This is a genomic window from Methylophilus sp., from assembly GCF_035460085.1.
Taxonomy (GTDB): Bacteria; Pseudomonadota; Gammaproteobacteria; order Burkholderiales; family Methylophilaceae; genus Methylophilus.
This window is the reverse complement of sequence record NZ_DATHWZ010000090.1, coordinates 1-57,149: the sequence shown is the minus strand read 5'-3', so window position 1 is coordinate 57,149 and position 57,149 is coordinate 1. Positions and strand designations below refer to the sequence as shown.

Genomic DNA, 57,149 nt, shown 5'->3' with positions numbered 1-57,149 from the left:
GCCGTCTCGTTAGCGGAAGCCAGTCTGTATTGGTTCAAGTTGGGGTGTATCAGCTTTGGCGGCCCCGCCGGGCAGATTGCGCTGATGCACCACGACCTGGTTGAACAGAAACGCTGGATATCCGAAAGCCGTTTTTTACATGCGCTGAACTATTGCATGATATTGCCAGGTCCTGAAGCCCAGCAACTGGCAACTTATATTGGCTGGCTCATGCACCGCACAGCCGGTGGCCTGATAGCCGGCATCCTGTTTTTCCTGCCTTCATTTTTCATGCTTGTTGCTTTAGGCTGGGTATATATGGCGTATGGCTCAGTTCCCGCCGTGGCGGGTATTTTTCATGGCATCAAACCGGCGGTGATTGCGATTGTTTTGTTTGCTGCTTACCGCATAGGTAGCAAAGCCTTGAAAAATCCATTGCTATGGAGCATTGCCATCCTGGCATTTATCGGTATTTTTGTCTTCAAGCTACCGTTTCCGCTCATTGTTTTATTCGCCGCACTGGCTGGTGTGGCAGGTGGCTATTACCTGCCTCATTATTTCCAACAGGTCAGCGGTCATGCTGTCGACTATCAAACCCATTATCCGGCATTGATTGATGACGCTACTCCGACCCCGGCCCATGCAATATTTAGCTGGCAGCGTTTCCGGCACGTGATCTCATGGGGCATTAGCCTGTGGGCAACAGCTATGCTGATACTGGTTGGCCTGTATGGCTGGCAAGGCGCTTTCACGCAGATGGGCTGGTTTTTTACCAAGGCAGCGCTGTTCACATTTGGTGGCGCTTATGCGGTATTGCCTTATGTTTATCAAGGGGCTGTTGAGCACTATCAGTGGTTAACAGCAGACCAGATGATGGATGCGCTGGCACTCGGCGAAACTACGCCTGGCCCATTGATCATGGTAGTGACATTTGTTGCTTATGTCAGTGGCTGGAACACCGAAGTGCTAGGTGTTGGCCATGCCGGTTTGTCAGGCTTTGTGGCGGCAACCATAGTGACGTTCTTTACTTTTTTACCCAGCCTGATTTTTATTTTCCTTGGTGGCCCCTTGATTGAAACCACTCATGGAAATCTCAAGTTTACCGCACCCTTAACTGCCGTGACTGCCGCCGTGGTGGGCGTTATTTTCAATCTGGCTTTATTTTTTGCCTGGCATATCTACTGGCCGCAGGGGTTGGCGAATGGTATAGAATGGTTTTCTGTTGTGCTCAGTATCTTTGTATTGGCGGCGGTGCTCAAATATCGCCTGAATGTGGCTATTGTCATTGTGGTGAGCGGTGTGGTGGGCGCAGTGGCGCAATGGTTGGCTTAACAAGAAATAGAAGCCTCAGGTAGTCCACATTCTTGATGGCCGTAAATTTTAAATGTAGCGGATTAGATAAAACGTATTAGATAAATAGCTAAAATCGCTCAAGATCTAAAGTGAGAAGACATTTTTAAGTTGCTTTTTTTTGATCAACCAGCGGTTAAGCGTGCAGGGTAAAACATGCTTCAGGAACGACAGGTAAATTCTCAAAAAGAGGTTTGGCGAAATAATAGCCCTGGAAAAGATCCACGCCAAAATCCACCATCACTGACAATTCCCCCACCGTTTCTATGCCTTCCGAAATTACTTTGATATTCAGGCCATTACATACATCTAAAATACTTTTCACGATTAATTGCTTGGTTTTATTCTGATCAATATCGCGAATCAAATTCATGTCCAGTTTAATAATATCCGGTTGCCACTCAGCCAGCAGGTTCAGTCCGGAATAACCTGCGCCAAAGTCATCAATCGCCGTCAGGAACTGGTGTTTTTTGTATTCGGTAAAAATATTCTTTAAATGGGCATGGTCAGTGATTTTTTCTATTTCTGTCACCTCGAACATAATGCGTTTTTTATCAAAACCCAATTCATCACACACCTTCAGGGTCGACTGAATACAGTTTTCAGGTTTATAGACAGCATTAGGCAAGAAGTTGATAGAGAGAATCTGGTCAAATTGCAGCGAATGGGCAAGCCTGATCGAACGTGACCTGATGATCTGGTCAAAACTGTGCACTTTTGATTCGTTAACCTGGTCCAGAATGAAAGAGGCGGGCTCATTGTTGACCCCACGAACCAAGGTCTCATACCCCCAGGTGCGCTTTTCATTGAATGCAACAATCGGCTGGAAAGCCATTGAGAAATCGATTCCCAGTTGCTGGGGATTACACTTGCCGCAATTCATTTCACTTAGTTCCTTGTTGTATCATTTAAAACACCTGACGGTCATCTTTGGCAGGTTAAATATGAACTCTCATTGTAACTAACCCATGCACATTACGATTGAGTAAACAGAAGATAGTTCTTCTATCAATTTGCAGTTTATTCTTTTAAAACCAAAGATTTGCCGGGTATCGAGACTAAAAATAGACGGTTGCAAGTGCAAGGCTGCGGAGATGTGATCCCGAAGTGACTGGACAGGTTGGACGGGTGATGCGGATGCTCTCACCTGATAAGTATTGAGGCTGTCATAAACCGTGAGCTTAAGTAAACTCGCCATTCAGATAAGCTAATTCCTGTTCGGTAAATCCGGCTTTTTTACGCGCATCCATGTTAAAAGGCGGTTTTAGTTGCGGCGCTTTGAACGCCTGGCATAACTGGTCAAAAGTCTTCAGTGCATCCAGGCCACGCTGATCACATAGCCAGTGATACCAGCGGTTACCAATGCCAACATGGCCGATTTCGTCATGCAGAATAATATCCAGTATGGCGGCGGCAGCATGGTCACCTGCTTGTGCCAGTTTTTGTTTTAACGGCGGGCTGGCGTCCAAGCCTCGCGCTTCCAGCGTGCGCGGAACAAGCGCCATGCGTGCCAGTACATCAGATTGCGTTTTTTCGACCATTTCCCACAAACTGTTATGGCCATCAAAATCACCATATGTAAATCCAAGCGTATGTAGGTGGTTTTGCAACAGCGTAAAGTGATAAGCCTCTTCTTTGGCCACTTGTAGCCAGTCGCTGTAATAGACCACCGGCATTTCGCTAAAGCGCCAGACAGCATCAAGCGCGAGGTTGACGGCATTGAATTCGATATGTGCGAGCGCATGGATCAAGGCAGCACGCCCTTCAATGGTATTCATGGCACGGCGTTTAAGCAGCCTGGGTGCAACCAGTGCCGGGCGGGCAGGTCTTCCCGGGATTGTTGCGTCAGCAGCTAATCGTGCTGATGGATTTAATGGCAGCTTGCCCGCACTAAAGTCTTCCCATAGCCTATGCACCAGTGTGCATTTCAATTGCGGGTCACTTAGGGTCAGTGCTTGCAGCGCGTGTGTTCTGAGGCAGGGTGTCATAGCACGTGAATTTTACCGTGAATTGGCTGCCGGTGTCGTGGGTGACCGGGTGTTCGAGCCCTGTGCTGAGGGTAATGGTGGCGTTATGATGTTCGGCGACTTCGGCAACAATGGCTAATCCCAGGCCGCAGCCGTTCCCTTGATTGGGATTCAGTCGATGAAAACGTTCGAATATCAATGCTTTGTGTTCTGGCGGAATACCAATCCCGCTATCCATCACTTGGAGGAAGACATGTTTTCCTGCATGCCACAGCCGGATCTGTACCAAGCCTTGTGTAGGCGTGTAAAGAACGGCATTTTCCAGCAGGTTATTCAGCATTTCCGAGAGCATCAAGGCATCTCCCCAGACATGGTCCTGCTGTGTCTCAATCAATACTTCAAGTTCCAGACCTTTGTCACTGGCGGGGCCAATCCAGCGTGCGCATTCTTCATAAATAATATCAGTCAGCGATACTGGCTGGAATTTCAGTTGTGTGGTGGCTGCATCCGTCCTGGCCATGCTGAGCAGGCGCTGGATCAAATGGGACAGCCGTGTGGTACTGCGCAGGATGAAATTGAGAGGTTCTTTCACAGATTCAGGTGGATCGCTGCGCAGCGCCAGCTCGGCTTGTGCCTGCAAACCGGCAATCGGGGTACGCAACTGGTGCGAAGCGTCGGCAATAAATTGCTGCTGCTGCTGTAAGCCGGCTTTGACACGGCTTAATAATGCATTCATCGCTTGCACTAAAGGTTGCAGCTCTAGCGGGGTAGAGTCAGTATCCAGTGAACTCAGGTCGCGGTGAGAACGCTCATGGAGTGCATCTTTCAAATCCTGCATCGGCTTGAGTGCGAAGAAAATGCCTAACTCGATGACAATCGCCGCCAGAATCATCATCAATACCTGTGGCAGTAGCATTTCCTCTACCATTTCCGCCACCATGGCATCACGTTTTGCCGTCGTTTCTGCCATGCTGATCAGGATATTGCGCGCGTTGGCGTCTGGGCTGACCGGTAACGCAAAGGTAACGACGCGGATGGGCTCGTCTTTATACGTGCTGTTGTAATACACCTCTTGATTGCCAATCACCGGATGTGAAGGCAGGGGCAGGTGAGCTTCGCCAAACACCAGTTTCCCATCAGGGGCGGTGATGCGGATATAGATATGATCGCCTTCGTTATAACTCAATAAATGGCTGGCGATTTCGGGCAGTTCGATCTTGACCTGGTTATGCTCATCGACGATCACCTCATCGGAAAGCGCCAGCACGGTCCGCAGCAGTGCCTGGTCATAAGCTTGGGTCGCATAATGCAAGGCACGCGAGTATGAAATGGCAGCTGATATACCCAAAACAACCAGCATGGTGAGCAGCAACCATAACCTTAACTGGTTTTTAAGTGAGCGAGGCGGTGCCATCATGGATTAGGATGTTCAGCTTCCAGCATATAACCCAGTCCACGCACGGTGCGGATATGCGCACCACTGGGTTCTATCTTTTTGCGCAGGCGGTGGATATAGACCTCAATCGCGTTGTCACCGAGCGACTCATCCCAATTACACAGTGATTCCATGATCTGCTCTTTTGCAATAATCTTGCCCATGCGCATCATCAGGGTTTCCAGCAGGTGGAGTTCGCGGGCGGACAAGGTGATGGGTTGCTCATTGATACTGGCTAACTTGTTAGGCACATCAAGCTTCAGGTTGCCGCATTGAAGCGGTAGGTTGTTGCCAAGTTTACTGCGCCTTATGAGCGCACGCACGCGCGCTTCAAGTTCTTCAAGGTGGAACGGTTTGGTGAGGAAGTCATCGGCACCGAGATCCAGCGCCTGTACTCGTGTAGCCATATCTTCCCGGGCTGTCAGTATCAGCACCGCCACCGGATTCGCCTGTTGTCGCAAATGTGATAATACCTGCGTGCCGTCCATGGTCGGCAATCCCAGGTCCAGGATGACGAGGTCATAAACGCCATCCTGAATCGCACGGATTGCCTGCTTGCCATCTGCTACATGATCCACTGCGTATTCTGCCTGCGTCAGTACACGTACCAACCCATTTGCAATGACCAGATCATCCTCAACAATTAATAAGCGCATTATGTCTGCCAATCAATATGAACGAGTGCAGTGTACTCCAAATTATCTGTCTTTTTGGTTTGTAAGTTGGCTGTAAGGGGAGGGGCGTATTCTGCAATCGTGATGACACGGAATACATGTCGCCGTGCGATGAAAACATTAAAAAAAGCGCCATTGGAACATATGTAAGGAGCGATGATGAGGAAGCGTTCAATCGTAATGCTGGGCTTGCTGGTTTCGATTGCCTGTACTGCGAGAACCAACCCGACTCCTCAAGAACAAGTCGAGATGAACAAGCATCTCAGGTCTGCCAAACACGCTGGTGCGCAGCCAGTGGTCAATCCCCAAAAGGAGGTTGACAAAAAAACTGCGCAAAGCAAGTCACTGTGATGTTGCCAAGGCTAGCTGTATTCCCTGCGGTATAGCTGAGGCAATTAGCGGTTTCGTGTGTATCCTCTCACTTTAACCACGCGCAAGCGTGGTTTTTTTTGCCTGCGAGTGACAGAGTCGCTATTTCAGGCGGATAACATCCAGTGCGCCAGCTTTCATGTCCGGCACCAGCAAGTGGTGGTCATCCTGGCTCAATGCGATATCCGCAGCTGATTGATAGCCTTCTTTAAGCAACACAGCCTTGTCGTTATCAACACGGTAAACTTTGCCGTTTTTCCAGTCACTTACATAAATCGTGCCGTTTGCCTGGCGAACGATGCCATCGGCCCCGCCAAAACCACTGGCGATTTCCTGTAACTTGCGTCCAGCCAAGTCATAGTTGTAAAGAATACCGGAGGTGAAATCCACGATTAACAGGTGCTCGCCTTTGGCATCGGCCAACAAACCGTTTGGTGCCAGGACACGCGGATCTGCTTTGCCATCAATCACCAAGGTGAGTTTGCGTTGCGGAGTGATTTTATAAATAGCACCGCCTTTGCCCGTACCCATGATATCGCCACTGTCACTAACATAGAGGTTGCCATTTGCATCTGCAGCCAGGTCATTCAAGAATTGCGGCACTTGAGGAAACTCAGTCGCTGCAATATGCACTTCCGCTTTGACTGGGGATTGGTTGAGAGGCACACGCCAGATTCTGCTTTTATCAGCTACAAACAGGTCACTGCCGATGATAGTCAATCCTTTTGGGTCATCCAGCCCCTGCACCAGCACGCTGGATTTGCCATGATCAATCACGCGAATCTGGCCATCACCATCTTTACCAAACTCGTTGATTTCTGATACATAGAGCTTGCCATCTGCTGCCTGGATGACTGATTCAGGTGTCAATAATCCGTTAACCGGGTCTAACCCATGAGCATAGCTATGGCTGGCTAGGGAAAAAAGCGTTGCTGCAAACAGGCTTGAAATAACACGGTGACGATAGCCAGACAACATGGTTGCTCCTAAAAGAATAGTTTTGGTTGAGTAATGGTATTGATACTATCGCATAGTGCTTCAAAATTCTGTACAGAACCCTGCTCTACCGATTGTTTGAAGACAGGATCTTTCTGTAATTTCTCGATTACCTGGTTGAATGCCTGCTGGTAAGATTTCTGGGCAAAGTTTTCAACATTGTAGGTAATCCAGCCTCGCGACTGGCCTTCGCCTTTGGCAGTCAATAATGGTTTGCCCAAGGCGCTCTCTGCGCTGGCTTTGGTGTAAACACGGGCAGTGATCTGGCTATGAAATACGCCCATTTGCGGGTTGTAAAACATATTTGGCTCAATCACCACCAACGCCTGGCCATTCGCATCTGCTTTGCAACTGGAGGTTGTGTAATGCTGTGACTGAAAAGCAGATGCGCTCACTTTATCTGCCGATTCTCCACGGTTATGCCAGTAATTGGCATAAGGGTTTAATAAACGTACCGGGTGCTGGTAAAACGTATCCGGTACCTGAATAACCAAAGCCGGGGTGGTAGCCGCGCTTGAGAGACTGATCCAGCTTGCACAAATCAAGCCACCAGCAGCGATTAAAATTTGTTTCATGTCTTGCTCCTCTTAATATCAGCTGCTAGGCTGATTCTATTTCCCAAGTGGGGATTCCGCTTAGAGATTGCAACCTGATTCAGTCGCTTCGAATACGATAAATCCAGCCAGTTTGATCATCACTGACATATAACCAGCCGTCAGCGCCAACAATCACATCCACTGGCCTTCCCCACGACTGGTTGCCTTGCAACCAACCTTCAATGAATGGGACGGTGGCGACAGGCTGATGGTTCCTGAAGTTTACACGGTATAAAGCATATCCACTCGGTTGCTTTCGATTCCATGAGCCGTGCAAAGCGACAATTGCATCTTCTTTCATGGTTTCCGGCAAACGACTCTGGTGTAAAAATGTGATCCCTATGGGTGTGCTATGTGCCGGCAAGGTCATGGCAGGTGCTTGCGATTGCTTGCAAATATCGGTTTCGCCCCCAAAGTTTGGGTCTTTAAACATTTGCCCGGCATTTTTCGGATCTGCCCAGCAATGCGGCCAGCCATAGTGTTTACCTGGTTCTATGAGGTTGACATGCTCGGGCGGCAAATCATCATTCACGGGACCATTTTTTGAGCTACTCCTGTTATCGGCGCCATTATTGGTAGCAAACAGGTCGCCTGTCTCAGGCTGCCAGGCAAACCCTTGCGTGTTGCGCAGCCCGGTAGCCCAGATGGCACCTTGTTTATGCCAGCCAACCGTTTGCAAAGCCCCAGCCGGCCGGCCATCTGCAGTAAACCTGAGTAAGGTGGCCCGCATGGCATTCTCTTCAAGGCATACATTGCAGCTGGAACCGACATTGATATAGATAAAACCATCAGGAGATACTTTTACCGTTTTCGCGCTGTGCCCGCCGCCTGGCAGGTTGCGGATGAACGGCTGCGGTGAGCCCCAGTGATCACCTTGTTTCGCCAGTTTCACCACGCCTGTCTGCTCGGCAATCAACAAATCCTCGCCCAGCAGCGCGATGCCATGCGGCGTATCCAGTCCCTGGGCAATCATTTCAACTTCTGCCTGCCGGTTCAATCGAATAATGCGACCTTGATCAGTCATGCTCACCAGCAAGCGTCCCTGCTTGTCCAGAGCCATCATGCGAGGCGAGCCCCATTGGCTTACATCACTGAAAAGTTCGATTTTTAGACCATTTGCTATTGTTAATCTGGACAACGCCGTTTGCACTTTTGGGTCTTGTTTCAGCGAAACTGGTGTTGTCGTTTGTTTTTGAGCCGTGATCTCGGACTGTGCAAAAGCCTGGGTTTGCGTAATAGCTATAGCGATGAAACTACATAATCCGAAAATGCCCGACAGCAGGCGTTTTGATAGTTTAATTGCGATGTCAAAATTCAAGCGCTCAGCCATTATGTCAACGTGTCTGCCCAGATGTTCTGCGCCCAGGCTTGTGCATAGTCACCCTCCTGTACTGAGGCCTTGGTGGATACGCCACCGCCTTCGGCGGATACCATGGATTTTTTGGCGGGATCATAACGGTAGACATTGGCCACATGCATAGCCTGTTTATCGTCGACAAAACTGTAGCAGGTGTTGGCAAATACCGGCAGCGGATTCGGCGGGATACCGGACTGAATATCGACTATAGCGGCGGCGCAGATTTTGGCTTGCGAAGTGGCCATATGGGCAGATTTCGGCAAACCTGCCGAAATACTGTCACCAATGATATGTATATCCGGGTTTACGTTTGAAGCATAGGTCGTAAAGTCTACTTCACACCAGCGCTGATCCACATTTGCCAACCCCGCAGTTTGAGCCACTTTGCCTGCTAATTGCGGCGGAATAACATTTAAGACATCCGCTTTGACTGTCTCAAAGTCTGTCTTGATAGTTTTACTGGCGGTATCTAATTGCAGGATGCTACTGTTGTTATGGTATTCAATGATGCCCTGATAGGCGCCTTGAAAGCTCTGCAGAAACAAGCCTTTTTTAGAGGTGATATCAGCATTGGCATCCAGGATAATCACTTTACTACGTGGCTTGTTTTGTTTTAAATAATGTGCGACCTGGCAAGCGCGTTCATAAGGCCCGGGGGGGCAACGGTAGGGGGCCGCCGGAATCGTCATCACAAACACGCCGCCATCCGGCATGCTTTCAAGTTGCTGGTGTAATTGCAAGGTTTGCCTGCCCGCTTTCCAGGCATGTGGAACATCATCAACCGGTGAAGACATTCCAGGGATTCGGCTGTAATCAAAATCTACACCTGGCGCCAGCACCAGGCGGTCATAACGTAAATTTCCGCGTGACAAGGTGACCTGTTTGTTTGCGATATCTACCGCAGTGACCGTATCTTTAATCCATTGCAGGCCATGCCGCTTGCGTGCCAAATCATAGGAAAAACTTAATTCATCCAGCGTGCGGCTGCCACCTAACACCAGGTTACTTTGCGGGCAGGAAATAAATTGTGGATTCGGCTCAACAATACTGACCTTGATATTGCCCATACTCCATTCGCGCAAATATTTGGCGGCTGTCAGCCCGGCAAATCCGGCGCCTACGATAACGACATGTCCCAGTGGCGGTTTACTGGCACGTGCAAAAGCCGGCATGCCATAAAAAGCGAGGCCGCCATAGATGACTGAGCGTACGAATTGTCTGCGGGATGACAGGTCATGGGCGGAAGTGAGGTGTTTGTTCAGTCGCATTATTGTGCTCCCTCAAAAGGCTGGTGTGGCGCTACTGTGGGCGTGTGTCTTTGCTGGGTAGCAAAGTAACTTGCCAATGCGGTGATTTCCTCATCCTTGAGCCCCTTGGCATGATGATGCATCACGGTAGATGAGATTGCCCCATTTTTAAAACCCTGCATGCGTTGAATAAAATATTCCTTATTCAGCGCCGCGAGGGTGGGCGTTCCCCCCAAACTGTTGCCTTGCGGCCCATGGCAAGCAGCACAAGAGGCAGCTAACGTCGTTGTCGCGTGAGAGATATTTTTTTGTGCATTATTTTCTTCAGCATAAAGTGAAAAAGATGCTATCCACATCCAGCAACAAGATAGTGCAATACTAAGTTGCAATCGTTTCATCATTCCCCCAAAGACTGGTTTCATTATTCTTGTTTTATATTATTCTAAAGTCAAAGCAGGGATGTGCGTGACTCAGGTTACATTAGAGAATCATCTTACTCAACATTACATAGCTGAATGACGGGGATTGAATGCAAAAAAAACGGCCATGAAAACATGACCGTTTTTTATTTAATGATGGTATTTATCAAGCATTAAAAGCACTTTTCTTCCTTACAGCCGTCATCTTTAGTGCCAAGCTCTGTGAGTAACGCAACCATTTTTTCGTTGTGTTCTTCTCTGAAATAACGGATCAGTGAAACATCACCTTTCAGTTTTTTATTCACATCAGCCCCTTGCGCGGCCAGATATCTCATTAATTTTTCGTCACCAATAAAAGCAGCCATATGAAAAGCGGTGTTCTGGCTGGCTGGATGAACATAGTCTTTATCAGCACCTTTTGAAATCAGGTATTTCACCACCTCCATTTGACCCTTGGAAGCAGCCATTTGCAAAGGTTCCCAAGCAAAAAATTTCTGGTTGATTAACGTCGGATCTGACTCCACGAATTTTTTAACCACTTTCACATTACCACCGGTTAAAGCCTCGGTGAATGCCATGTAATCTTCGTCAGACAATGCGAATGCCTGCAGTGAAAATGACAGTGCGACTAAGGCCAGTAAACATTTAATTGATTTCATAATTTCTCCAAACACCTGATTTTCATTTTTTAAAATTAACTACTTTGCTTTATTACTTTTACTTTCTATCTTGAGCTAAACAACTGCTTAAGAGACAAACTTGCGTGCATTGCGGAACATACGCATCCATGGGCTATCTTCTTGCCAGTCATCCGGATGCCACGAGTTCTGAACCGTCCTGAACACACGTTCCGGATGTGGCATCATGATGCTGAATCGGCCATCTGGTGTGGTGAAGCCGGTTAACCCCTGGGCAGAACCGTTAGGGTTAAACGGATACACTTCCGTAGGCGTTGACGCATGGTCCACAAAACGGACACTTGCCAACTGTTGTTTTAGCACACTTGTGACAGCGTTAGCATCAGGAAATTCCGTAAATCCTTCACCATGGGCGACAGCGATAGGCATACGGCTGCCTGCCATGCCATCAAAAAAGATCGATGGCGAGCTTAAAATCTCTACCAGCGCAAAGCGTGCCTCGAATTGTTCGGATTTGTTGCGCACAAAATGTGGCCATAGGTCGGCACCGGGAATAATGCTATGCAGGTTGCTCATCATCTGGCAACCGTTACACACGCCTAAAGCAAACGTATCAGCACGGTTAAAGAAGTTGCTGAATTCATCGCGTGCACGGTTGTTGAACAGGATGGATTTGGCCCAGCCTTCACCGGCACCCAGCACGTCGCCATACGAGAAACCTCCACAAGCCACCAGGCCAGCGAAGTCCATGAGTGATACGCGACCACTGATCACGTCGCTCATATGCACGTCCACGCTATTAAAGCCGGCACGGTCAAATGCAGCGGCCATTTCGGTCTGGCCATTAACGCCTTGCTCGCGCAAGATCGCCATGTTCGGGCGTTTGCCGGTATTGATATAGGGAGTGGCAATATTGTCGTTGATATCAAATGTTAATTTTGCGTGCAGGCCAATATCATCGGCATTCAGGATGCGGTCATATTCTTGCTGCGCACAGGCCGGGTTATCACGCAGGCTTTGCATACGATAAGTGGTTTCAGACCACATGCGATGCAGATCTATACGGGAGGCCTGGTAATGCGTTGCGCCATGGTTAATGACAATGTCATGACCATGGTTAACGTTGCCGATCCGGTGAACGCTGTTGCCCAGTGATTGGTGCAAGACGTTGCTAATCGCGGCTGCTTCAGATGCACGTACTTGCAGAACGGCACCCAGTTCTTCATTGAACAATACGCTGATACTGTCCCCCGGAATGCTACCCAGATCAACAGTCAACCCACAATGGCCGGCAAAAGCCATCTCGACCAGGGTCACATACAGGCCGCCATCAGAACGGTCGTGGTAAGCCAACAGTTTGCCATCTGAATTCAGTTGCTGGATGGCAGCAAAAAATGCTTTCAGTTGTGCCGGTTGATCGACATCCGGCACTGTGTCACCTAACTGGCTATACACTTGCGCCAGTGACGAGCCGCCCATGCGGTTTTTGCCATTGCCCAGGTCAATCAGGATCAACTCACTTTCGCCAAGATCAGTACGCAATTGTGGCGTGAGTGTTTTGCGAACATCCGGGGTATTCGCAAAGGCTGAAATCACCAGTGAAATTGGTGATGTGACGGCTTTGTTCTGGCCGTCGTCATTCCACACGGTTTTCATGCTCATGGAATCTTTACCCACCGGGATGCTGATACCAAGTGCAGGACATAGCTCCATACCCACGGTTTTGACCGTTTCGTATAAAGCAGCATCCTCACCGGGATGGCCCGCTGGGGCCATCCAGTTTGCCGACAGTTTCAAATTGCTTATCTCGCTGATCACAGCGGCGGCAATATTGGTAATCGCTTCACCGATTGCCATACGGCCGGAAGCCGGTGCATCCAGCAAAGCTAAAGGTGCTTTTTCGCCAATGGCAAACGCTTCACCTTCGTTGGTTTCATAACCGGCACAAGTCACTGCCACATTGCTGACCGGCACTTGCCACGGTCCGACCATCTGGTCACGCGCAATCAGGCCGGTTACCGTGCGATCGCCTATGGTAATCAAAAAAGTTTTATCGGCCACGCCTGGCAAACGCAATACGCGGGCGACCGCATCTTGTAAGTCAATCTTGCTGGTATCGAATGTGGTCAGGGCTTTTTTGGTGGACTTTACGTCGCGCAACATTTTTGGCGGTTTGCCGAGTAAAACGGATAAATCCATATCGACCGGTTTGTTGGCAAAGTGGCTGTCTTCAACGGTCAAATGACGCTCAGCGGTAGCAATTCCCACCACCGCAAACGGGCAGCGTTCGCGGGCACAGATTTCTTCAAATAATGGCAACTGATCCTGGGTTACCGCCAGTACGTAACGTTCCTGCGCTTCGTTACTCCATAATTCACGTGGAGCCATGCCTGGTTCTTCGTTATGCACATCGCGTAACTGGAATATCGCACCGACTTTGGCATCGTTAACCAGCTCAGGGAAAGCGTTGGAGATGCCACCGGCACCGACATCGTGAATGCTGACAATCGGGTTTTTGTCGCCTAACTGCCAGCAACGGTCTATCACCTCTTGGGCGCGGCGTTGCAACTCAGGGTTGCCCCGTTGCACTGAATCAAAGTCAAGGTTTTCAGTGTTAGCACCAGTATCCATACTCGAAGCCGCCCCGCCGCCAAGGCCGATCAGCATGGCTGGACCACCAAGTTGGATAAGTGCTGCACCCGCAGGAATGCTATGTTTATGGCTGTGACTGCCGGAAATATTACCGACACCACCGGCCAGCATGATTGGTTTGTGGTAACCACGTACTTCAGGTTGCCCATCGACCCCACGAGCTTCAAGTTCAAAGGTGCGGAAGTAACCGGCAATGTTAGGGCGGCCAAATTCGTTGTTGTACGCAGCACCACCTAGTGGGCCGTCGATCATGATTTGCAACGGGCTGGCAATACGGCCAGGTTTACCGTAGTTCGATTGCTTATAGTAATTTTCCCAGGGCTGCTCAAAGTCAGGCAGGTTCAGGTTAGAGACCGAAAATCCAGTCAGGCCCGCTTTGGGTTTGGAGCCGATACCGGTAGCGCCTTCATCTCGGATCTCGCCACCTGCGCCAGTGGCTGCACCCGCAAAGGGCGAAATGGCGGTTGGGTGGTTGTGCGTTTCTACCTTCATCAGGTAGTGCATGTCATCTTCAACGAACTGGTAGCTTTGGTCGGCAGATGGGTAAAAACGTTTGGTTTTCTGGCCTTGCACAATCGAGCTGTTATCCGAATAAGCGACCACGGTTGTGCCTGGATTCAGCTTATGCGTGTTGCGGATCATATTAAATAGCGACAACTCTTGTTGTACACCGTCGATCACCCAGTCGGCATTAAAGATTTTATGGCGGCAATGCTCGGAGTTGGCCTGCGCAAACATCATCAGCTCGACATCGGTCGGGTTGCGGCCCATTTTAAGGTAATTCTCAAGCAGGTAATCTACTTCGTCCGGAGACAGCGCCAGGCCCATTTCATTATTGGCGGCTTCGAGTGCTGTTTTACCACCGGCCAAGATATCAATGCTAGCTAATGGTTTCGGGTCGGCATGGTGATACAGCTTTTCGGCATTCGCCACGCTGTAAATGACAGTTTCAGTCATACGGTCTTGTATCACTGCACGCAAAGCCTGTTTTTCAGCATCAGTCAGGGGCTGACCATTATGGGTGGTGACGTAATAGGCAATGCCGCGTTCAAGGCGTAATAAATGCAAGCCACAGTTATACGCAATATCTGTTGCACGTGAAGCCCATGGTGAAATCGTGCCTATACGTGGAATCACCAATAACAGTTCGCCGGCAGTGGTTTCGGCTTTGGTTTTCGGGCCATAGGTCAAGATCTGCTGCAAGGTATCTTGCTCTGCCGCACTTAATGCGATTTCGCTAAAAGCAAAATGCACAAACTCTGTGGTGATATGCGCAATATTAGGGGCGCTGGCTTTGAGTGTGCTGTAGAGTTTATCGAGACGGAACTGGGAGAGTGCGGCACTGCCGCGCAGGCTTAAAAATTGCGCTTGATTAGACATGAGGCGATTGGATTTTTCGGTGAAAATTCAAACCGCTATTTTAGCAGAAAGCGGACAGTCCCGCAGTGTCAAAAACAAGCGCTGGATAAAATACAACCCGCAGTCAGTGGCCGTTAAATGGTTTAGGCTAATCAGCGCTTGAATTCAGGTTCTGGCTGGTTAATAGCCGAGCGCGCGCGCACTTTGATAGAAGGCCAGGCTGATTAGCCAGGCCAGGCCGAGTGACCAAGCCAGCGAAAGCCACATAAATGCGCGACTTTTGCTTTCTGACCGCAAGGTGGCAATCGTGGACAGGCAAGGCGTATAAATGAGCGTAAACAGCATAAAACTCATGCCTTGTACCCAGTCAATATTGGCGGCGATCTGATGGCTAAGCGCATCCCCCTGCAAACCATAAATCACGGCCAGCGAACCGACCACAATTTCTTTGGCGACAAAGCCGAAAATCAAGGCAATCGCCAGGTGGTTATCAATACCGATCGGGTCCAGCACAGGTGCAAAAAAGCGGCCTATGCTGCCCGCCCACGTTTCTGAACTGGCGGGTATTGCCGTCGTAGGCAAATGCGTTAACAGCCAGACCATCAACACCCCGATGACGATGAATTTGGTTGCACGATAGAGGAAATGTTTCACTTCTTGCCAGCCACGCATCCAGATTTGATTCGGGGTGGGGAAACGATACGGTGGTAGTTCCAGTACAAATGGCTCACTGCTGGCGAATTTCTGCTTGAACAGGATAGCAGTAAAAAAAATAGTGAAAAAACTCACCATGTATAGCGAGAACAGTGCCATTGCCGCCTGAGAAGGAGGGAATAGGATAGCGATCATAAACAGGAACACCTGCAAGCGTGCCGAGCACAGTGATAATGGTATCGTCAGCATGGTCAGCAAACGCATGGGGCGGCTACGCATGACACGGGTGCCCATCAGCGCAGGTACGTTACAGCCAAACCCCATCAGTACCATGACAAACCCGCGGCCATCCATCCCCATTTTTGCCATCAAAGTATCCATCAGGAAAGCGGCACGTGATAAATAACCGCTATCTTCAACCATACTCATGACCAGGAAGAACAGCACAATGATGGGCACAAAAGCTGCGACCGTACTCAAGCCTGTGTAAAGGCCATCCAGCAATAATCCGTTCAGCCAGGTTGGCAGTCCTGACAATGCGGGATCCAGTAATTCACTGCGCACGGTGTCGAAAATCCAGGCAGTCGCTTCTTGTAGTGGAGCACCAATCGTGAAGATGAACTGGAATAAAAGGAAGATGGCCAGAAAAAATAACGGTAAGCCTAGCCAGGGGTGTAGCAATACACGGTCAATGCGATCAGTTGTCGATGTATTCAACTGCAAAGGCATTTGCACAGAACGGTCAATAATGCGTTGCATTTCCTCTTCTACGGCATTATCAGCTTGCAGTTGGGCTGCCATCAACTGTGGGTCACTGGCGGGTACTTTTTTCTCCAGCACTCTGGCGGCCAATTGCAACGCTTGCGGGCAGCCATTTCCGTATTTTGCACTGATCGTCATCACTGGCATGCCCAGTTCTTCGCTCATCTGCTTGGTGTCTATGGTGATACCAGCACGTTTCGCTTCATCTTCCATGTTTAAAAGCAAGATGGTTGGCAAACCCAATGCACGAAGTTGCAATGCCAAGGATAGTTGCCTGTCAATTTGTGCGCTATTGAGGATAATCAATGCCAGATCAATCGGATGATTGCTGAGAAAGTGTCTGACGACCTCTTCATCATCTGAAAACCCATTCAAGTCATACAGGCCAGGCAAATCAATTAATTCGGCAATATGGCCCCCGAGTAAAATTTTTGCGCTCAGCAAGTCTACCGTCATTCCTGGCCAGTTGCCGACGCGTGCCGATGCCCCGCTTAATCGATTGAACAGGGTAGATTTGCCCGTGTTGGGCATGCCTAGTAAAGCAACACGTTTCATACGGACAGGGATTCAGATGAAGGGTTAGCTAAATGAATGGCCTGCGCATCTTGCAGGCGAATCACTACGTCTGTTGAGCCAATACGGATATGTAATGGCCCATTGAAGGCGGCTTGGCGAACAACTTGCACCTGCTTTCCGGGGCGAAATCCTAACGCATGCAGGCGTTGTACCAGTGCCTGTTCAGCCTGGATGCCCTCGATGAGGGCGGATTCACCGGGTTTGAGTGCGTTGAGTTGCATAGATGCGAAGCAAAGCTGCAAATGAGAACAATTCTTGATTTTATCGCAGAATCAAGAGGTGAGTAAAACCTTAAATGGCGATTACAGCAATTTCGGGGTGAATAAAAAGTAAAAGCCAGCATAAGCTGGCTTTTAACTGATCAACACTGAGGTGATTAAGGTGTTTTTTTCTCAACACCTGTTACTTCAATTTTCGCTTTGTCTTTCAGGCTCAACATGTATTTTTCCAGCTTGCGTTGCTGAATGGTACGCTCGATGCCTTCTTTAACTTTGTCAAACGGAGGTACTTGCAATGCGCGTGTATCCACCAGTTTGATCACATGCCAGCCGAATTGAGACTGGACCGGCTCAGGTGTCGTTTCGCCTTTTTTCAAGACTAACAATGCATCTGCAAATGGTTTAACCATCCCGGCCGGAGAGAACCAGCCAAGGTCGCCACCTTTTTCCTTAGAACCAGGGTCGAGTGATTTTTCTTTGGCAACTTTCGCAAAGTCGGTACCTTTTTTCAGGTCTGCGATAATCGCTTTTGCTTCGGCATCTGTTTTCACCAGGATATGGCGCGCATTGTATTCTTTGTCACCCAGTTCTTTTTTGTACTGCTCATAGCCTTCTTTTTTCTCGGCTTCAGTCACTGGATTTTTTCTGATGAAATCAGCCAGGAAAGCATTCACTAACAGTTTACGACGTGCCAGCTCTTCGCTCGCAACAAAGTCAGGCTGTTTATCAATACCCGCTTTTTGCGCTTCCTGGTAAGCCAGTTCAGAACCTACCAGCTCATTTACAACAGCGGCTTTCATGCCATCGTTTGCTTTTTGTCCAGTACGTGCTTCCGCATCCCTTAAGATGAATTCAACCCAGGTTTTCTTGATCGGTTTGCCGTTGACTGTAGCAATGGCATCAGCATCAGCTGCGTAAGCATGTGGCAATGCGCTAAAGCATGCAATCGCCAACATCATTTTCAAAAATTTCATGCAATATCCTTAAAAAACGAAATGGTGCAATATTAAAAAACAGAATTGTTTCAATCAGATGACTCATCAGTAGATAATGCGTTGATACTGAGTGCATGTATGCGATGAGGCATCAAGTCTTGCAAGCATTGATATACCATGCGATGGCGCATTATCTGTGATTTTCCTGAAAATAGCGAGCTTTTCACCGTGATGGTAAAGTGTCCGCCGCCCGTGTTTCCTGCGTGTCCCTTGTGCAAAGCACTGTCGTCTTCGATGTCGAGTTGCTCGGGCTGGAGTGCCTGCAGACGTTGCGTAATTTCAGTTTGCAGCATTATGGCAACGTCTTGCGGAAAGGGTTCACTTGAATGTTGGCATAGACACCAGCATGCTTGAACGGGTCGCTGTCAGCCCACTCGGTAGCCGCCTCTAATGACTCGAATTCAGCCACGATCAGGCTGCCACTGTAACCTGCTTCGCCCGGGTCTATATTGTCTACGGAAGGCAAGGGGCCTGCCAATATTAACCGCCCTTCAGATTGCAGCTGTTGCAAGCGCTCCAGGTGGGCAGGCCTGTGTTGCAGGCGAAGGGGCAGGCTGTTGGCATTATCCTGAGCATAAATCATGTATAACATAAGGTATATCCGTTAGTTTTCTCAGGCAGCCGGTGGATGTTCTATCCAGTAATCTTTCAGCAAAAAAACCTGCGAAATAATAAATATGAACATGATGCTGGTAGTGCCAAACAGTTTAAAGTTGACCCAGGCATTCTCATCATAATGAAAAGCCACATACAGATTTAAACTGCCCAACCCTACTAAAAATAGTACCCAGCACAGGTTTAACTTATCCCATACATTGTTTGGCGGGGCAATGATTTTGCCAAGCATGCGGGCAATCAGGTTGTTCCGGAAAACATAGCGACTGGATAAAAGTGCCAATGCGCCTATCCAGTAAATCACGGTTGGTTTCCACATGATATAGGTTTTGTCGTGCAGTAATAAGGTGATGCCACCTAGCACCGTGATGACTGCGCCATTAATCATCAGCATCTTGTCAATCTTTCCGCGCTTGATCCATACGATCAACATCAGTACCAAAGTGCTTACAATGGCAACTGAAGTAGCCACAAAAATACCTGCTTTTTTATAGGCAATGAAAAAGAGGATGACTGGCAATAAATCGATAATGACTTGCATGTGGGATCAGGTGACTGAATTCCTGCTATCTGTGAGGGCACTATTTTGCTATGATTTCTGTCGAATTGCAAAGTTCGTTTCCTTAAAAAGGTCAGAACAGGCGAAGTTTCCTCCCAATTACCGAATCGGCATTATCATCAATCATGACAGTACCCATCGATTTGCATTGCCACTCAACCATGTCCGATGGTTTGCTCTCGCCTGAGGAGCTTGTAGCGCACGCCGCCAGTAAAGGTGTACGTGTGCTGGCATTGACCGATCATGATGAAGTGAGTGGGCTGGCACGTGCACGTGTGGCCGCCGAGCTGCATGGCATTCATTTGATTGATGGCGTTGAGATTTCAGCCACCTGGAAAAAGCGAACTTTGCATATTGTCGGTTTGCGCGTTAATCCTCAGCATCCTGCACTGCTGAACGCTTTTGCCAAAGTGCGGGAGGGACGCGATGCGCGTGCCCGCCAGATAGCCGAGGGACTAGCGAAGGCCGGTATTGCCAATGCCTATGAAGGCGCGCGGGAAATTTCCGGCGATAGCGTGATGACGCGTAGCCATTTTGCCCAGTTCCTGGTGAAACAGGGGTACGCAAAAAACATTAAATCCGTGTTTAAAAAATACATGGTTAAAGGCAAGCCCGGTTATGTGAATTATGAGTGGATGAGCCTCCAAGAGGCGCTGACGCTGATCAAAGACAGCGGTGGGCAAGCGGTGCTGGCGCATCCCGGCAGATATGACCTGGGCTTCGTCAATATGCATTTGCTATTGAATGAGTTCAGGGATCAGGGGGGGGTGGCGCTGGAAGTGGTCACTGGTAGCCATCAGCCACCACAATATGCACAATTTGCCAAACTTGCGCACCGTTTTGACCTGAAAGCTTCGCAAGGGTCTGATTACCATGGGCCTGGTATGTCCTACATGGAAATGGGGCGCTTGCCGGATTTGCCAGCCGGCTGCGTGCCTGTCTGGCAGGATTGGCCGGAAGCAAGCCTGCTGCAATAACTACGATGGCACAATATTTCATTATTCATGCGGAAAATCCGCAGACCAGATTAATCCAACAGGCAGCCCAGTTAATACAGCAGGGCGGTGTGATTGCCTGCCCTACAGATTCCAGTTATGCACTGGTCTGCTCGATGGAGTTTAAGGATGCACAAACGCGTATCCGTCGGATGCGCGGCGTGGATGATGACCATCCGTTTACTTTAATCTGCCGCGACCTGGCCGAGATAGGCACCTATGCCAAAGTAAATAACAGCCAATTCCGGTTACTAAAAGCCTTAACTCCCGGCGCTTATACCTTTTTGCTGGAAGCCAGCCGCGAAGTGCCTCGCCGACTGCAGCACCCTAAACGTAGCACCATAGGATTGCGCGTACCCAGGCATATCGTAACGCAGGCATTGCTTGAGTCGTTGAACATGCCTTTAATAAGCATGACCTTGCAACTGCCTGGCGATGACGTGCCGATGTCGGTAGGCTGGGAAATACGCGAGACACTGGAGCACCAGGTCGATGCAGTGATAGACAGCGATATTGCGCATGTCGGCGCAACGACAGTGCTGGACTTGACCCAGGACCCACCAGAACTCGTTCGCGCAGGTGTTGCTCCCTGGCCTTAACTAATGTCAGGAATTAATGGAATTTGAAATCAAATGGAATTAACCGTCATACAAAAAATCGCAGCTTATGCATTACCCATCCTGTTTGCGATTACCGTGCATGAAGCGGCACACGGCTATGCCGCTAAATATTTTGGGGATTTAACAGCCGAGCGCATGGGGCGGATTACGCTGAATCCTTTTAAGCATATTGATCCTTTCGGCACTATTTTATTACCAGCCTTGAGCGTCATGCTGGGTGGTGTGTTGTTTGGCTGGGCTAAGCCAGTACCGGTTAATTTCGCAAACTTGCGCCATCCGAAAAAAGATATGCTGTGGGTCGCTTTGGCAGGGCCTGCCTCCAATTTTGTGATGGCGATAGGCTGGGGTTTGATTCTTGCGCGCATTGAGCTTTTTCCACTCTCAGCGCAGGATTTTCTTTCACAAATGAGTATTGCCGGCATTCAGATTAACCTGGTGTTGTTAGTGCTGAATTTATTGCCATTACCCCCGCTGGATGGCGGCAGGATTGCAGTCAGTCTGTTACCAATGCGAGCAGCTATCGCATTTTCCAAGGTAGAGCGTTACGGTATGCTGATCTTGATTGCGCTGTTATTTACCGGGGTATTAAGTATGATCCTGTCACCGTTATTGAGGTTTTTCCAGCAGCTACTGACTGTGCTGGTGATGTAGACTCTTCTTCTCCCGAATCAATCAAGGGCACTCTCATGACCTCGATCCGGAAGCATCAGCTAATTTTTTATCACATCCAGTGTCAATTTACTTGGCACCTGGTTTCTATCCCCTTTGACCGTGACGGGCGTCGCTGACGTAACCCTTTGCGTAGTGACTCCCGCCTCTTGCAATACCTTCTGAATAGAATCTGCGCGTGATTTGGCCAGATTCTGCAAGTCGGTTTCTGAGACCTGAATGCTAGTGGTTAATGCTTCTTGCGCCTGTGTGTAAAAACCTTCGGGTATCTTTTCCAGTTTAGCTGCGAGGCGCTTGAGCAGGCCTTTATTGGTCAGGCGGTCGTGTAAAGCTTTTAAGGCTGATTGTACTTTTGGGTTGTTCAAGTCTATCGGGCCAGCCGATTGCCCCGCTTCAAGACGTATACCCATCTCTTCAGCGACTTGTTTGCGCAGCGTCATTTCCTGGATGGCACGGGTATCCGCCGACGAGTCATAACCAGGAACAATGCCTAATTTCAATTGCTGGCGTTTTTCCAGCGCTTTGCTGACTGCGTGCAGCTTTTCCAATTCCGGAGGCGAAATAACAGCTTTTCCTGCTTCAAACACGATAGCCTCCAGTTTTTCGCTACTGCCAAACAGTTTGCCCAATGCACTGAATGGGGCGGTCACAATTTTAGTCAGCACATTGGTAAAGGCTTTCCACATAATGCCGCCATAGCTGAATTTAGGGTCATCCAGGCTGCCGCTGATCGGTAAATCCAGGTCAATCACACCGTCACTGTCTTCCAGGATCGCGATAGCAAGATCAAGTGGCAGGTCAGGCGCATCTTTGCTGTCTATTTTTTCACCTAACGTCAGTTTCTTGAGCACAAATTTGTTTTCACCAGTCAACTGGCGCTGTTTGATCTTGTACTCGAGGTCCACAGATAGTTTGCCGGATTCAATTTTGCGCCCGGCGAATTTGCCGGAGTAGGGTGTGAGCCGGTTCATATCAAGATTGGTAAAGGCCAGTTTGATATCGGTAAACTCAGTCGCTTTGAATGGTTGCAAAGAGCCATGGATACGCGCGGCCCCATATTCATCGACCTTGCCATCAAGCTCTACCTGGGCTGTTGCAACAGGATTAGTTGAAATACCGTTGATTACTCCGCCTAGTGAGTGGATGTTGGTACCAAACGGTTGTGGCAATGACAAGTCTGCAAATTCAAGCTTGGCGCCATTGATACGCACTGTATCCACACTGACAGGAAAGTCTCCTGGGTTGTTATTTGCGTGAGCTTGCTTATTGTCAACTGCGAGGGGCGTATTGCTGCCGGTTGGTTTGGATTCTGTTTGTTTGGCTGCTGGTTGACTGCTGGTTGCAGTTGGCGAGGTTCGCATCACCTTGGAAATATTCAGGCTACGGTCAGCATAAATGATGAATTTTGTTTGTGGATTATTCAGTGTCAACGTGTTTAATTGCAGACGGTTAGGTGCAAGCGAAAGCGCAAGGCCATCACCCTGTAATGATTCCCAACGTAGAAAAGGTTGCTGGCTGGATTCTTCCAGCAGTGACCAATTTTTGACATTGAAACCACCATCAAATGTGGTCGCACCGCTGCTGCTCTGCTGTAGTCTTCCCTGTATGCTGGCACTGCCATCTTGCAAGTTGAGCAAGGCGACTTGCTGGATATAGGGGGCAAATGGTTTGAGTGATAAATCGACCAGCGATAATTGCAAGTCGGTTTTAAAGGGTGAAGGAGATAATTTGCCCTGGGCGCTGAACTGCCCGCCCTGTTTTACCTTGAAAGTAGCTTTCACCGGTAACGCGCGTGTCATCTGTTGGCTCAGGCCAGCGACCTCAACGCTGCCGTCTGCAACATCTAATATCACCGGGGTAGAGGTGGTATTGTCTTCAATATGAATATCGGCGTGCTGCAAAGCAAAATGGTTTAAGCCAAATGCCCATGCAGATTTTTTCGAAGCGGAAGACGTGGTCGCCTCAGGCTTGCCAGGCGCTGAGGTGTTGCTCACCTGGGAAGGAGGGCCACCTTTGTTTTCGCTTTTTGCCGGGGCAAGTAATACCTGCCAGTTTAGTTGCTGGTCAGTTTGCCTGATCACGCTGGTTTTGAGGCCGGTGAGTTGAAGTGCGCCCAGGTTGATTTTTTGTTGGGCCAATGCCACGCTGCTATCACTGAGCGCGAGACTGGCCAGTTGCGCGACGGGTTTCTTGTCCGATTGCACGCTGAGCTGCTTGGCTTCGGCCTTGATTTGTTTAATTTTTAAGTCTGTTTGCTGATCTAGCGCCAGATGAAGATTAAAGTCGGCGATATTGGCTTCCAATGGTTTCGCAAACTGCTGGTCAAGGTATGCGAGTTGCCAATGTTCTAGCGCAACTTCGCCTATATTGAAATGGAAAGGAGCATCCGGTTTTTGCTTATCCTCGGATGTTTGCTGATTTTCAGGCAGCTTTTCTTCTGTTTTTGATGAGCTTGCGGTGGCTAAGGCCTGCTGCCAATCCAGCGTGCCATCGGCGTGACGACTTGCAGAAAATTTGCCATCCGCTAGCAATATTTTGCCGATAGCTGCCTGGCGTTCGGCCAGATTCAGGCTCACATGCTCAACAGATAAGGCAGGTAGCTGGAAAAGACTTTTTTGTTGGTGCTGCAAGAGCAGTTGCGCAAATTGCAAGTTGAGGTTTTCGAAAGTGAGCTGTAGATGGTCCTTATCAGTAAATTCAAACCTGGGTAAGGTGGCATTGGCCGAAGCCATTGTGAATTCTGCTTGCGGTTTTTGTAACTTGAGTTGATCAAGATTAACGGTAATATCTTGCGTCGCAATTGTGGTGTGCGATGGCTGTGCAAACGCGAATTTCTTGATCAGCAGCTTGATCTGGTTCAATGCTACTCGATCACCTTGCACTAGCTTTCCTGCCAATGTATCAATCGCAATTGTCGCATTGGACACTGACAGTTCAGGGTGTTGGTCAGGTAGTGAGAAATCATAGTTTAATTGACTGGAAAAGTTGCCTGCATCTGGTTGAAACGGCCATCTTTCAGTGTTAACCCATTGCACTAGCTTCGCAATTTTCAAACCTTCTATTGCAAGTGAGCCTTGCGATGCCAGTGGATTAACACCAAAGTTACCTTTCCATTTCAAAGTCCCACCCTGGTAAGGCAGTCTGGCGGCAATCAGGTAATCACCGCGGTCTTCCGGCAAGGTCGAGAAGCCATCCAGTTCGAAGTCCAGCGGTTTTAAAGAGGCTTGCAAGGGTGTTGAATGCTTTGCATCCAGATATTCAATATCGCCTTTGCGAATATTAATGTTTTCAATAATCACACGCGGCAGGTTTTTTTCAGGCGGAGACGGCTCTTCGTTAAGTTTGGCAATCAGGTCTGACCAGTTGAGTTTTCCCTGCTTGGAGATATGGACGTTAACTTTGGGTGCGGTTAATTCGATATGTCTCATTTTCCAGGCCCAGCTAAAAAGGCCGCTGAACTCCATATCTATCACCAGTTTGTCAAAAGACGCTAACGGTGCGCCGTTTTTCTCAGTCAGTGTCAGGTGTTCTATCTTCGCTATCAGGCGGAAAGGGTCAAAAGTGACTTTTTCAACGGTGGCTTTACTCGCCAATTGTGTATCGGCGATTTGAGGGAGCAGCCATTTCGCCAGAGGGTTAATGGCTAGCCAGGCGAACAAAAAATAGAAAATAAGTAATCCGGCAACAACTTTTAAAATAAGCGATGCACGCAGCGCAGCCAGCAGGAGGAAAAAGCGATTTAACATAGTGAGCTAATTTAGCAGATTTGTGCCGAAAAGTGCCAATAACCACCTTAAATCTGGCATAAACCATTGACAGGGCACTGGCCGGAGGTGACATATTCATCGTTTTTAATGTATGCTTAAATCATCTCTTTATACAGGATGCTGTTTTCAGCAGTACATATGGCTTCTGAGCCGGAAAAGTTGTCCCATAAACCCTCTTTATTAGAACGATTAAGTCATTTTCTTCTGCGCGAGCCAGAAGATCGCGAGCAACTGGTTGAGTTGCTGCATGGGGCTTATGAAAACCACTTGATGGATGGCGATTCCCTCGCCATGATTGAGGGTGTCCTGCAGGTTAGCGAGATGCAAGTCAGGGATGTCATGATCCCGCGCTCACAAATGGATGTGATCGATATTGCGCAACCAGCCGAGACCTTTCTGCCATATGTCATCGAAACCGCCCACTCACGTTTTCCCGTGATCGAAGATGATAAAAATGATGTCATCGGGATTCTTCTAGCCAAGGATTTGCTGCGTTATTATGCCAATCAAACCTTTGAATTACGCGACATGTTGCGTCCGGCTGTATTTATTCCTGAATCCAAACGCTTGAATGTGCTGTTGAAAGAGTTTCGCAGCAACCGCAACCATATCGCCATTGTGGTGGATGAATATGGTGGCGTAGCAGGGATGGTCACCATTGAAGATGTGCTCGAGCAAATTGTCGGCGATATTGAAGATGAATATGACGACGACGAGGATGAGGGCAATATTATCCTGCAAGACGCGGGCAAATATCGTGTCAAGGCGCTGACGGAAATTGGCGAGCTGAATGAGACGATTGGCACTGAGTTCAGTGACGAAGAGTTTTCTACCGTAGGTGGCCTGGTGGTTAATCATTTCGGCCATTTACCAAAACGCGGCGAGCAGATCCGCATAGGTAACCTGAGTGTTACTGTGGTGCATGCAGATAGCCGTCGGGTACATGTGCTTATGATGGAGCAGTTGCCAGAAGAAGTTTATCCGATAGAATCTGTTTAACGCTCTTATCTGAGAGCCGTGCTGGTGAGAACCAATCGTTGTTTTGATTGCCTGATTATCTGAAAAGGAGCGTTAAAATGAAAACACAATCTTGGTTTACCAGCTTGGCAACGTTGGCGCTGATTACTTTAAGCAGCACCGCCCTGGCGGGCAATACAACTGAAAAATTCCCGGAAGACGAGCAGGGCTTTGTCACTGCCATTGGCAAGCTTAAACGCTCTGAGATTATTGCGTTGCTGGGTGAGCCCGCACGCGCCGAAGATGTCAAACTAAAGGACAGTGGCCGTGTAGTGGCTTCTATTTGGCATTACCACAACATCAATAAAGATCCGCATGGCGCTTATTACCCGACCACGGAGCTAGACCTGATTGATGACCAGGTGAGCGTGATTGTTTTTTTAAATAATGATGGCTCAGATGCGACATCGGGTCAGACTTATGAAATACAACCAACGCCTTAAAAATTGAGGTTTAAATAAAGGGCGCTTGAGCGCCCTTTATTGTTGATGCATGTCTGAAACGGTTATTTTTTCTTCAGGCTGTCGCGAATTTCACGTAACAACACAATATCTTCCGGCGTTGCTGCTGGTGCTGGCGCGGGTTCAGCTTGTTTCAGACTATTCATGAATTTCACCATCTGGAAGATGATAAAAGCCAGGATAATGAAGTTGAGCACGATGGTTATAAAATTACCATAAGCCAGCACGGCACCCAGTTTTTTTGCTTCTACCAAAGCCAGGTCGGCAGATTGGCCGTTAAGCGGGAAATACATATTGCTGAAATCAAAGCCGCCGAAAATCTTGCCGATCACCGGCATGATGATATCGTTGACTAAAGAATCCACGATTTTGCCAAACGCACCGCCGATGATTACACCGACTGCCAGATCCATGACGTTGCCTTTTAACGCAAATTGTTTGAATTCGGATGCCACACTCATAACTTCACACTCCTTTAATTGTTATTTATACAAGATTGCATGACCGACTATAGGCGTTGGTTCGCCCGCTTGTCAAATGGCTGACAGCATCGAATGCCAGACAGCGCTGTGTTATATTGCTGCGATCTTAAGCCTTCAAAGGGTGGCACTATCATGCAGTTGTTCCATACTTTGCGCGAGTTGCGCGCTTTCCTTGATGGTTGTGCAGGCAATCGTATCGGTTTTGTGCCGACCATGGGTAACTTGCATGCCGGGCATTGCCAACTGGTGAGCCAGGCTAAAAACCGCACGGATATTGTGGTAGTCAGTATTTTTGTCAATCCACTGCAGTTTGGTGCTAATGAAGATTTCGGCAGCTATCCGCGTACATTGCAAGCCGATGTTGAGCAATTACGCGCGGTAGGTGCAGATGTTGTTTTTGCGCCTGGGGTTGATGAAGTGTACCCTGATTTCAATGGGCAGGATTTAATGCAGCAGGTGATTGTACAACCATCCTCTTTGGCTGATATATTGTGCGGAGCCAGCCGGCCAGGCCATTTTGCAGGTGTCGCCACGGTAGTCACAAAGTTGTTTCATATGGTCAAACCTGACCTGGCGGTATTTGGTAAAAAAGATTACCAGCAACTGATGGTGATACGTTCACTGGTACGCCAGCTTAATTTTGGTATTGAGATTCTTGGCATGGACACGATGCGCGAACCCTCAGGGCTGGCGATGAGCTCCCGCAATGGCTATTTAACGGCACAACAAAAAAATCAGGCCGCCCAGTTATATGCGCAATTACAAGGTATGCGAACTGCCTTGCAGCATGGCAGGCGTGATTACATAGCGCTTTGCCAGGGAAGCATTTCCGTGCTGAAACAACAGGGCTGGCAGGTTGATTATGTAGAGATACGGTCCCAATTAGATTTGAGTGAGCCATCAGAAGATGAAACTGAACTCGTCATACTGGCGGCGGCCAAATTAGGGAGTACCCGTCTGATTGATAATTGTGAAGTCAACCTGTAGGATAAATCGGCACGTTTTTATGAAAATTATTTTGCGCTAAGCTATTGATAACTTTATAATTACGACCTTTTCCGCGTTAGCGGGAAATTAACCGAAGGGATGCAATGCAAAGAACCATGTTGAAATCAAAGCTGCATCGGGTGCGGGTGACGCACAGCGAGCTGCACTACGAGGGTAGTTGCGCCATCGATGAAGCCTTGCTGGAAGCTGCAAATATCCGTGAATATGAGCAGATCCAGATTTACAACATCAACAATGGCGAGCGGTTTACGACGTACGCGATTCGCGCCGAGCGTCACTCAGGTGTGATCTCCGTCAATGGTGCCGCTGCGCATAAAGCAGATCCGGATGACCTGATCATTATCGCTTCTTACTCACAATATACTGAAGCTGAATTAGCCAACTACCATCCACAACTGGTCTATGTCGATGCGCAGAATCGTATCGTCGAGCAAAAAGACCATATCCCGGCGCAAGCTGCCTAAATCCCATTGAGTGTGCGTATGCAACAACCTATAGATAAAAGTATCTCCCTTGAAGAGATGAAACTGGCCGTCGTTGACGCGCTTGAAGATATTAAAGCCTTTGATATTACAGTCATGGATGTGCATAAAATGACGACGCTCACCAGCTACATGATTGTTGCGAGCGGTAATTCCACACGCCAATGCAAGGCGATTGCCGACAATGTCCGCGAGAAGCTGAAAGAAAAAGGCGTAGACGCACGTGGCATCGAAGGTGAAAAAGACGGTGAATGGGTATTGGTTGATCTGGACGAGATTGTCATCCATGTCATGGTGCCCGCCACCCGTGCCTACTATAACCTCGAGCAGTTATGGAGCGAGTCGCAATCGCGTCGCGCAGCTTCTGCTGCTTAATTTAAGCTGCTTGCAATTCACTATGTCTGCGCAGAACAAAGTGCAAATTGCACCAGGCACCAACACCAGAGTGAGCTTGTTTTTGCACAAAGGTTTTGAGTGTGAGTACAAATATTAATTTCTCCCGCATCACCTTTCTCATCATCCCTGCATGAAGCTGAATATCATCTCGGTGGGACATAAAATGCCCGACTGGGTTGAGTCCGCCTGTGCCGAGTATTTAAAGCGCATGCCGCGCGAGCTTGAAACCCGCATCATCGAAATCAAGCCAGACAAGCGTGCCGCTGGTAAAAACAGTGAAGTGGTACAAGAAGCTGAGGCCAAACGTATCCTTGAAGTTGCTGGTAAAGATTACCTGGTGGCGCTGGATGAACGTGGTCAGGCTGTGACCACATTGCAATTGGCAGAAAAGTTAAAAAGTTGGCAGGAAATGGGCCGCGATGTGTCGCTGGTGGTTGGCGGGGCAGATGGTTTACACGCGCAATTGAAGGTACAGGCAGAATGGTTATTCAGCCTTTCGAAGTTAACCATGCCACATGGCATGGTGCGTGTAATGCTGGCCGAGCAACTCTATCGTGCGCATACGGTCCTAAGTGGTCATCCTTATCACCGGGAATAATCATGTCTAAAGCTTTGGTCTGGTTGCGTCGCGACCTGCGCATTGATGATCATGCCGCCTTGTATCACGCCTTAAAGCGTCACGAGCAAGTGTACGTGGCGTTTGTGTTTGATACCGACATCCTCGATGCCTTGTCTGATAAGTGCGACCGGCGGGTTGAGTTTATCTGGGAAAGTCTCAATGCGCTTAAACAGGCGCTGCAGCAAAAGGAGGGCGACCTTTTAATCCGCCATGGCAAAGCTGTTGCAGAAATCCCCAAGTTGGCGCAGCAGCTTGAAGTGGCCGCAGTGTACGCCAATCGTGATTATGAGCCGCTGGCCATTGCTCGAGATGAGCAAGTTGCGCAGGCTTTATTGCACCTAGACAAAACCTTGCATTTATTCAAAGATCAGGTGCTATTTGAGCAGGACGAAATCCTTACCCAGACAGGCAAGCCTTATGGTGTATTTACGCCTTATAAACGTGCGCATCTGGCCAAACTGAATCCATTTTACTTAAAGGCATATCCTGTACAACGCTACCTGAAGTCGTTGGCCAGTTGCAAGGCTGAAAGTATGCCCTCGCTGGAGAGCGTTGGGTTTTCCCGTACCAATTTAAAAACGATGCGCTTGCCAACGGGTATTACAGGCGCACAACAGTTGTTTGATGACTTTTTACAGCGCATTGAAGATTATCATGAAGCGCGCAACTATCCTGCCATCAAAGGTGTCTCTTATTTGTCGGTGCATTTGCGCTTTGGCACTATCTCGATTCGCCAGTTGGCGCTTGCAGCCTGGCAATTGTCACTGGCGGGGAATGAAGGTGCAGCCACCTGGTTAAGTGAGTTGATCTGGCGCGACTTTTACTTTCAGGTGTGTTATCACCGACCGGATCTGCAACTGCAAAAGCGCGCATACAGGCTGGAATATGACCAACTGCCTTACTCTAATAGCAGCGACTGGTTTGCTGCGTGGTGTGAAGGACGTACCGGCTTCCCGGTTGTGGATGCGGCGATGCGGCAGTTGAATCAGACCGGCTACATGCATAACCGCTTGCGTATGGTAGTAGCCAGTTTTCTCGTCAAGGATCTGTTGATTGACTGGCGTTGGGGCGAACAGTATTTCGCTGAGAAATTGATTGATTTTGATTTTGCCGCCAATAATGGCGGCTGGCAGTGGGCAGCCTCCACCGGATGTGACGCGCAACCTTATTTCAGGATTTTTAATCCGCAGTCACAGTCGGAGAAATTTGATGCAAAAGGGCAGTTTATCCGTAAATATGTCCCTGAGTTGTCGGGGCTTGATGACCATAAGATTCATGCCCCATGGGAGGGTGTTTCAAGCAAAAAGGATTTGTTTGTAAGTATGCCGCAAATAGACTACCCGATGGCGATTGTAGACCACGCCCTACAAAGGCAGCAGGCATTATTGCTATACAAAAATAATGTGAAGCAAAAATGACATTTGATGTAGAATAAACTCGTTTTATTCTGCAGTTGGTAAGGTAGTAGTAAGGATTCCGTTGTAGATCGCGATAGCGTTGTTGCCCTTCAATTTTTGAAACCGGCGCCGATAAAAGTGATTGCAGGGTGTTTGCAAGTGATAAAGCTTGTTACGCACTAAGCTAATTTTTTAATGCTATTGAAGCGCTTGATTTAAATATAATGACAAATATGAAAAAACTAAAAGCCGTTTTATTGATTGCCGTACTTGTTGGCCTTTCAGGGTGTGCGACCACCAATAAAGATCCGCTGGAAGGGGTTAACCGCGGGATTTACAAATTTAACGACGTGGTCGATAAGTATGCCATGAAGCCGGTTGCGAAGGCGTATAAGGCCGTGACACCAACACCGGTACGCACGGGCATCAGCAACTTCTTCAATAACCTGGGTACTTTGACCACCGTTGTTAACGATTTATTGCAACTCAAATTTGCACAGGCATTTACCGATGCCGGGCGCTTCGTGATCAATACCACCTTTGGTATTGCGGGCATTATCGACGTCGCCAGTAAAGACAATATCCCAAAACATCAGGAAGACTTCGGTCAGACTTTAGGTCACTGGGGAGTGGGTTCAGGCCCTTATCTGGTATTGCCGATCTTGGGCCCTAGCACTGTACGTGATGCGGGCGGCTTGGCATTTGATACAGTGACTTCTGATCCGATTACATACCTGCACAACACTGGCCAGATCCGCGCGCACAACCAGGTACGTTTAGTGCAGTTTATAGACAGGCGTACGCAACTGCTGGATGCCAAAGATCTGGTGGATGATGCTTCTATCGATCCATATGCTTTCATGCGTGATGCTTATCTGCAACGCCGTGCAAGCCAGGTTCAGGATGGCATTGTACCGGCAGAGTTATTGCAGGATGACTTTGAGCCAGAAGATGAACCAGCTGCAAAAGGTGCAGCAACTGAGCCAGAGGCTTCTGAAACGGTGGTGTTGCAATCAGATGCACCGATTGAAGAGCATGCAGATATGGTCGCTACAGATGCGGCAACAGTAGAGTCTCAGCAGACTGCTGTAGAGGAATTAACTCTGTCTGCTGAGCAAGCCACGCCTGATATTGCTGCTGATCTGACTGAAACTCCGGCCGTTGAAGCTGTACCAGAGGAGGCCTTGCCATCATTGCTTGATCAAGTGAGCCAACAACCTGCTGCTGCAGAAGAACCGGCTGCCATGGAAAGTGCGAAGACTGAAGTCGTCGCGGGTATAGATGAAACCTTGCTAACGCTGGAAGCTAAATGATCGGATATTAATCAATTTAGGTATTGAGTATTACCTGGCGATTAGTGGTAAGCGCTACAAAAAAGGCTTTGCAATCATTGCAAAGCCTTTTTAATTTTGCATCGCATCCAACGGACTAATCAGCCGAGGCGATGGTCATACGATCAATTAATATAGAGCCGGTCAGCTTGGAATTATTCGGGATGATGTCGTTGCCGATCGCCACTATGCCTTTCAGCATTTCCAGCATATTGCTGGCAATCGTGATCTCTTCTACCGGATGGGTGATTACCCCGTTTTCCACCCAGTAACCAGCCGCACCACGTGAGTAATCTCCAGTGATCATATTCATGCCATGACCGAGCAACTCTGTTACCAGCAGGCCAGTACCCATGGTATGTAATAATTGCTCTAAATTGTGGCCGGTAGAGCGCACCAGGATGTTATGGGCGCCGCCGGCATTACCGCTCGATTGCATGCCCAGTTTGCGCGCAGAATAACTGCCTAGTAAATAGCCTTGTAATACACCATTTTCTACCAGAGTGCGCTTCTGGCAAGCTACGCCTTCATTATCAAACGGACTGCTACCCGCCCCTTTGAGGATGAAGGGGTCTTCATCGATATGCAATGTAGGGCTGGCAATTGTTTGCCCCAGGCTATCAAGCAGGAATGACGACTTTCTGTATAAATTGCCTCCTGAAATTGCACTCAACAGCGTACCTATCAGGCCACTCGCCAATGGTGCTTCGAACATGACCGGGTATTGGCCGGTCTTGATCGGACGAGCGTCTAATCTCTTGACCGTGCGTGAACCGGCAATGTGGCCCACTTGTTCGGGTGACTCTAAATCCAGCGCATCGCGCGCACTGCTATACCAGTAATCGCGTTGCATCTGATTGTTAGACTCGGCAATGACCGAACAGCTGATGCTATGGCGTGAACTTGGGTAACCGCCAACAAAGCCGTGGCTATTCGCATACACAAACGCGCCGCTTTGACTGTAAACGCTTGCCCCTTCGCTATTGCTGATACGCGTGTCAACCGCGAGAGCTGCAGACTCACATCGCTTGGCTAATGCCAGCGCCTGATCGACATCGATAGCCCACGGATGATGCAATGACAAATCCGGGAATTCTGTTGCCATACGCTCAGCATCGGCCAGGCCGCAAAAAGGATCTTCCGCAGTATATTTCGCAATATTACAGGCGGCTTCAACAGTGTCTTTAAGCGCCTGCAAACTCAGGTCAGAAGTGCTGGCATAGCCTTTTCTCTGCCCAAAATACACCGTAACCGAGCAACCTTTGTCACGGTTATATTCGATATTTTCAGTCTCGCCCTGGCGAACCGAGACATTCTGCCCGGTGCCAAAACTGACTTCTGCTTCTGCACTGCTTGCGCCTGCCAGTTTCGCCAATTGAATAATGTCTTCAGAGATTTGTTTGAGTTGTTCCAGTTGCATGCTGTGAGCGCTAGTTTTTTGCTTGGCAATTAAAGCTGGTATCATACCGTGATTTGGCAGAGATTGCTTTTACCATCACTGCAGAACCGCGAATGATAGCTAAGCCCATGGAAGACTCCCAACCAAGTAAAACTAAATTAAAAGCAGAAGCTGATGCTGCGCAGGAAATTGGTCGTCAATTACTTGAACTGCCAAAAGACAGATTAAAGAAGCTACAACTGGATGAAGCCTTAAGTGACGCGATTGTCGAGGCCAAGCGACTTACTGCCAATGGCGCTATTCGCCGTCAATTGCAATATATTGGCCGTCTGATGCGCGACATTGATCTGGCGCCGATCGTCGAGCAATTGCAAAAATGGGAAGGCAAGCATGTGGAAGAAAATGCCCGCTTTCATCAGATGGAGCGTTGGCGTACCCGCTTGATTGAAGATCCAAAGGCATTTGAAGCGTTTCTTGTGGAGTATCCAAGTACTGATGTGCAGCAGATGCGTACATTGATTCGTAATGCGCAAAAAGAGTTAGCAGCCAACAAACCGCCCAAGAGCAGCCGTGAGTTGTTCAAAATGATACGGGATTTGGCGGAAAGCACTCACAATGCAACTGATGAAGATACAGAGTAGGGTTTAAGGCAAGGCCGTTAAATTGGGCGGCTAGACTTTTATTTGTTGCGGGCTGGTTATTCGATCAAGTTTAATAAGGTGCGCATAGATAGAATACGAGTGTTAAACAATTGCTGTCAACCAATCAGTACAATTAAAAAACATGGCCAGGAGCTTGCAAGCGCAGTACTGGTGATTGAGGGGTTATCGTGATGCAAAATATTGATTTAGAACTGGATTTAACAGGATTGCAGAGTCCTGAGCCGATGTTGAAAACCAAAGAAGCCATAGATAAGCTGTCACCGGGCCAGATTATCCTGGTGAAAACGACCGCACTTGGCAGCGAGCAAAATATCCGTACCTTGATTACCAATCATCCGGTCAACTTACTGTCTTTTAAAAAGGAAGACGGGGTATTTCACTTTTTGATAGAAAAAACTTCTTGAAAGACTCCGCCCTGCATAGGCAACAAAGCAGTTCAATTAAACATAAAACAGTTTAGATGCTAAGTTGCCTGCGAGCGTCATTGTGTTTAGTGCTTAGTTCTTTCAAGTCTTGACTCAATTTCAGTTTTTTTAGGTGGAAGTACGAATTTCCACGGTTGACGATAGAGCAAAGTCAGTAATTCCAGCGCAAAAGCTTTCCAGTGACGGTAGCGCACTTGCCTTGATTTCATAGCAACAAAAATAGCTAAACCGAAGCTGGTCAGCAAGTTGATGGTCGCCACCACAAAAATGCCGAGTAAGGCCGTTCCAAGTATGTAATAGCTCACCTGGAAATCCAGTGCAGAGAATGCATAGCCGGAGAATGCTGCTACAAAGGTGACATGGCGGATATCCAATGGTAAACCAAGCATCACGCCCAGCCCGGATGCAAACCCAAGCAAGCAGCCAAAATAGAAGTTACCGGCCAGCGCGCCCAGATTATGGCGGATGTATTCTGAAATACGTAGCAGGCGCTCTTTACCCAAGAAGCGTTGTAAAAGGGGCAGGTGGGCGATACGTTCGGGAATGCGGTTATAAGCTGCCAGGTTGTCATGATAACCAGCAATTAAGCCGGAAAGGAACAAGCAAACCCCCGCCACCGCAGCATATAGGGCACTAAGGCTGATCAACGGGTTGTTTGAGTCAAGCAGGATATTGGCTTTAGCCTCGCCGATAAAGTGGTGGCCGCTATACTGCACTACCAGCCAGTCAATAAACATCGCCATCGGAATCACGACAATGACATTACCCAGAATGGCGATTGTCTGGCTGCTGGTGGTCTGCGCGACAATCTTGACCAGGCTGTGAATGTTTTTGCTATCGTGCCCATCATCATCAATGGCGGCCGCTATTGTCGCTGCGGTCATCGCCGGCTGTTTGGTGGCGACTGTGAAATGCAGTAAATGAATCAGAACAAACCCCAACCCATAATTCAGGCTAAAGAAAATGGCTTCAGCCAGAGGCGCGAAGTGGTAGCTGGCGATGATGATTTTAAACATAGCCATAAATGCAATAATCACCCCGGCGCCCATGGCAGACCCCATCAGCTTCAAATACTCCTGCCTATGCTGGGCGATGTAATGCTCGCCGGTGTGACTGGCATTTTCAGTCACCCGCAAAGCCAGTAACTCAGTGTTATGGCGCCAATATTCTGAAAGGTTGTTCTTTTTACACTCGGCATAAACCAGTTGCTTGAACAAGCGCGTAATCGCATCATTCACATCATGCTTGAGTAACAGACCATGCAGAATATCCACCAATAATTGCATACGATGAATCTGCTGCTGCATTCTTTGCATCAGGGCGGTTAGCGAAATGCTGGTCCCTGTCTTGGCGTTCGCCTTACGGATTTCATCATTGAGTTTCTGGCAACGTTTCAATACATCATAAATATGTTGTATATCGTCTGCAGTAGTGACCGAGAGTGCCAGGAATTTCTGGATTTCAATATTCTGTGTAATGAATGGCGAGGCATTATTTTCCAGGTCTTCATGCTGCAAAATAAGCTCCGGGTCGAGTCCTGAAGCGGATAGGCGGAAAGAGAGCACCTGTAGTGCATCCTTCAATTCTTGAATGCAGCTTTCCTGCTGCAAATCATTACCCTCGCTCAATGCCAGAGTATGTATGAAATCACACCATACAGTGTTCGGCACGCCGGTTACCCAGTTAGCATCATTAGTGTGGTGAAAAACCTGACCAAATACATCTTTCAGGTATCTGGGATCAGGGACTTCGGGCAGTAATTTGTGGGAAAAGCGCCGGTAGGTTTCAGTAAAAAATCCTAAATCAGACTGAATGCCATGCTCGGAATACAGTGAAATCACACTTTTTTCATTCAAGAGACGCAGGATACTGTTTCGCAATTCCAGCGCAAATGAAGGTTGCTGCTGTAGCAGGAAACAAAGCGCCTGAATTGACTTGCTGGCACTCTCAGTATCGGTTGATTGACGAGGACGGATATCATCAAGCAGCGCACGTAAAAACTGGATATCGTCGATATGACCAGACGCTATGCGGGCTGCCTGATGCTCGAACGTAACTTGAAACATGTGAAACACTTTCTATTAATGAGGTCGATAATTCAGAGCGGCTTGCTGTTACAGGGTGACCTTTAACGAAAGCGGTTCAGATTGTCTTTGGATATTGATAGTGACCGTATTGCCCTTGAAGCGCCTGACCAGGCTCGATAAAGCCGCAGCATCGTTCACTTTTTCCTGGTTGATGCTCAGTAACTGGTCGCCGCGTAATACCCCGGCCTGCTCGGCGGCAGAACCATGTATCACGGCAATTACCCTGACGCCTTCACTGGCATCGGTCACTTGTGGTTGTTCATCTTCTTGTGAGGATTTGCGGGCGACCAGCTTAACCACATGCACCCCTAGTACCGGTGGTGGCAATTTTGCCCAGTATGTAGCGTAGTAGCGATATTTGCCCGGGTCGATAGCCATATCTTTTTCGGTGAGCGCTTGGCCTTTTTTGACGGCTTCTTTAATGACTTCCATTTTTGAGGCTGGTGTAGCGTTACCGGATTTTTTAACATATACCAGGATCATATCTGCCTGGATGCTACGGCCATGGCTAATCGCCTGTTCGGGTGAGATGTCTCCCGCTTCAAATGCGCTCAGGCCCATCAGGTCATAACCGTTTTCCAGCATGTTGATATTGTCATCATCACGACGGGTGCCGCTGAGTAATTGTGGTTCGGGTTTGCTTTGCAGTGAATGCAGATTACCCTGATTCTGCGCCTGGTAATTGCTGGCGTATGGGTTGTCATCTGCCGATACTGTTTTCGAGAAAGTGAATAAGGTAATGATGACTAGCGCAGGCAATATGAACAACCACTGGCTGGGCGAGGTGAATCTACCTGTGAAATGCGCTACTTTGTATAAAACTTTCATCTGATTCTCCATGATGCATGACACCTTTAAGCTTACTGATGTGCCGGGTGATGTTATGATGTGCTGGTACATTAACACACCATATTAATACCGACCAACTTAACATAGACCTCAAGTTATGCAACAACAATTCACGCGCATCGGGTTGGTATCCATCAGTGATCGCGCATCGCAAGGTGTTTATGAGGACAAGGGGATTCCCGCACTGTCTTCCTGGCTTGAAAAAACCCTTACCTCTCCCTTTGAAATCGTTACACGCTTGATTGCCGATGAGCAGGCGACCATTTCTGGCACGCTCAAGCAATTAGTAGATGATGAACAATGTCATTTGGTTCTCACCACGGGCGGCACGGGACCTGCGCTCAGAGATGTGACACCAGAAGCGACGCTGGCGATTGCGGACAGAGAGATGCCAGGTTTTGGAGAACAAATGCGGCAAATCAGCTTGCGCTTTGTCCCCACGGCCATCTTGTCACGCCAGGTGGCGGTGATTCGCAAACAATGTCTGATAATCAACTTGCCAGGGCAACCAAAATCCATCCAGGAAACACTGGAAGGATTAAAAGATGCAGAAGGTAATATCTTGGTACCGGGGATTTTTGCTGCGGTGCCTTATTGCCTGGATTTATTGGCCACAGCCACAAACCCTATGCCGTATATCCAAACAGCAGAAAGTATTGTCAAGTCTTTCAGACCCAAATCTGCCCAACGTCAAAAAACGAATGAATGATGAATTACAAAAAGATTCCCACCCTGATTTTCATAGCTTGTTTCACCATCCTGACCTATTTATTACTCATAGAAATGCCGCCGTCTAACGATGGCTCAATATACAAAGATAAAATAGAACATATCATTGCTTTTGGCGGCGTGATGTTTTGGGGATTGATGGCTTTCCCTATGCATAAACGCGCTATGCTGCTTGGATTGACGGTGTTTGGAGGCTTGATGGAAGTGTTGCAAGGTGTCCTGACGACGACGCGCCAACCCAGCGTCTATGATTGGTTTGCCGATCTGGTGGGAATAGCTTTAGCCTGGTTTGTGTTTATTTTACTGGAAAGCTGGTGGAAAAAGCGGCATGGCAGAGTTTGATCTTATCGCTCAATATTTTACCAGGCCTGGTAAAGCTGGTTTCAATACAGCCGATCTGGGTATAGGGGATGATGCAGCGCTAATCACTGTAACACCAGGCTATCAACTGGCCATCTCTGCCGATATGTCGGTATCCGGGACGCATTTTTTTGCAGAGGCTGATCCTTACTCGATCGGATGGAAAGCCATGGCAGTGAACGTCAGTGATATGGCTGCGATGGGCGCAAACCCTAAATGGGCAACATTATCGATTGCTTTACCAGAAATTAAAGAAGACTGGCTGCAAGGCTTTAGCCAGGGTTTGTTCGCCTGCGCCGATGCCTATGGCGTTTCGGTGATTGGTGGAGATACCACGCGTGGGCCATTAAATATTGCCATTAATATTTTTGGTGAGGTGCCACTACATAAAGCGATCAAGCGGGGTGGAGCGCAGGCGGGCGATGATATCTGGGTCAGCGGGACGCTCGGGAAAGCCGCTTTATGGCTGCAAAACAAGCTGGGTAAGCTGGATTTGCATGCTGATGATGTCGCTGATTTCGCATCTGCCATGCATCAACCGCAACCTCGTGTGGCCTTGGGGCTGGCGTTGCGGGAAATCGCGCATGCTGCACTCGATATCTCAGATGGCTTGCTGGCCGATTTGAATCATATTCTTAAAGCTTCCAGTAAAGGTGCCCGGCTTGATTGGGCGTTATTACCTAAACCTCAATTGCTTACAGAGGTCTCCCAGTCTGTTCTAGAGCAGGCGGTGCTCGGTGGAGGTGATGAATATGAATTATGTTTTACCGTATCTCCGCAACGACGTGATGAAGTCATCGCATTCTCAGAAGCGCTGGATGTGCCTTTAACGCGCATAGGGTGTATCACTGAAGCTCCAGGACTGACTGTACAAGATCGCGAAACTCAGATTGAATTATCAAAGAAAGGCTATGAGCACTTTGGCTAATAACCGTCAGCGGATCACCGAACCAGACCTGGCGCTGCTTTTCTCGCATCCCTTGCATTTCCTTAGCTTTGGGCTGGGCACGGGACTGTTCCCTAAAGCACCCGGGACGGCAGGAACTGTATTGGGCTTCCCATTATTCTGGGCCCTTATGTCCTTGCCGCATTGGCAACAGTGGCTGGCTGTATCGTTGCTATTCTTATTTGGCGTCTGGTGCAGTGCATTCACCGGCCGTGCATTAGGTGTGAGCGATCATGGCGCCATCGTCTGGGACGAAATAGTCGCGATGGCGGCGATATTGATCACCGTGCCATTCACCTGGGGCTGGGGGTTGTCAGCGTTTATATTATTCCGCCTATTCGATATCTGGAAACCGTTTCCCATCAGCTGGGCAGACAGGCACATCAAAGGGGGGCTGGGCGTCATGCTGGATGATGCAATGGCGGCAGTCATGGCGATCCTGGTATTGCAACTGTTTCAATGGTGGCTGTGATGGAAGATATTGAAGCGTTAAGCCAGGACGTTGGGCTGGCCCTACAAGCCCAAGGCTGGCAGTTGGCTCTCGCTGAATCATGTACCGGTGGTATGGTTGCGCAGGTAGTGACTGCGATTGCTGGCAGTTCAGCCTGGTTTGATCGCGGCTTTGTGACTTACAGCAATGAAGCCAAAACCGATATGCTGGGTGTGCCTAGATCATTGATTGAGATCCATGGTGCTGTCAGTGAAGCGGTCGCAGAAGCGATGGCGATTGGCGCGTTACAGCATAGCCGTGCCCAAATCAGTGCGTCAATCACAGGCATTGCCGGGCCTGGAGGCGGTTCTGTAGAAAAGCCGATAGGAATGGTGTGTTTCAGTTGGGCAGCTAACACCCAAAAAGGTCAGCAAGCGAAAAAAATGCTGGTAGAAACTTGCTATTACGAAGGGAGCAGGACTGAAATCCGCCAGCAAGCTGCCAGTCATGCGCTGGCAGGCTTGCTGAACCTGATCAAACATACTGCTTAGTGGTGATGGCGGTGATCATGATCGTGACCACGTCCCCAGCCACCACGCGGGCCTCTCGGGCCTCTGTCAAAACCACGGTAGCCACCGTTGTTATAACCAAACTGGATAAAACCGGGCGCTGGTGGCGCATATCCTACCGCTGGCGCACCGTAATAACTGCTGTGCGGGTGACGGTAAATCACCACTGGCGGTGGGGCGTAATACACCGGTGGCGGTGCATAGTAAACGGGTGGTGGCGCATATGGATTGCCTACCACAACACCTACCGACCAGTTGTTATCAGCGTGGGCGGATAATGCGGCAATGCTGCTTAACGCAATCCCTAAAATATATTTGGCGATCTTCATAAAGGCTCCTCTCACGGAAAACGATCAAAGCATGATGGCTATTAAACGTGTATGCCTTATTACGGTTGACAATTCACTACACTAATCGTTCGAATGCCATATCACTGATGGTCGATTTATGAAATAATTAGCAGTTATTTATCTGATTATATAGCGTTTAAATGAAAAACGCTTTTCCCTCACACACAAAAGGCAACAAGCATGGATGACAATAAAAGCAAAGCACTCGCCGCCGCACTTTCCCAGATTGAAAAACAATTTGGCAAAGGCTCCATTATGCGCATGGGCGATGCTGATATCGGTGAAGATTTACAAGTAGTATCAACCGGCTCGTTAGGCCTGGATATTGCCCTTGGCGTTGGTGGTTTACCGCGTGGACGTATTGTCGAAATTTACGGTCCTGAATCTTCAGGCAAAACCACCTTGACCTTGTCCGTGATTGCCGAAATGCAAAAGCTAGGCGGTGTTGCTGCATTTATCGATGCGGAACATGCGCTGGACCCACAGTATGCGGCCAAGCTGGGCGTGAATGTGCCTGATTTGTTGATCTCCCAACCTGATACCGGCGAGCAAGCCCTGGAAATCGCCGATATGCTGGTGCGTTCCGGTTCTGTGGATATCGTGGTGGTCGACTCTGTGGCAGCACTGACACCACGTGCCGAAATTGAGGGCGAAATGGGTGATAGCCACATGGGCCTGCAAGCACGCCTGATGTCACAGGCCTTGCGTAAACTGACGGGTAATATCAAACGTACCAACACACTGGTGATTTTCATTAACCAGATCCGTATGAAAATCGGCGTCATGTTCGGTAACCCTGAAACCACTACCGGCGGTAATGCATTGAAGTTTTACGCTTCTGTGCGCCTGGATATCCGCCGTACCGGTGCAATCAAGAAAGGTGACGAAGTCACTGGTTCCGAGACCCGGGTGAAAGTCATCAAAAACAAAGTGGCACCTCCGTTTAAGCAGGCTGAATTCGACATCATGTATGGCGAAGGTATCTCCCGTTTGGGTGAAGTGATCGAGTTGGGCTCTAACGCCAAACTGGTAGAGAAGTCAGGCGCCTGGTACAGCTATAAAGGCGAGAAAATCGGCCAGGGTAAAGAAAATGCCAAGGAATTCCTGCGCGAAAATCCAGCCATTGCTGCTGAAATCGAAGCGCAGATTCGTGCCAATTCCAACATCCTGGCAGATGGCATGACTGCTGCCAGGACTGAGGATGATTAAATAACTTGCGTCAGCAGCCTGAGAAGTCGCTGCGCCAGCGCGCGCTGGAGTATCTAAGTAAACGTGAATATTCTGCCGTTGAGTTGGCGCAAAAACTCAAAGCGTACGCCAGTGAAACTGATGATATTGCAGCATTGATTGCAGACTTCAAAACGCGTGGCTGGTTAAGTGATGCACGCTACACCGAGCAAATGGTGCATGCCCGCCAGGCGAAATTTGGCATAGCGCGGGTTGCCAATGAGTTAAGGGAAAAGGGCATTGACGATTCTCTGGTGGCCGAGGCAGTAGCTAAGTTACAGGTAAATGAAGTCGAACGCGCCGGAGAAATCTGGCGCAAAAAGTTTAAAGCGGCCCCGGCAACACGCGAAGAATGGGCGAAACAAGCCCGTTTTTTACAAAGTCGTGGTTTTACGTTTGATGTAATTAAGAATATTTTGAATAGACACGCAGAAGATGACAGTCCAGAAGACTACAGTTAGTTACGGAAGTAAACCTTCCAGCAAGCAAATCCGCCAGGCATTCCTGGATTTTTTTGCTTCTAAAGGCCATCAAGTGGTTGCTTCCAGCTCGCTGGTACCACATGGCGATCCTACCTTGCTATTCACCAATGCTGGCATGAACCAGTTCAAGGATGTGTTCCTGGGCTTTGACAAACGTCCATACACGCGTGCAGTCAGCTCTCAAAAATGTGTACGTGCCGGCGGCAAGCACAATGATCTGGAAAATGTAGGCTACACCGCCCGGCACCATACATTTTTCGAGATGCTGGGTAACTTCAGTTTTGGCGATTATTTTAAGCGTGATGCGATTACCTTTGCCTGGGAGTTGCTGACTGAAGTTTATGCATTGCCTAAAGAGCGCCTGATGGTGACTGTGTACTCAGAAGATGACGAGGCTTACGATATCTGGCACAAGGAAGTTGGCATACCTGCCGACAAAATTGTACGTATTGGTGACAACAAGGGTGCGCGTTATGCATCAGACAATTTCTGGATGATGGGCGATACCGGCCCTTGCGGCCCGTGTACCGAGATTTTCTACGATCATGGTGCACATATTCCTGGAGGCCCTCCAGGCAGTCCGGATGAAGACGGTGACCGTTTTATCGAAATCTGGAACAACGTTTTCATGCAGTTCAACCGCGATGAAGCGGGGATGATGCATCCTTTGCCTAAGCCATCAGTTGATACAGGGATGGGCCTGGAACGTATTTCTGCGGTGTTGCAAGGCGTGCATGCCAACTATGAAATTGATCTATTCCAGGCATTAATCAAAGCTGCTGGCCGCGAAACCAGCACCGTTGATTTAGATAGCCCCAGCCTGAAGGTGCTGGCTGATCATATCCGCGCCTGTTCCTTCCTGATTGCTGATGGCGTGATTGCGGGTAATGAAGGCCGTGGTTATGTGCTGCGGCGTATCATCCGCCGAGCGATTCGGCATGGTTACAAACTGGGCTGTCGCACAGCATTTTTCCACAAACTGGTGGCAGATCTGGTGCTTGAGATGGGTGAAGCCTATCCAGAGTTGGTCAGCAGCCAGGCACGTATTACTGATGTGCTCAAACAGGAAGAGGACCGGTTTTTCGAAACCATTGAGAATGGCATGCAGATTCTGGAAACCGAATTGGCGACCAAGCCTGCGATATTCAATGGCGATTTGGCATTTAAACTGCACGATACTTTCGGCTTCCCACTCGATTTAACGGCTGACATTTGTCGCGAACGTGGCGTGACCGTCGATACATCTGGTTTCGATGCTGCCATGGCGCGCCAGAAAGAGCAGGCGCGTGCTGCGGGTAAATTCAAGATGGCACTTAACCTGGAATACGAAGGCCAGGCCACGAGTTTTCATGGTTATGAAAAGCTGGAAACGCCAGCCCGAGTATTGGCGCTCTACAAAGATGGTAGCCTGGTTAAATCCCTGAGTGAAGGTGATCTCGGTATTGTCGTGCTTGATGACACACCTTTTTATGCCGAATCTGGCGGCCAGATCGGCGATAGTGGCGAACTAAAGTCTGCTGATGGCATTTTTGCAGTGGAAGACACCCAGAAAATCCAGGCGTCGGTGTTTGGTCACCATGGTGTACTGGCAACCGGTACTTTATCTGTGGGCGACGCGTTGACTGCCAAGGTCAACCTGCAAGCGCGCCACGCCACCATGCGCAATCACTCTGCTACCCATCTGATGCATAAAGCTTTACGTGAAGTGCTGGGTGATCACGTTCAGCAAAAAGGCAGCCTGGTAGATACTGAGAAAACCCGTTTTGACTTTGTGCATAATGCACCTGTGACAGATGCACAAATTGCCAAAGTGGAAGCGCTAGTCAATGCAGAGGTTTTGACCAATACCGACACGCTGGCGAAATTGATGGATATTGAATCGGCTCAGCAGACCGGCGCCATGATGCTGTTTGGCGAGAAGTATGGCGATGAAGTGCGCGTGCTGGATATTGGGTCTTCAAGAGAGTTATGCGGTGGTACGCACGTCAGCCGTACCGGTGATATCGGCTTGTTTAAAATCATCTCTGAAAGTGGTGTAGCTGCCGGCGTACGCCGGATTGAAGCGACTACCGGCGAAGGCGCACTCAAGCTGGTGCAAGCGCAACAGGCCATGATCAACAAACTGGCGGGTGAATTAAAAGCGCCGGCACACGAATTATCGAACAAAATCTCCCAGGTGCTAGATAACGTCAGGACTTTAGAAAAAGAATTAGCGCGCCTGAAATCGAAATTGGCGAGCGCGCAAGGTGATGACCTGATGAACCAGGTGCAGAATGTCGATGGCGTTAACGTACTGGCAGCGACTCTGGAAGGTGCTGATGCCAACGCCCTGCGTGAAACCATGGATAAACTGAAAGATAAGCTCAAATCGGCCGTAATTGTGCTGGCAAGTGTGTCTGCAGGCAAAGTCAGTCTGGCGGCAGGTGTAACCGCAGATTTGATTGGCAAGCTTAAAGCCGGCGAGTTGGTTAATCATGTTGCCGGCCAGGTAGGCGGTAAAGGCGGCGGTAAGCCGGATATGGCGATGGCAGGTGGTACAGACGCTAGCAAATTGCCGCAGGCACTGAGTAGTGTGCCTGAGTGGGTAAAACAAAAATTACATTAATTTATTTGATAATTAGAGCTTAATAATGGCATTAATAGTACAAAAATATGGTGGTACCTCAGTGGCAAATCCTGAGCGTATCCGCAATGTGGCCAGGCGCGTCGCCCGTTATAAAGCGATGGGCCACCAGGTCGTAGTCGTGGTGTCAGCCATGTCCGGCGAAACCAATCGCCTGATTGCGCTGGCCAAAGAAATCATGCCGGATCCTGATCCGCGTGAATTGGATGTGATGCTGTCTACCGGTGAGCAGGTCACGATAGGCATGACGGCACTGGCATTGACAGAGTTGGGCATTAAAGCCAAAAGCTATACCGGCACGCAGGTCAGAATCCTGACCGATGATGCGCACACCAAAGCACGCATTCTGGATATTGATCAGCACAACCTGAAAAAAGACCTGGACGATGGCTATGTCTGTGTGGTGGCTGGATTCCAGGGTGTGGACGCTAACGGCAATATCACCACGCTGGGTCGTGGAGGTTCTGACACCACCGGCGTCGCGTTGGCTGCTGCTTTAGGTGCCGATGAATGCCAGATATATACCGATGTGGATGGTGTGTACACCACCGATCCACGCGTGGTACCTGAAGCGCGCCGCCTGGAAAGAATTACCTTTGAAGAAATGTTGGAACTGGCATCACAGGGCTCCAAAGTATTGCAGATTCGCTCCGTTGAATTTGCCGGTAAATATAAAGTGAAACTGCGTGTGCTTTCCAGCTTTGAAGAAGAAGGCGATGGCACATTGATTACGTTTGAAGAAAATGAGGAAAACATGGAAAATCCAATCATCTCCGGCATTGCATTTAACCGCGATGAGGCGAAAGTGACGGTGGCTGGCGTCCCAGATAAACCTGGTATTGCTTATCAAATTCTGGGCCCGGTGGCAGATGCCAATATTGATGTGGACATGATTATTCAAAACGTAGGCGCGGATGGCACCACCGACTTTACGTTCACCGTACACAAGAACGAAATGAACAAGGCGCTAGGTATTTTGCGCGATAAAGTCCAGGGCCATATACAGGCACGTGAAATCTCTGGCGACGATAAAATTGCCAAAGTGTCAGTAGTTGGTGTGGGCATGCGTTCACACGTCGGCATCGCCAGCCAGATGTTCCGCACCCTGGCTGAAGAGGGCATCAATATCCAAATGATTTCTACCAGTGAGATTAAGATTGCCGTTGTGATTGAAGAGAAATATATGGAATTGGCAGTGCGTGTATTGCACAAAGCTTTCGCACTAGACGATGCATAATCTGACCAAAAACATTCTTTAATTTTGCGTTGATTTACGAAGGGTTTTCGCGTACTATGGCGCCCTTCGATGCAGTAGCAATACTGCATCGAGCAGTAATATATATAAGTTTAAAACGGTGAGCTGGCCGAGTGGTCGAAGGCACTTCCCTGCTAAGGAAGCATATGGGCTTAAACCTGTATCGAGGGTTCGAATCCCTCGCTCACCGCCAAAAAATTTAAAAAACTTGTGTTATAATGCTGCTCTTGTTGCAACGTAGTTGTAACACCTTGGCGCCCGTAGCTCAGTTGGATAGAGTATTTGGCTACGAACCAAAGGGTCGGGCGTTCGAATCGCTCCGGGCGCGCCAAAAATAAAAGCCTTGTTTCTAACGAAACAAGGCTTTTTTCTTTCTATTGCTGACTATTCTCAAGTCTTGATCGCCTCAGTAACATGCGTTTTCCAAAGTAATTGTTTGATGCTTACTGGCTCATCGAAACTCTCTTTCGAAAAACGACTTTTTGTTACCACCGGTGTCGATGTAAAGACTAATAAAAAACTGCCGGTATCAATGTATGCTCATGGCCCAATCATATTCCTGCATAGCGAGAGCCGCATCAGATATGATATGCTTTAGCTTTGTTTTTTTATTGGTATTTTAGTGTCTTTAAACGCCTGTTTGGCGCGGATTGCAGACGATATGCAGCAGGTGGATGTCGTTATTCGCCAGTCTTTGTCGTCTCAAGTTCCGCTCATTAATCAAATCTCAGAATACATCATTCATAGTGGAGGCAAACGCCTGCGTCCGGCATTGGTGTTGATGTCGGGAGATTTGGCTGGTGGAGTGACGCCGGCACATCACCAACTGGCAGTCATCATTGAGTTTATCCACACAGCGACCTTGCTGCATGACGATGTGGTAGATGCTTCTGATTTACGCCGTGGGAAAACCACTGCGAATCACGTGTATGGCAACCCGGCCAGTGTGCTGGTTGGTGATTTTTTATATTCCCGTTCTTTCCAGATGATGGTGAAGCTGCAGAATATGCGCGTGATGGAAATACTCGCAGACGCTACTAATATCATTTCTGAAGGTGAAGTCTTGCAGTTGCTCAATGTGCGTAATATAGGCGTCAGTGAGCAGGATTACCTGCAAGTCATCCATTTTAAAACAGCCAAATTGTTTGAGGCGGCCACCCGCCTTGGTGCCGTGCAATGCCAATCAAGTATGGAGCGCGAGGAAGCGCTGGCAATCTATGGCATGCATTTAGGCACGGCATTCCAGTTAATTGATGATGTGCTGGATCTGACGGGCGACAGTGAGAAAATTGGAAAAACACTAGGGAATGACCTGGCTGAAGGCAAAGTCACATTGCCTATGCTATATGCGATTAAACAAGCGCCAACAGCGCAAGCAGAACTGGTGAAACACGCTTTATTGGAAGGGCAGGTAACCCACCTGGAGCAAGTGCTGGAAATCCTGCATGCGGTAAAAGCATTTGATTATGTGCGTTCGGTTGCACAAAAAGAAGCGCAGCTCGCCTGTGAGGCGTTAGATATTTTTGAAACAAGTGCGGCCAAACAGGCAATGCTGGATTTAGCCAGGTTTTCAGTCAGTCGCCAGCAGTAGGGTAGACAGCATGCATTTTTCAACGCATGCTGCAATTAATGACTGAACAAGGCGCTGAGCAAAGTCAGTTCTGAAGAAAGTTAGTTAAGCGCGATTGGTTCCCCACTGGCATGGTAGTAACTGAGCCTGGCGCATTCATTGGTTGCATTGGTCAAGGCACCATCAAATAACGATTCGCCATTGACATCCACAACCGCATAGCCATTGTGATATAGCGTTACTTCTGCCTGCAATGGATTGTCTGCACGGCTGGCGATTGTGTGCAGCCCATGTTTATGCGAAGCGCGCATGGCGAAGCTGACACAATTTTCTTCTTCCTCTTCACTGTAGACTTCCCAGTGTGATTGTCCGGTCAGGTTTGCCAACCATCCTGGTAAGTCGACTTCAACACGGCAAATCACCGGTTCATCCCAGGCAGGATGTTCTACCTGGTCTAGTTCGACATCGGTTGGGGGCGTGAATTTGATTTGATCAGACATAGGCAACTTCCTTCACTATTAAGATTCAGATCCGTAAGATTCAGATGCGAAGTCACTCGGCTGGAGTGTCATTCTCATCTTACACATAAATGGTGACATTCAATCTGTTTTCAAGGCAATAATTTCCGCTTTCGAACAGGCTTTACCTTGCGTTAGCGGCTTTGGTCTTGCTTACTTGTATCAACGATGAGATGATGCAGCAACCTTAATAGTGTTATCGGTATCATGACAGAATTCCTTGAGCCTGTTTTAAGCTTGTTGAGAACCCAACCGCATTTTCTGCAATTCATCTGTCTTGTCTTCGGCTTGCTGGTAGGCAGCTTTCTTAATGTCGTCATACATCGTTTGCCTAAAATGATGGAGCATGAATGGCATGCCAACTGCCTGGATTTACAAGGTCAACCTTTACCAGATCAGCCTAAATATAACCTGGTAGTGCCGCGTTCCGCGTGTCCAAATTGTGGACACATGATAGGCGCGCTGGAAAATGTCCCTGTCCTCAGTTACCTGTTTTTGCGCGGACGATGCAAAGCCTGCAAAACCTCTATTTCAGTACGCTATCCATTGGTAGAAGCACTGACCGGGGCACTGTCGCTGGGCGTTGCTGTGCAATATGGTTATAGCCATCTGACGCTATTTGCCTTGATATTCGTGTTTGCGTTGATCGCATTGACCTTTATTGATTTTGATACCCAATTATTGCCGGACGACATCACACTGCCATTGTTATGGCTGGGATTGTTACTCAATTTAAATCATGGATTCACGGATATCACTTCTGCAGTAGCGGGTGCGATGGCGGGTTACCTTGTGCTATGGGCAGTCTACTGGCTGTTTAAGCTGGTGACTGGTAAAGAAGGCATGGGCTATGGTGATTTTAAATTACTTGCTGCCATTGGCGCCTGGTTTGGCTGGCAATTGCTGCCAGCAGTGATACTGCTCAGTTCTATTGTCGGCAGCGTGATTGGCATAGGGCTGATTTTATTTAAAGGTAAAACCCGCCAGACAGCCATTCCGTTCGGGCCATTTCTGGCACTAGGTGGCATTGCTGCCCTGTTTTATGGGCAAACATTGGCCGCTTTTTACCTGGTCCCTTAATTTCTTTTTAGCACCTAAGTAGATTATTAATGACTAAAGTAGTAGCCGTTACCGGCGGCATAGGCAGTGGCAAAAGCGAGGTTTGTAAAACCTTTATTGAGCTTGGTGTACCAGTGGTTGATCTTGATGAAATCGCCCGAGCAATGAGCGCACCGGGTAGTGTCGCCATGCAAGCAGTGCGCGAAGCATTTGGTGATGCGATGTTTGATACAAGTGGCCAGCTAGATCGCGCTAACTTGCGCGAACTGGTATTTTCAAATCCCGATGCGCTGGATCAGTTAAATCACATCATGCACCCTGCCATTCGTGAAGAAGCCGCGCAACAGATTGCGCACTCCTCCTCCCAGCCTTATGTGATCCTAGCCATTCCCTTATTGGTCGAAAGCCGTGATGACTGGACCATGATAAATCATGTGCTGGTGATCGATTGCAGTGAGGAGATACAATTTGCACGCGTCATGCAGCGTAGCGCTTTATCCGAAGACATGGCCAAGGCTATTATCGCCGCACAAAGCAGCCGCGAAGCGCGGTTGGCAATCGCAGATTCAGTGATTGAGAATAACCAAAGCCTGGAAGATTTACGTGAAAAAGTGCTTAACTTTCATCAAATTTTCTCAAAAACTTGCCACTGATTAAAAAGGGTTTCATAATCAGGCTTTTATTGCATACTTTTCAAGTATCAGCTGACAGAAAAGGCTGCCGTGTCGAGCTACGAGTTTCCATTTAATGAGCGCATCAGAACTTATCTCCGCCTGGAAGATTTGTTTGTAAAGATGCTGCATCACATTGAAGTAGGCCATGAGGTGAATCATCATGTGGCGCTGCTAACGCTGTTACAGATCCTGGATTTAATTGATCGTGGCGATTTAAAAGTAGATTTGCTACAAGAACTGGACAGGCATAAGGTCCAGCTCTCATTCTTGCAGAACAATCCCAATATCGATCAATATGCGTTAAGCGATACCCTGGCCAGCCTGGATCGTTGCGCTACGTCATTAAGATCAGATCACCAGAAACTAGGTCAATCGCTACGTGATAATGACTGGTTGATGAGTGTGAAACAGCGTGCCGGCATACCGGGTGGCGTATGCGAGTTTGACCTGCCTTCTTACCGGCATTGGCTGTACTTGAGTGTAGACCGCCGCAAAACCGACTTCTCGCAATGGCTGGCTCGGCTGATGCCTATGTATGAAGCCATACGCATGATCCTGCAATTATTACGTGGCAGTGGCCAGGTACTGTCTCTGGTGGCACATAAAGGCGCATACCAGCAGCAACTATCCGGGCATAAGCCTGCGCAACTCTTGCGGATCGAGATTGGCCATGATGAGTGTTTTCCTGAGGTGAGTGCCAATAAATACGCGATCAATATCCGTTTCCAGAAACTGGATTTTGTACAACGGCCTAAAGCCTGCGAGCAAGATATCCCCTTTAAGATGATTATCTGCAACTTTACCGGGCCGGGGCATAATTGATGCAAGCAGCGGCAAAACCACGTAAGGTAGCCTGCCCGGGCTGTGGCGAAATGACGGAGTATTCGCCAACAAATGCATACCGGCCGTTTTGTAGCGAACGCTGCAAGTTGATGGATTTAGGGGATTGGGCCACGGAGAAATTCAGGATTCCCGATACTACACCACCCGATCTCGATGAGACTGAATAACGTGCGGCACATTGTTAATATGAGACCATTGCTGTCGTAAAGTTACTGACCACCTTAACTCGTCTAATAACTGCATCTTTGGTTAATCTCCACCGCTTTAGCCTTATCCCACGCCTTGACATCGTGAGCCCAAGCTATCTTCATCGCAATCATGCAGCGATTATTTAATTCTCGCGCAAATAATTAACATACCTTTGCGCAGGTCGTGCTTCACTAATTGCCACTACCACCGTTAAAACAATATGCGGCTAAAGTATAAGTACGCCTATTGATAACACTAATAAAACAGGTGACAGAGCAATGACAATAAGTACGTTGCAACGAATGCGCACAGGAGAGCTTGCGGTGGGCATGTTCGTTGCTGAGCTGGATATCCCATGGCTGGAGAGTCCGTTCATCCTACAAGGATTCCTCATCGAAAATGACACGCAACTCAGCGAGTTGCGTACGCTATGCCGCGAAGTGGTGGTGGATAAACAGATGTCCACCGGCGAGTATTTTGCAGCGCCCGTGAGAGAAAAACTCTCCAACACTGCGCGTCGCACTTTAGTAGCTAACACTAATGTATTTTCATCGATAACGCCAAAAAATGGCAGCCCGTTGAATAATAGTTTTCTGAAAGTCATGCATGCTTTGCGCGACGGTCAGGCACCAGCCGCTGTCAATGTTGCACAGGTTGCTTCAAATGCAACTGAATCCGCATTCGCATCTGGGCAAACAATAACGTTGTCCAGACAAGCGTTTGAGAAAAAGCACTACCAGCACGCCACAGACTCATTCTGGAACCGTCTCTGTGGCTGGCTATATGGCTTTAAAGCGCAGCCCAGAAAACACAATGATAGCGACCTGGTCAAACTGCATCAAACCGCAGCGCAAGTCCACGCTGAAGAGGCAGCAACCATACCGGTAGAGTTGGAAATCGTGGAGGTCTATCCCCAATTTGCCAAAACCGAGGCCGATACCCGCGATGTCTTCGAGAAAATCGCATTGGGTAACAATGTTGATCTCGTGCATGTCAGCCAGTCGCTGGATAACATGTTGCAAAGCATTGAACGCAACCCGGATGCGCTGTTATGGCTGTCCCGCCTTCGGCAAACCGATGATTATGCTTACAACAAAGCCTTGTATGTCAGCATCAATATGATGGCATTCGGTCACTTTTTGTCTTTACCAAGAAAGCAGGTCAAAGATCTGGGCATGGCGGGCCTGCTCCAGGATTTAGGCAAAATCCAGATTCCTGCTCAGATATTGCAAAAACCAAGTCGTCTGGAAGAAAGCGAATTTGAATTGGTGATGCAGCACGTGGAAGCCAGTCTGCAAACCCTGCGCTCCAACACCGATATCAGCCATGATGTCATGCAGATTGTCGGAGAGCATCATGAGCGTTTTGATGGCAGCGGATACCCGAACGGCCTGAAAGGCGCCGATATTTCATTACTGGGGCAGATTGCCGGCATCATGGATACTTACTGTGCGATGACCAGTGACAAGCCTTATGCAAAGGGGATGTTTAGCCATCAGGTGCTTGAAACCCTGTATACGACCAAGAATGAAAAATTCAGCGAATCCTTAATCGACCAACTGATCCAGTTTTTTGGTATTTACCCGGTCAGTTCACTGGTGGAGCTTAACAGTGGCGAAGTCGCGGTGGTGATCCAGCAGAACCAGATCCGGCGCCTGCAACCTCGCGTCATGATATTGCTGGATACGCAAAAACAACGCATGACCTCGCCGGTAACGCTGGACCTGATCCACGGGCCGCTCACGCCTGCCGGTGAAGCCTACCGGATTGTGCGTGGATTACCACCTGATTCCTACGGGCTCAACCCGGCGCATTATTATGATTAACGGTGCCAGAAATGCAGCAGATTAATCCCGTGCATATTGAGGACGGCAGTTCTCACTTAAAACCCGCATTCAGGCGATATCAGCCGCTGTTGCCCGATGCATTGTTAACCCGTTTGATGCGATTCGGCTTAAACCCAAATGCGTTAACCCGTCAACCCATTAAGCTAAATCAAACGCCACGTTCGCAGATTCCCCAATTAGCAGAAGAAGCGCCTGAGGTACTCGTACAACAATATCAGCAGGCCTTGTCTACACTCTGCCAGCGACATGGCTGGGCGACGCTGGTTGAGGTAATCAACCATCTGGCTGCAAAGTGGGTAGATTTATACGCTGCAGGCGTGCCTCTGACGGCCATCGATGCGCTGTTAAGTGCAATAGTGATACCGCGATACTTTTCAAACACTAAAACGCTGGCATTCCAGCGCTGCCTTTCTCAATTGTTTCTGGAGTCGGCAGCCAGGTATGACCATACTGCCCTCGAGTTTGCCAGGCGACATCATCAGCATAGCCAGTTGCCTAACGGGCGATTGCTAAAAGAGCAGTTGCAGCAGATATTGGTATTTAGCCAGGCACAGGCGGGCTTGCTACTGATTAACTTCAAATTGACTTCCACCATGATGGATGGCCACCGTCACCGCATGCCTGAGGTGGCCGTTGAAATCATCAAACGCCTGCAACTCAGCCTGCCCAAAGACCATACCCTGTTCCACCTGGATGCCTATGAATTTGCCGTGCTTTCACCGCAACTGGACCATGCCGTCAAGCTGGATTTGCTTTCGGCTAAACTGCGCCAGCCGTTTGAGTTCACTGTACACGCCAACCACCAGCCTTTTTCAGTGAGCCCTGTGATTGGTGGTGTCTGTCGTGATGCCTTACATAAAAAGGCCGACGACATGCTGGCACAAGCCAGGCTTGCGCTTGAACACGCCGATAACACCTATCAAGCATTCGCAACTTATTCTGAGGCGTTAAGCAAACAAGCAGATGACAACGCACAATTGCGCCAGGACGTACTGGACGCCTTCGAGAATGACCGCATGGCTTTATATCTCCAGCCCATTATCGATAGCAATACAGGCACATGCATGGGCGCAGAGGCATTACTGAGATGCCGTAAAGGAAACGGTGAGTTTATCCCGCCGCCGGTGGTGATAGAGGTGTTGTACCAGCAAGGCTTGGGCCATATGTTTATCCGCTGGCTGATCAATACTTCCTGTCGTTTAGCGAGTGCTCTCAAACAGAAAAGTACCCAGCAGATGTTTCTTTCTATCAACCTGACCGCAGAAGACCTGATTAATCGCGAGCTACCTTACCTGCTGGCCCAGGCCTTGAAACTATGGAATGTAGAGGCCAGCATGTTCACGCTCGAGATCACCGAAAACGGATTATTGGTCGATGAAGAAGCGGCGGTCGAAATCATGCATGCGTTCACCGACATGGGTTGCCGCATGGCGCTGGATGACTTCGGCACTGGCTATTCCTCAATGTCACGGTTGCGTAACCTGCCGATAGACCTGGTTAAGATTGACCAGTCCTTTGTGCGTGGTGTCGCGCATTCCGCGCAGGATAGGGCTATCGTGCAAGGCATTATTACCATGGCGCATGGCCTAGGTAAGAAAGTGGTGGCAGAAGGGGTGGAAGATGCAGATTGCCTGGCGATTATCGAGGCATTGCAATGCGAGAAAATACAAGGTTATTACTATTCCAGACCTTTGCCATTTGAACAGTTCGTGGCATGGCTGGAAGGGCAAGCAGCCGTTTCGCAACACACGGTTACAGAACAACAGTTGAGCGCATAAGTGACACTGGTTGTGTCTCAGCGCTGTGGAAGCTGGGTTCGACCTGAAATGAATTTTTTCAGCAATGAAGGCTCATATATGTGATTATTTGCACGATAATCATTAGCCAGATGATGCCGATTCCCCATACTCATACTTTATGCCAAATTCTTCCGCGAAACCCTCTGCCAGTTTATACACTACCTTACTCGTATTCATGGGCTTGCTAACCAGCTCCTGTTCACCGGTCAATCTCCTCAATGCAGTGATTTCCGATAAAGGATATCGATTGAACAAGGGTGTGACCTATGGCGACCTACCGCGACAAAAATTAGATATCTATACTCCTGAAAGTCATCTGCTGGCAAGCAGCGAACAGGCAGATGCCCGCAGTGCTGCACCTGCCAATCCCACCAAAAGCAAACGTCTGCCTGTCATGGTGTTTTTTTACGGCGGCAGCTGGGATTCCGGCAATCGCGAGAGCTATAAATTCATAGGCGAAGCCATGACTTCACAGGGTTTCATCACCGTGATCGCCGACTATCGCGTCTATCCTGAAGTATGCTTCCCCGGCTTTATGGAAGATCCCGCCAGAGCGGCTAAATGGGTGAAGCAGCATGCAGCAGAGTTCGGTGGCGACCCGGATCGTATTTTCCTGGCAGGGCATTCCGCTGGTGCGCATATTGCCGCCATGCTGGTATTAGACCCTGAATTTCTCGCAAAACAGAACAGCAAACCACAAGACTTCGCCGGCATGATAGGACTGGCTGGCCCGTATGATTTTCTGCCGCTGAAAAGTAATCGATTGAAAACCATTTTTGGCCCGGAAGACCAACAGGCGAAATCGCAACCGATCAATTTTGTCACCGGCAACAATCCACCCATGTTGCTAATGGTAGGTACTAAAGACGGCACCGTCTGGCCCAGAAACACTTACAACCTGGCCGCCAAAATCAAGTCCGCAGGCGGGCCGGTAGAGGTCGCCGAGTTTGCTGGGTATGGCCATGTCGATATGGCTGCCAAATTGGCAAAACCCCTGCGCGACAAACGTATGTTAGATACGATTGCAGCCTTTATAAGAAAGCATTAAAGTTGTTGCCAAGTATTAGAAGGTAGACAGATATAGATTTTCCACCTGCTCCCTGGCCCAAGGTGTTTTGCGCAAAAACTTGAGGCTGGATTTCACTGATGGATCATTCTTGAAACAATTGATATTGATTTTATCCCCAAGTTTATGCCAGCCGTAGTGGTCAACAAGCCTCGTCACGATACTTTCAAGCGTGACACCATGTAAGGGATTATTTGGCTGAGCAGGTTTAGAGGTAGTCATCTTTTGGGGCAGTTTAATACTGATGTTTTGGTTTTTGATTAAGCCTTGCTATCTTGCTGCCAGTGAAACTTGTGCATTATTCGATGCACAATTGGCGTAAGTACCAAACCAACAGTGACTATAAAAACAAGCCCCGCATATAATGCATACAGGCCGGCAAAGACTTTTCCATCATCTGTTTTTGGCGCATCCACAGGCCCCATGCCACCCATCAGCATTGCCGAGTTTAAAAAGGCATCACGCCACGCGAGCTGCTCATAATGCATGTAGCCCGCCATCCCTATAGCCAGTGAAAGCAGCAACAAACC

58 protein-coding genes and 2 tRNA genes (1 of these 60 running past the window's edge) are annotated in these 57,149 nt (G+C 48.7%); 34 read left to right on the top strand and 26 right to left on the bottom strand.

The genetic code is table 11. From position 1 onward, the window contains the following. Positions 1 to 1,311, top strand: partial view of a chromate efflux transporter gene (gene chrA / locus VK958_RS12955; protein ID WP_325242008.1) — the 3' portion only. 36 nt of this gene lie to the left of the window's left edge; the window shows 1,311 of its 1,347 coding nt (coding positions 37-1,347); its start codon lies off the left edge, out of view; it ends in the stop codon at positions 1,309 to 1,311. Positions 1,312 to 1,465: 154 nt separating this feature from the next. Here the strand turns inward: chrA and VK958_RS12950 are convergent, their stop codons facing one another. From VK958_RS12950 to VK958_RS12935, 4 genes are all read right to left on the bottom strand, one after another. Further along, positions 1,466 to 2,212, bottom strand: coding sequence for an EAL domain-containing protein (locus VK958_RS12950; protein ID WP_325242006.1), 747 nt, complete (start codon positions 2,210 to 2,212; stop codon positions 1,466 to 1,468). Positions 2,213 to 2,510: 298 nt separating this feature from the next. Next, on the bottom strand, positions 2,511 to 3,317 hold the full coding sequence (locus VK958_RS12945) for a ferritin-like domain-containing protein (protein WP_325242004.1): 807 nt from the start codon (positions 3,315 to 3,317) through the stop codon (positions 2,511 to 2,513). Further along, positions 3,268 to 4,713: a sensor histidine kinase gene (locus VK958_RS12940; RefSeq protein ID WP_325242002.1), complete on the bottom strand. Its 1,446-nt coding sequence runs from the start codon at positions 4,711 to 4,713 to the stop codon at positions 3,268 to 3,270. The genes VK958_RS12945 and VK958_RS12940 overlap by 50 nt, the downstream gene beginning before the upstream one ends. After that, a complete protein-coding gene (locus VK958_RS12935) occupies positions 4,710 to 5,387 on the bottom strand; it encodes a response regulator transcription factor (RefSeq protein WP_325242000.1) in 678 nt (225 codons plus the stop codon). Before VK958_RS12935 ends, VK958_RS12940 begins: the two co-directional genes overlap by 4 nt. Positions 5,388 to 5,564: 177 nt before the next feature. On the opposite strand from VK958_RS12935, the gene VK958_RS12930 reads away from it, so the two are divergent. Next, positions 5,565 to 5,756 (top strand): hypothetical protein, encoded by a 192-nt coding sequence (locus VK958_RS12930; protein ID WP_325241998.1) that lies wholly within the window; start codon positions 5,565 to 5,567, stop codon positions 5,754 to 5,756. 120 nt (positions 5,757 to 5,876) lie between these two features. Here the strand turns inward: VK958_RS12930 and VK958_RS12925 are convergent, their stop codons facing one another. The 13 genes from VK958_RS12925 to VK958_RS12865 all read right to left on the bottom strand — a co-directional run bounded on the left by VK958_RS12925 (position 5,877) and on the right by VK958_RS12865 (position 19,399). Further along, on the bottom strand, positions 5,877 to 6,752 hold the full coding sequence (locus VK958_RS12925) for an SMP-30/gluconolactonase/LRE family protein (protein WP_325241996.1): 876 nt from the start codon (positions 6,750 to 6,752) through the stop codon (positions 5,877 to 5,879). Between the two features lie 8 nt (positions 6,753 to 6,760). Beyond that, entirely contained in the window at positions 6,761 to 7,345 is a 585-nt protein-coding gene (locus tag VK958_RS12920; RefSeq protein ID WP_325241994.1) for a hypothetical protein, read from the bottom strand. Positions 7,346 to 7,424: 79 nt separating this feature from the next. Continuing rightward, positions 7,425 to 8,684, bottom strand: a complete 1,260-nt coding sequence (locus VK958_RS12915; protein ID WP_325241992.1) for a PQQ-dependent sugar dehydrogenase — start codon at positions 8,682 to 8,684, stop codon at positions 7,425 to 7,427. 11 nt (positions 8,685 to 8,695) lie between these two features. Then, entirely contained in the window at positions 8,696 to 9,991 is a 1,296-nt protein-coding gene (locus VK958_RS12910; RefSeq protein WP_325241990.1) for an NAD(P)/FAD-dependent oxidoreductase, read from the bottom strand. Next, positions 9,991 to 10,368 (bottom strand): c-type cytochrome, encoded by a 378-nt coding sequence (locus VK958_RS12905; RefSeq protein ID WP_325241988.1) that lies wholly within the window; start codon positions 10,366 to 10,368, stop codon positions 9,991 to 9,993. Before VK958_RS12905 ends, VK958_RS12910 begins: the two co-directional genes overlap by 1 nt. 194 nt (positions 10,369 to 10,562) lie before the next feature. Further along, positions 10,563 to 11,048 carry an ankyrin repeat domain-containing protein gene (locus tag VK958_RS12900; protein WP_325241986.1) on the bottom strand — a complete coding sequence of 162 codons (486 nt, stop codon included), beginning with the start codon at positions 11,046 to 11,048 and terminating at the stop codon, positions 10,563 to 10,565. 87 nt (positions 11,049 to 11,135) lie between these two features. Beyond that, on the bottom strand, positions 11,136 to 15,059 hold the full coding sequence (purL, locus tag VK958_RS12895; protein ID WP_325241984.1) for a phosphoribosylformylglycinamidine synthase: 3,924 nt from the start codon (positions 15,057 to 15,059) through the stop codon (positions 11,136 to 11,138). Positions 15,060 to 15,218: 159 nt separating this feature from the next. Beyond that, positions 15,219 to 17,009 (bottom strand): ferrous iron transport protein B, encoded by a 1,791-nt coding sequence (gene feoB, locus VK958_RS12890; protein WP_325241982.1) that lies wholly within the window; start codon positions 17,007 to 17,009, stop codon positions 15,219 to 15,221. After that, on the bottom strand, positions 17,006 to 17,251 hold the full coding sequence (locus VK958_RS12885; RefSeq protein WP_325241980.1) for a FeoA family protein: 246 nt from the start codon (positions 17,249 to 17,251) through the stop codon (positions 17,006 to 17,008). The genes feoB and VK958_RS12885 overlap by 4 nt, the downstream gene beginning before the upstream one ends. A gap of 155 nt (positions 17,252 to 17,406) precedes the next feature. Beyond that, on the bottom strand, positions 17,407 to 18,222 hold the full coding sequence (locus VK958_RS12880; protein ID WP_325241978.1) for a peptidylprolyl isomerase: 816 nt from the start codon (positions 18,220 to 18,222) through the stop codon (positions 17,407 to 17,409). Positions 18,223 to 18,272: 50 nt separating this feature from the next. Further along, on the bottom strand, positions 18,273 to 18,536 hold the full coding sequence (locus tag VK958_RS12875; protein WP_055826188.1) for a BolA family protein: 264 nt from the start codon (positions 18,534 to 18,536) through the stop codon (positions 18,273 to 18,275). Next, positions 18,536 to 18,835, bottom strand: a complete 300-nt coding sequence (locus VK958_RS12870; protein WP_325241975.1) for a YciI family protein — start codon at positions 18,833 to 18,835, stop codon at positions 18,536 to 18,538. Before VK958_RS12870 ends, VK958_RS12875 begins: the two co-directional genes overlap by 1 nt. A 21-nt stretch (positions 18,836 to 18,856) precedes the next feature. Then, positions 18,857 to 19,399 (bottom strand): septation protein A, encoded by a 543-nt coding sequence (locus VK958_RS12865; protein ID WP_325241973.1) that lies wholly within the window; start codon positions 19,397 to 19,399, stop codon positions 18,857 to 18,859. A gap of 143 nt (positions 19,400 to 19,542) precedes the next feature. On the opposite strand from VK958_RS12865, the gene VK958_RS12860 reads away from it, so the two are divergent. The 3 genes from VK958_RS12860 to VK958_RS12850 are packed head-to-tail and all read left to right on the top strand — an operon-like array spanning position 19,543 to position 21,683. Further along, entirely contained in the window at positions 19,543 to 20,394 is an 852-nt protein-coding gene (locus VK958_RS12860; RefSeq protein WP_325241971.1) for a PHP domain-containing protein, read from the top strand. A 5-nt stretch (positions 20,395 to 20,399) separates the two neighbouring features. Further along, positions 20,400 to 21,011: an L-threonylcarbamoyladenylate synthase gene (locus VK958_RS12855; RefSeq protein ID WP_325241969.1), complete on the top strand. Its 612-nt coding sequence runs from the start codon at positions 20,400 to 20,402 to the stop codon at positions 21,009 to 21,011. Between the two features lie 33 nt (positions 21,012 to 21,044). Further along, a complete protein-coding gene (locus VK958_RS12850; protein ID WP_325241967.1) occupies positions 21,045 to 21,683 on the top strand; it encodes a site-2 protease family protein in 639 nt (212 codons plus the stop codon). A 59-nt stretch (positions 21,684 to 21,742) separates the two neighbouring features. Here the strand turns inward: VK958_RS12850 and VK958_RS12845 are convergent, their stop codons facing one another. Then, the gene (locus VK958_RS12845; protein WP_325241965.1) at positions 21,743 to 25,447 is read right to left on the bottom strand and encodes a DUF748 domain-containing protein; all 3,705 of its coding nucleotides are present in this window, start codon (positions 25,445 to 25,447) and stop codon (positions 21,743 to 21,745) included. 159 nt (positions 25,448 to 25,606) lie between these two features. Here VK958_RS12845 and VK958_RS12840 point away from each other — a divergent pair, with 159 nt between their 5' ends. Continuing rightward, positions 25,607 to 26,467 (top strand): HlyC/CorC family transporter, encoded by an 861-nt coding sequence (locus VK958_RS12840; protein ID WP_325241963.1) that lies wholly within the window; start codon positions 25,607 to 25,609, stop codon positions 26,465 to 26,467. Between the two features lie 77 nt (positions 26,468 to 26,544). Then, positions 26,545 to 26,928 (top strand): hypothetical protein, encoded by a 384-nt coding sequence (locus tag VK958_RS12835; RefSeq protein ID WP_325241961.1) that lies wholly within the window; start codon positions 26,545 to 26,547, stop codon positions 26,926 to 26,928. Positions 26,929 to 26,990: 62 nt separating this feature from the next. Here the strand turns inward: VK958_RS12835 and mscL are convergent, their stop codons facing one another. Next, a complete protein-coding gene (gene mscL / locus VK958_RS12830) occupies positions 26,991 to 27,407 on the bottom strand; it encodes a large conductance mechanosensitive channel protein MscL (protein ID WP_325241959.1) in 417 nt (138 codons plus the stop codon). 153 nt (positions 27,408 to 27,560) lie between these two features. Between mscL and panC the strand changes: the two genes are divergently transcribed. The 6 genes from panC to VK958_RS12800 all read left to right on the top strand — a co-directional run bounded on the left by panC (position 27,561) and on the right by VK958_RS12800 (position 32,643). Continuing rightward, positions 27,561 to 28,415 (top strand): pantoate--beta-alanine ligase, encoded by an 855-nt coding sequence (gene panC, locus VK958_RS12825; RefSeq protein WP_325241957.1) that lies wholly within the window; start codon positions 27,561 to 27,563, stop codon positions 28,413 to 28,415. 104 nt (positions 28,416 to 28,519) lie between these two features. Further along, a complete protein-coding gene (gene panD, locus VK958_RS12820) occupies positions 28,520 to 28,900 on the top strand; it encodes an aspartate 1-decarboxylase (RefSeq protein WP_325241955.1) in 381 nt (126 codons plus the stop codon). An 18-nt stretch (positions 28,901 to 28,918) separates the two neighbouring features. Beyond that, positions 28,919 to 29,293, top strand: coding sequence for a ribosome silencing factor (gene rsfS, locus VK958_RS12815; RefSeq protein WP_325241953.1), 375 nt, complete (start codon positions 28,919 to 28,921; stop codon positions 29,291 to 29,293). A gap of 151 nt (positions 29,294 to 29,444) precedes the next feature. Next, positions 29,445 to 29,912: a 23S rRNA (pseudouridine(1915)-N(3))-methyltransferase RlmH gene (rlmH, locus tag VK958_RS12810; protein ID WP_325241951.1), complete on the top strand. Its 468-nt coding sequence runs from the start codon at positions 29,445 to 29,447 to the stop codon at positions 29,910 to 29,912. A gap of 2 nt (positions 29,913 to 29,914) precedes the next feature. Further along, on the top strand, positions 29,915 to 31,351 hold the full coding sequence (locus VK958_RS12805) for a cryptochrome/photolyase family protein (protein ID WP_325241949.1): 1,437 nt from the start codon (positions 29,915 to 29,917) through the stop codon (positions 31,349 to 31,351). Positions 31,352 to 31,563: 212 nt separating this feature from the next. Next, a complete protein-coding gene (locus tag VK958_RS12800; RefSeq protein WP_325241948.1) occupies positions 31,564 to 32,643 on the top strand; it encodes an MlaA family lipoprotein in 1,080 nt (359 codons plus the stop codon). A gap of 115 nt (positions 32,644 to 32,758) precedes the next feature. On the opposite strand, the gene pmbA is transcribed toward VK958_RS12800, so the two are convergent. Next, a complete protein-coding gene (pmbA, locus tag VK958_RS12795; protein ID WP_325241946.1) occupies positions 32,759 to 34,081 on the bottom strand; it encodes a metalloprotease PmbA in 1,323 nt (440 codons plus the stop codon). Positions 34,082 to 34,188: 107 nt separating this feature from the next. Here pmbA and yjgA point away from each other — a divergent pair, with 107 nt between their 5' ends. Further along, a complete protein-coding gene (yjgA, locus tag VK958_RS12790; RefSeq protein ID WP_325241944.1) occupies positions 34,189 to 34,701 on the top strand; it encodes a ribosome biogenesis factor YjgA in 513 nt (170 codons plus the stop codon). A gap of 191 nt (positions 34,702 to 34,892) precedes the next feature. Next, positions 34,893 to 35,126 carry a sulfurtransferase TusA family protein gene (locus tag VK958_RS12785; protein WP_325241942.1) on the top strand — a complete coding sequence of 78 codons (234 nt, stop codon included), beginning with the start codon at positions 34,893 to 34,895 and terminating at the stop codon, positions 35,124 to 35,126. 86 nt (positions 35,127 to 35,212) lie between these two features. Here the strand turns inward: VK958_RS12785 and VK958_RS12780 are convergent, their stop codons facing one another. Continuing rightward, positions 35,213 to 37,213, bottom strand: coding sequence for a site-specific recombinase (locus VK958_RS12780; protein ID WP_325241940.1), 2,001 nt, complete (start codon positions 37,211 to 37,213; stop codon positions 35,213 to 35,215). 48 nt (positions 37,214 to 37,261) lie between these two features. Further along, entirely contained in the window at positions 37,262 to 38,062 is an 801-nt protein-coding gene (locus VK958_RS12775) for a PDZ domain-containing protein (RefSeq protein WP_325241938.1), read from the bottom strand. A gap of 118 nt (positions 38,063 to 38,180) precedes the next feature. On the opposite strand from VK958_RS12775, the gene mog reads away from it, so the two are divergent. Genes mog through VK958_RS12750 form a run of 5 tightly spaced genes read left to right on the top strand, consistent with a single transcriptional unit; the run spans position 38,181 to position 41,099 of the window. Further along, complete coding sequence (gene mog, locus VK958_RS12770) at positions 38,181 to 38,792, top strand: molybdopterin adenylyltransferase (protein ID WP_325241936.1); 612 nt, start codon at positions 38,181 to 38,183, stop codon at positions 38,790 to 38,792. Beyond that, positions 38,792 to 39,154, top strand: a complete 363-nt coding sequence (locus VK958_RS12765; RefSeq protein WP_325241934.1) for a VanZ family protein — start codon at positions 38,792 to 38,794, stop codon at positions 39,152 to 39,154. Before mog ends, VK958_RS12765 begins: the two co-directional genes overlap by 1 nt. Then, a complete protein-coding gene (gene thiL / locus VK958_RS12760; protein ID WP_325241932.1) occupies positions 39,141 to 40,100 on the top strand; it encodes a thiamine-phosphate kinase in 960 nt (319 codons plus the stop codon). The genes VK958_RS12765 and thiL overlap by 14 nt, the downstream gene beginning before the upstream one ends. Beyond that, a complete protein-coding gene (locus tag VK958_RS12755) occupies positions 40,084 to 40,590 on the top strand; it encodes a phosphatidylglycerophosphatase A family protein (protein WP_325241930.1) in 507 nt (168 codons plus the stop codon). The genes thiL and VK958_RS12755 overlap by 17 nt, the downstream gene beginning before the upstream one ends. Next, positions 40,590 to 41,099, top strand: coding sequence for a CinA family protein (locus tag VK958_RS12750; RefSeq protein ID WP_325241928.1), 510 nt, complete (start codon positions 40,590 to 40,592; stop codon positions 41,097 to 41,099). The genes VK958_RS12755 and VK958_RS12750 overlap by 1 nt, the downstream gene beginning before the upstream one ends. Here VK958_RS12750 and VK958_RS12745 read toward each other — a convergent pair. Further along, a complete protein-coding gene (locus tag VK958_RS12745; RefSeq protein WP_325241926.1) occupies positions 41,096 to 41,446 on the bottom strand; it encodes a hypothetical protein in 351 nt (116 codons plus the stop codon). The two genes, VK958_RS12750 and VK958_RS12745, sit on opposite strands and share 4 nt — an antisense overlap. A 201-nt stretch (positions 41,447 to 41,647) precedes the next feature. Between VK958_RS12745 and recA the strand changes: the two genes are divergently transcribed. The 7 genes from recA to VK958_RS12710 all read left to right on the top strand — a co-directional run bounded on the left by recA (position 41,648) and on the right by VK958_RS12710 (position 48,645). After that, positions 41,648 to 42,676: a recombinase RecA gene (gene recA, locus VK958_RS12740; protein ID WP_055826141.1), complete on the top strand. Its 1,029-nt coding sequence runs from the start codon at positions 41,648 to 41,650 to the stop codon at positions 42,674 to 42,676. A gap of 5 nt (positions 42,677 to 42,681) precedes the next feature. Then, positions 42,682 to 43,155, top strand: a complete 474-nt coding sequence (gene recX, locus VK958_RS12735) for a recombination regulator RecX (protein WP_325241923.1) — start codon at positions 42,682 to 42,684, stop codon at positions 43,153 to 43,155. Then, positions 43,130 to 45,781, top strand: coding sequence for an alanine--tRNA ligase (gene alaS / locus VK958_RS12730; protein ID WP_325241921.1), 2,652 nt, complete (start codon positions 43,130 to 43,132; stop codon positions 45,779 to 45,781). The genes recX and alaS overlap by 26 nt, the downstream gene beginning before the upstream one ends. 25 nt (positions 45,782 to 45,806) lie before the next feature. Then, positions 45,807 to 47,036 carry an aspartate kinase gene (locus tag VK958_RS12725; RefSeq protein ID WP_325241919.1) on the top strand — a complete coding sequence of 410 codons (1,230 nt, stop codon included), beginning with the start codon at positions 45,807 to 45,809 and terminating at the stop codon, positions 47,034 to 47,036. Positions 47,037 to 47,153: 117 nt separating this feature from the next. Continuing rightward, positions 47,154 to 47,247 (top strand) — tRNA-Ser (locus VK958_RS12720). 61 nt (positions 47,248 to 47,308) lie between these two features. Next, positions 47,309 to 47,385, top strand: a tRNA-Arg gene (locus tag VK958_RS12715). Between the two features lie 330 nt (positions 47,386 to 47,715). Further along, the gene (locus VK958_RS12710) at positions 47,716 to 48,645 is read left to right on the top strand and encodes a polyprenyl synthetase family protein (RefSeq protein ID WP_325242075.1); all 930 of its coding nucleotides are present in this window, start codon (positions 47,716 to 47,718) and stop codon (positions 48,643 to 48,645) included. An 80-nt stretch (positions 48,646 to 48,725) separates the two neighbouring features. On the opposite strand, the gene VK958_RS12705 is transcribed toward VK958_RS12710, so the two are convergent. Further along, positions 48,726 to 49,124 carry a hypothetical protein gene (locus VK958_RS12705; RefSeq protein WP_325241917.1) on the bottom strand — a complete coding sequence of 133 codons (399 nt, stop codon included), beginning with the start codon at positions 49,122 to 49,124 and terminating at the stop codon, positions 48,726 to 48,728. Positions 49,125 to 49,349: 225 nt separating this feature from the next. Here VK958_RS12705 and VK958_RS12700 point away from each other — a divergent pair, with 225 nt between their 5' ends. The 7 genes from VK958_RS12700 (at position 49,350) to VK958_RS12670 (ending at position 56,601) form a co-directional block, all read left to right on the top strand. Beyond that, entirely contained in the window at positions 49,350 to 50,222 is an 873-nt protein-coding gene (locus VK958_RS12700) for a prepilin peptidase (RefSeq protein WP_325241915.1), read from the top strand. Positions 50,223 to 50,251: 29 nt separating this feature from the next. Next, entirely contained in the window at positions 50,252 to 50,854 is a 603-nt protein-coding gene (coaE, locus tag VK958_RS12695) for a dephospho-CoA kinase (RefSeq protein WP_325241913.1), read from the top strand. Between the two features lie 69 nt (positions 50,855 to 50,923). Next, positions 50,924 to 51,697, top strand: a complete 774-nt coding sequence (gene zapD, locus VK958_RS12690) for a cell division protein ZapD (protein ID WP_325241910.1) — start codon at positions 50,924 to 50,926, stop codon at positions 51,695 to 51,697. Then, positions 51,697 to 51,885 carry a DNA gyrase inhibitor YacG gene (locus tag VK958_RS12685; RefSeq protein ID WP_325241908.1) on the top strand — a complete coding sequence of 63 codons (189 nt, stop codon included), beginning with the start codon at positions 51,697 to 51,699 and terminating at the stop codon, positions 51,883 to 51,885. The genes zapD and VK958_RS12685 overlap by 1 nt, the downstream gene beginning before the upstream one ends. A gap of 300 nt (positions 51,886 to 52,185) precedes the next feature. Continuing rightward, positions 52,186 to 53,733 carry a cyclic di-GMP phosphodiesterase gene (locus tag VK958_RS12680; RefSeq protein WP_325241906.1) on the top strand — a complete coding sequence of 516 codons (1,548 nt, stop codon included), beginning with the start codon at positions 52,186 to 52,188 and terminating at the stop codon, positions 53,731 to 53,733. A gap of 11 nt (positions 53,734 to 53,744) precedes the next feature. Further along, positions 53,745 to 55,532: a putative bifunctional diguanylate cyclase/phosphodiesterase gene (locus VK958_RS12675; protein ID WP_325241904.1), complete on the top strand. Its 1,788-nt coding sequence runs from the start codon at positions 53,745 to 53,747 to the stop codon at positions 55,530 to 55,532. A 139-nt stretch (positions 55,533 to 55,671) separates the two neighbouring features. Beyond that, complete coding sequence (locus tag VK958_RS12670) at positions 55,672 to 56,601, top strand: alpha/beta hydrolase (protein WP_325241902.1); 930 nt, start codon at positions 55,672 to 55,674, stop codon at positions 56,599 to 56,601. A 15-nt stretch (positions 56,602 to 56,616) separates the two neighbouring features. Here the strand turns inward: VK958_RS12670 and VK958_RS12665 are convergent, their stop codons facing one another. Together VK958_RS12665 and VK958_RS12660 are read right to left on the bottom strand one after the other, a co-directional pair. After that, positions 56,617 to 56,841: a VF530 family protein gene (locus VK958_RS12665; protein ID WP_325241900.1), complete on the bottom strand. Its 225-nt coding sequence runs from the start codon at positions 56,839 to 56,841 to the stop codon at positions 56,617 to 56,619. A 38-nt stretch (positions 56,842 to 56,879) separates the two neighbouring features. Continuing rightward, positions 56,880 to 57,149, bottom strand: a 270-nt coding sequence (locus VK958_RS12660) for a hypothetical protein (protein ID WP_325241898.1), incomplete at its 5' end; no start/stop codon positions are given.

Bases quoted from the DNA above. Each gene is read 5' to 3' on its own strand.
- alaS (WP_325241921.1), top strand. From the start codon at position 43,130: ATGACAGTCCAGAAGACTACAGTTAGTTACGGAAGTAAACCTTCCAGC.
- VK958_RS12930 (WP_325241998.1), top strand. From the start codon at position 5,565: ATGAGGAAGCGTTCAATCGTAATGCTGGGCTTGCTGGTTTCGATTGCC.
- VK958_RS12850 (WP_325241967.1), top strand. From the start codon at position 21,045: ATGGAATTAACCGTCATACAAAAAATCGCAGCTTATGCATTACCCATC.
- VK958_RS12880 (WP_325241978.1), bottom strand. From the start codon at position 18,222: ATGAAATTTTTGAAAATGATGTTGGCGATTGCATGCTTTAGCGCATTG.
- VK958_RS12870 (WP_325241975.1), bottom strand. From the start codon at position 18,835: ATGTTATACATGATTTATGCTCAGGATAATGCCAACAGCCTGCCCCTT.
- VK958_RS12675 (WP_325241904.1), top strand. From the start codon at position 53,745: ATGCAGCAGATTAATCCCGTGCATATTGAGGACGGCAGTTCTCACTTA.
- VK958_RS12855 (WP_325241969.1), top strand. From the start codon at position 20,400: ATGGCACAATATTTCATTATTCATGCGGAAAATCCGCAGACCAGATTA.
- VK958_RS12710 (WP_325242075.1), top strand. From the start codon at position 47,716: ATGCAGCAGGTGGATGTCGTTATTCGCCAGTCTTTGTCGTCTCAAGTT.
- VK958_RS12765 (WP_325241934.1), top strand. From the start codon at position 38,792: ATGAATTACAAAAAGATTCCCACCCTGATTTTCATAGCTTGTTTCACC.
- VK958_RS12680 (WP_325241906.1), top strand. From the start codon at position 52,186: ATGACAATAAGTACGTTGCAACGAATGCGCACAGGAGAGCTTGCGGTG.
- VK958_RS12700 (WP_325241915.1), top strand. From the start codon at position 49,350: ATGACAGAATTCCTTGAGCCTGTTTTAAGCTTGTTGAGAACCCAACCG.
- feoB (WP_325241982.1), bottom strand. From the start codon at position 17,009: ATGAAACGTGTTGCTTTACTAGGCATGCCCAACACGGGCAAATCTACC.
- VK958_RS12935 (WP_325242000.1), bottom strand. From the start codon at position 5,387: ATGCGCTTATTAATTGTTGAGGATGATCTGGTCATTGCAAATGGGTTG.
- VK958_RS12780 (WP_325241940.1), bottom strand. From the start codon at position 37,213: ATGTTTCAAGTTACGTTCGAGCATCAGGCAGCCCGCATAGCGTCTGGT.
- recA (WP_055826141.1), top strand. From the start codon at position 41,648: ATGGATGACAATAAAAGCAAAGCACTCGCCGCCGCACTTTCCCAGATT.
- VK958_RS12835 (WP_325241961.1), top strand. From the start codon at position 26,545: ATGAAAACACAATCTTGGTTTACCAGCTTGGCAACGTTGGCGCTGATT.
- VK958_RS12755 (WP_325241930.1), top strand. From the start codon at position 40,084: ATGAGCACTTTGGCTAATAACCGTCAGCGGATCACCGAACCAGACCTG.
- purL (WP_325241984.1), bottom strand. From the start codon at position 15,059: ATGTCTAATCAAGCGCAATTTTTAAGCCTGCGCGGCAGTGCCGCACTC.
- VK958_RS12725 (WP_325241919.1), top strand. From the start codon at position 45,807: ATGGCATTAATAGTACAAAAATATGGTGGTACCTCAGTGGCAAATCCT.
- VK958_RS12745 (WP_325241926.1), bottom strand. From the start codon at position 41,446: ATGAAGATCGCCAAATATATTTTAGGGATTGCGTTAAGCAGCATTGCC.
- VK958_RS12940 (WP_325242002.1), bottom strand. From the start codon at position 4,713: ATGATGGCACCGCCTCGCTCACTTAAAAACCAGTTAAGGTTATGGTTG.
- yjgA (WP_325241944.1), top strand. From the start codon at position 34,189: ATGGAAGACTCCCAACCAAGTAAAACTAAATTAAAAGCAGAAGCTGAT.
- mog (WP_325241936.1), top strand. From the start codon at position 38,181: ATGCAACAACAATTCACGCGCATCGGGTTGGTATCCATCAGTGATCGC.
- coaE (WP_325241913.1), top strand. From the start codon at position 50,252: ATGACTAAAGTAGTAGCCGTTACCGGCGGCATAGGCAGTGGCAAAAGC.
- VK958_RS12785 (WP_325241942.1), top strand. From the start codon at position 34,893: ATGCAAAATATTGATTTAGAACTGGATTTAACAGGATTGCAGAGTCCT.
- rsfS (WP_325241953.1), top strand. From the start codon at position 28,919: ATGCAACAACCTATAGATAAAAGTATCTCCCTTGAAGAGATGAAACTG.
- VK958_RS12875 (WP_055826188.1), bottom strand. From the start codon at position 18,536: ATGCTGCAAACTGAAATTACGCAACGTCTGCAGGCACTCCAGCCCGAG.
- VK958_RS12845 (WP_325241965.1), bottom strand. From the start codon at position 25,447: ATGTTAAATCGCTTTTTCCTCCTGCTGGCTGCGCTGCGTGCATCGCTT.
- VK958_RS12950 (WP_325242006.1), bottom strand. From the start codon at position 2,212: ATGAATTGCGGCAAGTGTAATCCCCAGCAACTGGGAATCGATTTCTCA.
- rlmH (WP_325241951.1), top strand. From the start codon at position 29,445: ATGAAGCTGAATATCATCTCGGTGGGACATAAAATGCCCGACTGGGTT.
- VK958_RS12910 (WP_325241990.1), bottom strand. From the start codon at position 9,991: ATGCGACTGAACAAACACCTCACTTCCGCCCATGACCTGTCATCCCGC.
- VK958_RS12775 (WP_325241938.1), bottom strand. From the start codon at position 38,062: ATGAAAGTTTTATACAAAGTAGCGCATTTCACAGGTAGATTCACCTCG.
- panC (WP_325241957.1), top strand. From the start codon at position 27,561: ATGCAGTTGTTCCATACTTTGCGCGAGTTGCGCGCTTTCCTTGATGGT.
- VK958_RS12865 (WP_325241973.1), bottom strand. From the start codon at position 19,399: ATGCAAGTCATTATCGATTTATTGCCAGTCATCCTCTTTTTCATTGCC.
- VK958_RS12750 (WP_325241928.1), top strand. From the start codon at position 40,590: ATGGAAGATATTGAAGCGTTAAGCCAGGACGTTGGGCTGGCCCTACAA.
- VK958_RS12840 (WP_325241963.1), top strand. From the start codon at position 25,607: ATGGCTTCTGAGCCGGAAAAGTTGTCCCATAAACCCTCTTTATTAGAA.
- VK958_RS12885 (WP_325241980.1), bottom strand. From the start codon at position 17,251: ATGCAACTCAACGCACTCAAACCCGGTGAATCCGCCCTCATCGAGGGC.
- VK958_RS12900 (WP_325241986.1), bottom strand. From the start codon at position 11,048: ATGAAATCAATTAAATGTTTACTGGCCTTAGTCGCACTGTCATTTTCA.
- VK958_RS12805 (WP_325241949.1), top strand. From the start codon at position 29,915: ATGTCTAAAGCTTTGGTCTGGTTGCGTCGCGACCTGCGCATTGATGAT.
- panD (WP_325241955.1), top strand. From the start codon at position 28,520: ATGCAAAGAACCATGTTGAAATCAAAGCTGCATCGGGTGCGGGTGACG.
- VK958_RS12860 (WP_325241971.1), top strand. From the start codon at position 19,543: ATGACAGTACCCATCGATTTGCATTGCCACTCAACCATGTCCGATGGT.
- mscL (WP_325241959.1), bottom strand. From the start codon at position 27,407: ATGAGTGTGGCATCCGAATTCAAACAATTTGCGTTAAAAGGCAACGTC.
- VK958_RS12685 (WP_325241908.1), top strand. From the start codon at position 51,697: ATGCAAGCAGCGGCAAAACCACGTAAGGTAGCCTGCCCGGGCTGTGGC.
- VK958_RS12705 (WP_325241917.1), bottom strand. From the start codon at position 49,124: ATGTCTGATCAAATCAAATTCACGCCCCCAACCGATGTCGAACTAGAC.
- VK958_RS12920 (WP_325241994.1), bottom strand. From the start codon at position 7,345: ATGAAACAAATTTTAATCGCTGCTGGTGGCTTGATTTGTGCAAGCTGG.
- VK958_RS12905 (WP_325241988.1), bottom strand. From the start codon at position 10,368: ATGAAACGATTGCAACTTAGTATTGCACTATCTTGTTGCTGGATGTGG.
- thiL (WP_325241932.1), top strand. From the start codon at position 39,141: ATGGCAGAGTTTGATCTTATCGCTCAATATTTTACCAGGCCTGGTAAA.
- pmbA (WP_325241946.1), bottom strand. From the start codon at position 34,081: ATGCAACTGGAACAACTCAAACAAATCTCTGAAGACATTATTCAATTG.
- VK958_RS12800 (WP_325241948.1), top strand. From the start codon at position 31,564: ATGAAAAAACTAAAAGCCGTTTTATTGATTGCCGTACTTGTTGGCCTT.
- VK958_RS12945 (WP_325242004.1), bottom strand. From the start codon at position 3,317: ATGACACCCTGCCTCAGAACACACGCGCTGCAAGCACTGACCCTAAGT.
- VK958_RS12925 (WP_325241996.1), bottom strand. From the start codon at position 6,752: ATGTTGTCTGGCTATCGTCACCGTGTTATTTCAAGCCTGTTTGCAGCA.
- VK958_RS12670 (WP_325241902.1), top strand. From the start codon at position 55,672: ATGCCAAATTCTTCCGCGAAACCCTCTGCCAGTTTATACACTACCTTA.
- VK958_RS12665 (WP_325241900.1), bottom strand. From the start codon at position 56,841: ATGACTACCTCTAAACCTGCTCAGCCAAATAATCCCTTACATGGTGTC.